The organism is Glaciihabitans sp. UYNi722 (assembly GCF_040549465.1).
GTDB lineage: Bacteria > Actinomycetota > Actinomycetes > Actinomycetales > Microbacteriaceae > Lacisediminihabitans.
In genome coordinates this window covers 1-57145 of the sequence record NZ_JBEPTL010000004.1, presented here as the reverse complement: position 1 = coordinate 57145, position 57145 = coordinate 1, and the positions used below count along the sequence as shown (strand labels likewise).

General features: G+C 63.8%; 52 protein-coding genes and 2 tRNA genes (1 of these 54 cut by a window edge). 20 read left to right on the top strand and 34 right to left on the bottom strand.

What is annotated here, in order from left to right; translation table 11 throughout:
• From ABIB56_RS03915 to ABIB56_RS03895, 5 genes are all read left to right on the top strand, one after another.
• On the top strand, positions 1-846 hold the 3' portion of the coding sequence (locus ABIB56_RS03915; RefSeq protein WP_354567638.1) for a phage distal tail protein. 12 nt of this gene lie to the left of the window's left edge; the window shows 846 of its 858 coding nt (coding positions 13-858); the start codon falls outside the window, past its left edge; its stop codon occupies positions 844-846.
• Between the two features lie 33 nt (positions 847-879).
• A complete protein-coding gene (locus ABIB56_RS03910; RefSeq protein ID WP_354567637.1) occupies positions 880-1875 on the top strand; it encodes a hypothetical protein in 996 nt (331 codons plus the stop codon).
• Positions 1875-2729, top strand: a complete 855-nt coding sequence (locus tag ABIB56_RS03905) for a M15 family metallopeptidase (RefSeq protein ID WP_354567635.1) — start codon at positions 1875-1877, stop codon at positions 2727-2729. The genes ABIB56_RS03910 and ABIB56_RS03905 overlap by 1 nt, the downstream gene beginning before the upstream one ends.
• 146 nt (positions 2730-2875) lie before the next feature.
• Complete coding sequence (locus ABIB56_RS03900) at positions 2876-4033, top strand: hypothetical protein (protein WP_354567634.1); 1158 nt, start codon at positions 2876-2878, stop codon at positions 4031-4033.
• Positions 4033-4710: a hypothetical protein gene (locus ABIB56_RS03895; protein ID WP_354567633.1), complete on the top strand. Its 678-nt coding sequence runs from the start codon at positions 4033-4035 to the stop codon at positions 4708-4710. The genes ABIB56_RS03900 and ABIB56_RS03895 overlap by 1 nt, the downstream gene beginning before the upstream one ends.
• Here the strand turns inward: ABIB56_RS03895 and ABIB56_RS03890 are convergent.
• Both ABIB56_RS03890 and ABIB56_RS03885 read right to left on the bottom strand, forming a co-directional pair.
• The gene (locus ABIB56_RS03890; RefSeq protein ID WP_354567632.1) at positions 4700-5236 is read right to left on the bottom strand and encodes a hypothetical protein; all 537 of its coding nucleotides are present in this window, start codon (positions 5234-5236) and stop codon (positions 4700-4702) included. The two genes, ABIB56_RS03895 and ABIB56_RS03890, sit on opposite strands and share 11 nt — an antisense overlap.
• 32 nt (positions 5237-5268) lie before the next feature.
• Positions 5269-5412 (bottom strand): hypothetical protein, encoded by a 144-nt coding sequence (locus ABIB56_RS03885; protein ID WP_354567630.1) that lies wholly within the window; start codon positions 5410-5412, stop codon positions 5269-5271.
• A 71-nt stretch (positions 5413-5483) separates the two neighbouring features.
• Here ABIB56_RS03885 and ABIB56_RS03880 point away from each other — a divergent pair, with 71 nt between their 5' ends.
• The 4 genes from ABIB56_RS03880 (at position 5484) to ABIB56_RS03865 (ending at position 7628) form a co-directional block, all read left to right on the top strand.
• Positions 5484-5828 carry a hypothetical protein gene (locus ABIB56_RS03880; protein ID WP_354567628.1) on the top strand — a complete coding sequence of 115 codons (345 nt, stop codon included), beginning with the start codon at positions 5484-5486 and terminating at the stop codon, positions 5826-5828.
• A complete protein-coding gene (locus ABIB56_RS03875; RefSeq protein ID WP_354567627.1) occupies positions 5828-6415 on the top strand; it encodes a hypothetical protein in 588 nt (195 codons plus the stop codon). The genes ABIB56_RS03880 and ABIB56_RS03875 overlap by 1 nt, the downstream gene beginning before the upstream one ends.
• Positions 6416-6423: 8 nt before the next feature.
• Complete coding sequence (locus ABIB56_RS03870) at positions 6424-6837, top strand: hypothetical protein (RefSeq protein WP_354567626.1); 414 nt, start codon at positions 6424-6426, stop codon at positions 6835-6837.
• Between the two features lie 557 nt (positions 6838-7394).
• Entirely contained in the window at positions 7395-7628 is a 234-nt protein-coding gene (locus ABIB56_RS03865; RefSeq protein WP_354567625.1) for a DUF3263 domain-containing protein, read from the top strand.
• Between the two features lie 43 nt (positions 7629-7671).
• On the opposite strand, the gene ABIB56_RS03860 is transcribed toward ABIB56_RS03865, so the two are convergent.
• The 9 genes from ABIB56_RS03860 to ABIB56_RS03820 form a co-directional block, all read right to left on the bottom strand.
• Positions 7672-7745, bottom strand: a tRNA-Leu gene (locus ABIB56_RS03860).
• Positions 7746-7763: 18 nt separating this feature from the next.
• The gene (locus tag ABIB56_RS03855; protein ID WP_354567623.1) at positions 7764-9095 is read right to left on the bottom strand and encodes an NAD(P)/FAD-dependent oxidoreductase; all 1332 of its coding nucleotides are present in this window, start codon (positions 9093-9095) and stop codon (positions 7764-7766) included.
• Positions 9096-9108: 13 nt separating this feature from the next.
• Positions 9109-10383: a S8 family peptidase gene (locus ABIB56_RS03850; protein ID WP_354567622.1), complete on the bottom strand. Its 1275-nt coding sequence runs from the start codon at positions 10381-10383 to the stop codon at positions 9109-9111.
• Entirely contained in the window at positions 10380-10910 is a 531-nt protein-coding gene (locus ABIB56_RS03845; protein WP_354567621.1) for a DUF501 domain-containing protein, read from the bottom strand. Before ABIB56_RS03845 ends, ABIB56_RS03850 begins: the two co-directional genes overlap by 4 nt.
• Positions 10907-11428 carry an FtsB family cell division protein gene (locus ABIB56_RS03840; protein ID WP_354567620.1) on the bottom strand — a complete coding sequence of 174 codons (522 nt, stop codon included), beginning with the start codon at positions 11426-11428 and terminating at the stop codon, positions 10907-10909. The genes ABIB56_RS03845 and ABIB56_RS03840 overlap by 4 nt, the downstream gene beginning before the upstream one ends.
• Positions 11429-11455: 27 nt before the next feature.
• Positions 11456-12736, bottom strand: coding sequence for a phosphopyruvate hydratase (gene eno / locus ABIB56_RS03835; protein WP_354567618.1), 1281 nt, complete (start codon positions 12734-12736; stop codon positions 11456-11458).
• Between the two features lie 73 nt (positions 12737-12809).
• Complete coding sequence (gene hisS, locus ABIB56_RS03830) at positions 12810-14096, bottom strand: histidine--tRNA ligase (RefSeq protein ID WP_354567617.1); 1287 nt, start codon at positions 14094-14096, stop codon at positions 12810-12812.
• 25 nt (positions 14097-14121) lie between these two features.
• A complete protein-coding gene (locus tag ABIB56_RS03825) occupies positions 14122-14736 on the bottom strand; it encodes a TetR family transcriptional regulator (protein ID WP_354567615.1) in 615 nt (204 codons plus the stop codon).
• Between the two features lie 297 nt (positions 14737-15033).
• Complete coding sequence (locus ABIB56_RS03820; RefSeq protein WP_354567614.1) at positions 15034-15738, bottom strand: nucleoside triphosphate pyrophosphohydrolase; 705 nt, start codon at positions 15736-15738, stop codon at positions 15034-15036.
• 84 nt (positions 15739-15822) lie between these two features.
• On the opposite strand from ABIB56_RS03820, the gene ABIB56_RS03815 reads away from it, so the two are divergent.
• The gene (locus ABIB56_RS03815; protein WP_354567613.1) at positions 15823-16614 is read left to right on the top strand and encodes a CPBP family intramembrane glutamic endopeptidase; all 792 of its coding nucleotides are present in this window, start codon (positions 15823-15825) and stop codon (positions 16612-16614) included.
• A 28-nt stretch (positions 16615-16642) separates the two neighbouring features.
• Here the strand turns inward: ABIB56_RS03815 and ABIB56_RS03810 are convergent, their stop codons facing one another.
• Positions 16643-18016: an MFS transporter gene (locus ABIB56_RS03810; RefSeq protein WP_354567829.1), complete on the bottom strand. Its 1374-nt coding sequence runs from the start codon at positions 18014-18016 to the stop codon at positions 16643-16645.
• A 206-nt stretch (positions 18017-18222) separates the two neighbouring features.
• Positions 18223-19632, bottom strand: coding sequence for an HNH endonuclease signature motif containing protein (locus ABIB56_RS03805; protein ID WP_354567612.1), 1410 nt, complete (start codon positions 19630-19632; stop codon positions 18223-18225).
• Positions 19633-20004: 372 nt separating this feature from the next.
• On the opposite strand from ABIB56_RS03805, the gene ABIB56_RS03800 reads away from it, so the two are divergent.
• On the top strand, positions 20005-22086 hold the full coding sequence (locus ABIB56_RS03800) for a nuclease-related domain-containing DEAD/DEAH box helicase (RefSeq protein WP_354567611.1): 2082 nt from the start codon (positions 20005-20007) through the stop codon (positions 22084-22086).
• A 113-nt stretch (positions 22087-22199) separates the two neighbouring features.
• Here ABIB56_RS03800 and ABIB56_RS03795 read toward each other — a convergent pair whose 3' ends face one another.
• Together ABIB56_RS03795 and ABIB56_RS03790 are read right to left on the bottom strand one after the other, a co-directional pair.
• The gene (locus ABIB56_RS03795; protein ID WP_354567610.1) at positions 22200-23837 is read right to left on the bottom strand and encodes a hypothetical protein; all 1638 of its coding nucleotides are present in this window, start codon (positions 23835-23837) and stop codon (positions 22200-22202) included.
• A 142-nt stretch (positions 23838-23979) separates the two neighbouring features.
• Positions 23980-25140, bottom strand: a complete 1161-nt coding sequence (locus ABIB56_RS03790; protein WP_354567608.1) for a DNA cytosine methyltransferase — start codon at positions 25138-25140, stop codon at positions 23980-23982.
• Positions 25141-25450: 310 nt separating this feature from the next.
• On the opposite strand from ABIB56_RS03790, the gene ABIB56_RS03785 reads away from it, so the two are divergent.
• The gene (locus ABIB56_RS03785) at positions 25451-25675 is read left to right on the top strand and encodes a hypothetical protein (RefSeq protein WP_354567607.1); all 225 of its coding nucleotides are present in this window, start codon (positions 25451-25453) and stop codon (positions 25673-25675) included.
• Positions 25676-25864: 189 nt separating this feature from the next.
• Here the strand turns inward: ABIB56_RS03785 and ABIB56_RS03780 are convergent, their stop codons facing one another.
• On the bottom strand, positions 25865-26302 hold the full coding sequence (locus ABIB56_RS03780) for a YdeI/OmpD-associated family protein (RefSeq protein ID WP_354567606.1): 438 nt from the start codon (positions 26300-26302) through the stop codon (positions 25865-25867).
• A 291-nt stretch (positions 26303-26593) separates the two neighbouring features.
• Here ABIB56_RS03780 and ABIB56_RS03775 point away from each other — a divergent pair, with 291 nt between their 5' ends.
• Positions 26594-27079 carry a nucleotidyltransferase domain-containing protein gene (locus ABIB56_RS03775; protein ID WP_354567604.1) on the top strand — a complete coding sequence of 162 codons (486 nt, stop codon included), beginning with the start codon at positions 26594-26596 and terminating at the stop codon, positions 27077-27079.
• On the top strand, positions 27076-27420 hold the full coding sequence (locus ABIB56_RS03770) for a HepT-like ribonuclease domain-containing protein (protein WP_354567603.1): 345 nt from the start codon (positions 27076-27078) through the stop codon (positions 27418-27420). The genes ABIB56_RS03775 and ABIB56_RS03770 overlap by 4 nt, the downstream gene beginning before the upstream one ends.
• Before the next feature lie 141 nt (positions 27421-27561).
• On the opposite strand, the gene mfd is transcribed toward ABIB56_RS03770, so the two are convergent.
• From mfd to ABIB56_RS03755, 3 genes are all read right to left on the bottom strand, one after another.
• A complete protein-coding gene (gene mfd, locus ABIB56_RS03765; protein ID WP_354567602.1) occupies positions 27562-31170 on the bottom strand; it encodes a transcription-repair coupling factor in 3609 nt (1202 codons plus the stop codon).
• 248 nt (positions 31171-31418) lie between these two features.
• Positions 31419-32006: an aminoacyl-tRNA hydrolase gene (gene pth / locus ABIB56_RS03760; RefSeq protein ID WP_354567601.1), complete on the bottom strand. Its 588-nt coding sequence runs from the start codon at positions 32004-32006 to the stop codon at positions 31419-31421.
• Between the two features lie 52 nt (positions 32007-32058).
• A complete protein-coding gene (locus ABIB56_RS03755; RefSeq protein WP_354567599.1) occupies positions 32059-32700 on the bottom strand; it encodes a 50S ribosomal protein L25/general stress protein Ctc in 642 nt (213 codons plus the stop codon).
• 406 nt (positions 32701-33106) lie between these two features.
• Here ABIB56_RS03755 and ABIB56_RS03750 point away from each other — a divergent pair, with 406 nt between their 5' ends.
• A complete protein-coding gene (locus ABIB56_RS03750) occupies positions 33107-35644 on the top strand; it encodes a LamG-like jellyroll fold domain-containing protein (protein ID WP_354567598.1) in 2538 nt (845 codons plus the stop codon).
• Positions 35645-35713: 69 nt separating this feature from the next.
• On the opposite strand, the gene ABIB56_RS03745 is transcribed toward ABIB56_RS03750, so the two are convergent.
• From ABIB56_RS03745 to ABIB56_RS03700, 10 genes are all read right to left on the bottom strand, one after another.
• A complete protein-coding gene (locus ABIB56_RS03745) occupies positions 35714-36604 on the bottom strand; it encodes a hypothetical protein (protein WP_354567596.1) in 891 nt (296 codons plus the stop codon).
• 104 nt (positions 36605-36708) lie between these two features.
• The gene (locus ABIB56_RS03740) at positions 36709-37212 is read right to left on the bottom strand and encodes a gluconokinase (protein WP_354567595.1); all 504 of its coding nucleotides are present in this window, start codon (positions 37210-37212) and stop codon (positions 36709-36711) included.
• 27 nt (positions 37213-37239) lie between these two features.
• Positions 37240-38478, bottom strand: a complete 1239-nt coding sequence (gene manD, locus ABIB56_RS03735; protein WP_354567594.1) for a D-mannonate dehydratase ManD — start codon at positions 38476-38478, stop codon at positions 37240-37242.
• Positions 38475-39890, bottom strand: a complete 1416-nt coding sequence (locus ABIB56_RS03730) for a mannitol dehydrogenase family protein (RefSeq protein WP_354567593.1) — start codon at positions 39888-39890, stop codon at positions 38475-38477. The genes manD and ABIB56_RS03730 overlap by 4 nt, the downstream gene beginning before the upstream one ends.
• Positions 39880-40746 carry a sugar phosphate isomerase/epimerase family protein gene (locus tag ABIB56_RS03725; protein ID WP_354567592.1) on the bottom strand — a complete coding sequence of 289 codons (867 nt, stop codon included), beginning with the start codon at positions 40744-40746 and terminating at the stop codon, positions 39880-39882. Before ABIB56_RS03725 ends, ABIB56_RS03730 begins: the two co-directional genes overlap by 11 nt.
• On the bottom strand, positions 40743-41909 hold the full coding sequence (locus tag ABIB56_RS03720) for a Gfo/Idh/MocA family protein (protein WP_354567591.1): 1167 nt from the start codon (positions 41907-41909) through the stop codon (positions 40743-40745). Before ABIB56_RS03720 ends, ABIB56_RS03725 begins: the two co-directional genes overlap by 4 nt.
• Positions 41906-42763, bottom strand: a complete 858-nt coding sequence (locus ABIB56_RS03715; RefSeq protein ID WP_354567590.1) for a sugar phosphate isomerase/epimerase family protein — start codon at positions 42761-42763, stop codon at positions 41906-41908. The genes ABIB56_RS03720 and ABIB56_RS03715 overlap by 4 nt, the downstream gene beginning before the upstream one ends.
• On the bottom strand, positions 42760-43668 hold the full coding sequence (locus ABIB56_RS03710; RefSeq protein WP_354567588.1) for a carbohydrate ABC transporter permease: 909 nt from the start codon (positions 43666-43668) through the stop codon (positions 42760-42762). The genes ABIB56_RS03715 and ABIB56_RS03710 overlap by 4 nt, the downstream gene beginning before the upstream one ends.
• Entirely contained in the window at positions 43665-44660 is a 996-nt protein-coding gene (locus ABIB56_RS03705; protein WP_354567587.1) for a carbohydrate ABC transporter permease, read from the bottom strand. Before ABIB56_RS03705 ends, ABIB56_RS03710 begins: the two co-directional genes overlap by 4 nt.
• A 12-nt stretch (positions 44661-44672) precedes the next feature.
• Positions 44673-46028 (bottom strand): ABC transporter substrate-binding protein, encoded by a 1356-nt coding sequence (locus ABIB56_RS03700; RefSeq protein ID WP_354567586.1) that lies wholly within the window; start codon positions 46026-46028, stop codon positions 44673-44675.
• A 146-nt stretch (positions 46029-46174) separates the two neighbouring features.
• Between ABIB56_RS03700 and ABIB56_RS03695 the strand changes: the two genes are divergently transcribed.
• The 3 genes from ABIB56_RS03695 to gnd all read left to right on the top strand — a co-directional run bounded on the left by ABIB56_RS03695 (position 46175) and on the right by gnd (position 50163).
• Positions 46175-47200 carry a LacI family DNA-binding transcriptional regulator gene (locus ABIB56_RS03695; protein ID WP_354567585.1) on the top strand — a complete coding sequence of 342 codons (1026 nt, stop codon included), beginning with the start codon at positions 46175-46177 and terminating at the stop codon, positions 47198-47200.
• 4 nt (positions 47201-47204) lie between these two features.
• Positions 47205-48623, top strand: a complete 1419-nt coding sequence (gene uxaC, locus ABIB56_RS03690) for a glucuronate isomerase (protein WP_354567584.1) — start codon at positions 47205-47207, stop codon at positions 48621-48623.
• A gap of 88 nt (positions 48624-48711) precedes the next feature.
• Entirely contained in the window at positions 48712-50163 is a 1452-nt protein-coding gene (gene gnd / locus ABIB56_RS03685; protein WP_354567583.1) for an NADP-dependent phosphogluconate dehydrogenase, read from the top strand.
• A 4-nt stretch (positions 50164-50167) separates the two neighbouring features.
• Here the strand turns inward: gnd and ABIB56_RS03680 are convergent, their stop codons facing one another.
• Complete coding sequence (locus ABIB56_RS03680; protein WP_354567582.1) at positions 50168-51217, bottom strand: D-2-hydroxyacid dehydrogenase; 1050 nt, start codon at positions 51215-51217, stop codon at positions 50168-50170.
• A 205-nt stretch (positions 51218-51422) separates the two neighbouring features.
• Between ABIB56_RS03680 and ABIB56_RS03675 the strand changes: the two genes are divergently transcribed.
• Positions 51423-51794: a hypothetical protein gene (locus ABIB56_RS03675; RefSeq protein ID WP_354567581.1), complete on the top strand. Its 372-nt coding sequence runs from the start codon at positions 51423-51425 to the stop codon at positions 51792-51794.
• A gap of 87 nt (positions 51795-51881) precedes the next feature.
• Here ABIB56_RS03675 and ABIB56_RS03670 read toward each other — a convergent pair whose 3' ends face one another.
• From ABIB56_RS03670 to ABIB56_RS03655, 4 genes are all read right to left on the bottom strand, one after another.
• On the bottom strand, positions 51882-53588 hold the full coding sequence (locus ABIB56_RS03670; RefSeq protein WP_354567580.1) for a long-chain-fatty-acid--CoA ligase: 1707 nt from the start codon (positions 53586-53588) through the stop codon (positions 51882-51884).
• 107 nt (positions 53589-53695) lie between these two features.
• On the bottom strand, positions 53696-54673 hold the full coding sequence (locus tag ABIB56_RS03665; protein WP_354567579.1) for a ribose-phosphate diphosphokinase: 978 nt from the start codon (positions 54671-54673) through the stop codon (positions 53696-53698).
• A 40-nt stretch (positions 54674-54713) separates the two neighbouring features.
• On the bottom strand, positions 54714-56093 hold the full coding sequence (gene glmU / locus ABIB56_RS03660) for a bifunctional UDP-N-acetylglucosamine diphosphorylase/glucosamine-1-phosphate N-acetyltransferase GlmU (RefSeq protein WP_502917549.1): 1380 nt from the start codon (positions 56091-56093) through the stop codon (positions 54714-54716).
• Positions 56094-56270: 177 nt separating this feature from the next.
• Positions 56271-56342: transfer RNA gene (locus ABIB56_RS03655), tRNA-Gln, on the bottom strand.
• A gap of 171 nt (positions 56343-56513) precedes the next feature.
• On the opposite strand from ABIB56_RS03655, the gene ABIB56_RS03650 reads away from it, so the two are divergent.
• Positions 56514-57005, top strand: coding sequence for a MarR family winged helix-turn-helix transcriptional regulator (locus ABIB56_RS03650; RefSeq protein WP_354567577.1), 492 nt, complete (start codon positions 56514-56516; stop codon positions 57003-57005).
• Positions 57006-57145 lie beyond the last annotated feature (140 nt).

The window sequence follows — 57145 nt, the reverse complement described above, 5'->3', positions numbered from 1 at the left end:
GTGACTATCGGCGGGCTGACGTTCGCCGGGGATACGCCCAGTAGCAATGGGTTTTTCTTCAATGGTCTCGCGGACTGGTATTCGATCACCTCCTCGAAGTCCCCAATCAACGAACGCCCGCAATCGAATGGTGCGTTCGGGGTTTCTCAGGACTGGCGAACCGCAGCGACGATCTCTTTGACCTGTTGCTATTTGGGCAACTCGCGGGCTGACGTTCAAGCAGCGAAAAGCCAGATGAGCGCTGCTCTTAGTTCGGGCAGACCTGCTGTGATGTCGGTTACGGATATCGACGGAACTACCACGCGGGTTGTGTCCATTCGGGCGGTGACGGTCGATGATGACTTCGGGCGTTTGGTGTTCGATTTCACTATCGACATGATTGCCCCCGACCCTCTTCGCTACGGGTTACCGATCACTTCATCCTCTGGTGTCCCGGTCGCTGGCGGTGGTCTGATCTTCCCTCTGGGTTCGGGCGCGTCGTATATCGATTTCGGTACGGGTGGTTCGTCGGGTCGGATCAGTGTGACGAATTCGGGCACGGCTCCGGTGTTCCCGCCGTTCGATGTGTCGGGCGGTCTGGATGGTGGCTTTGTGGTCACTGACGTGACTCTCGGTAAGTCGATCCGGTTTGAGCGGCAGATCCCGTTGGGTTCGCTGGTGTCGGTGAATCAGCGGACCGGTCGGGCGACGATCAATGGTCCGTCGAATGATGTGTCGGGTTCGTTGACGTCGAAGGATTGGTTTTCGATCGGTCCGGGTGAGACGCATGCTATCCAGTTCCAGCCGCTCGGTGCCGTGACGGGCACACCAATGTTGACCGTGCAAACTTCGCCAGCGTTCTATTGACCGCGCTATTGAGTACTTATCTAGGAGATCCTCATGCTTCGTAAAGGCTTCGGTGCTGAACTTGCACTCCCGCACGCTAACGATCTGCGGTACGACCTTGCGGGGACGGTAGTCCGCAGTTCTACTGGTGTTCCGCGTGCTGGCTTGTTCCCGCCTGTGGGTACGCTGCTGACCCCCTCGGCGACGATGGCGGTGAATGTTGCTGCGTTCTCCGCCGTGGCTGTGCGTGATGGGGGTGTGGTGTTCCTGGCGAACGATGGTCCGGCGACTGTCACACCAGCTGTAGCACCGTCGGCGAACTCACGTCTTGATGTGCTCTATGCAAAACAGAATGATGCGTCGTCGTATGTGACCACACCGGATGGCGACAACCTGGCCGTGTTCGGTGTGCTGCAAGGTTTTGCGTCTGCTACTCCGGTGCGGAACCCTGCCGGTCTGCCTCAGGGCGCGGTCGAGCTCGGCACAATCCTCATCCCGTCGACGGCTACGAACTCCGGTTCGGCTGGTGTGGTGATCACCTCGACGTTCCAGTACACGGCGATGACTGGTGGTGTGGTCACGTTCCGCAACACCACCGAGCGTGATGCGTTCGGAACTCCCGGTGACGGGCAACTCGGCTATCTCATCTCGGCCGGGCAACTTATCGAGTACATCGCAACCGCGACGACCCCGGGCTGGCAGGTGATAGCTGGTCGGCCAGTCGTGTCGGTGGTGACGTTTGCCGGTGTCTATTCGTCGTCCGGTTCGTCCCCTGTCTCGTTGGTTCAGCAGAATGGGCGCAACTACCTTGAGGGCACTGTCGTATCGACCTCGGCCACGTTCGTGCTGGGTACGACCTACACCATTGGGACCGTCCCCGCAGCCCTTGCACCTCTCACCCCCGTCGTGTTTGCCTGCTCAGCGAACGCGACCGCGCTGGGTGCTGTGCAGGTCGATGCGTCAGGCAACGTCACCCTCGTCCTGAACTCGGGGTTCACCGGCGTGCTCGCGCTATCCCTGGCCGGGTCATGGCGAGCTAAGGGACTCTGATGCCCAATCTTGTTGACATCCCCACCACTGACACCATTCAGGGGTATTCGTACACGCTTGGCGCACGCCAACGGCTCGATGTTCGCGCACTGCCGAACCTGCTCGCGTTCGCAGTTGCTTTCCGCGCGGAGTTCGGCTCCGCGCTTGTTATCACGGAGGCAGCGAGGTCACGGCCTCGACAGACCGCGCTGTGGAATGCGTGGCTGGCATATGTGAAGCGCGGCAAGAAACCGCCCGAAGCGAGCCTCGCCGCGTTCCCGTTCACATCCATCCATGACGAAGTTACTCACGGCAATGCTGTCGACCTTGGCGGCGGGATCGCGACGTTTGCGACACCCACTCATCAGTGGGCCGCAATAAAGGGTCCGCATTACGGGGTGCGACCAACTGGCCTGAACTTCTCATCCCCCGAGCCATGGCATTTCGACATTGATATATCAACCACAGCCGGAAGCGGCTCAACCCCCACCCAGGAGGATGAATTGTCAGCAGCAGCAGAAGCCCAAATCAACGCCATACACCAAGCGATCTTCGCAGGCGGTCCGTCGATGCCGGACAGCGGTCGAAGCCTCGGCTCATCAGTCGCCGGCATCGTCTCCCTCCTCGATACTCAGTTCGCCCCGGTGCAACGCACGGACGGCAAAGGCAACCTCGTGCTCATCCCGGTGCGGCAGGACAACGCCGACACGAAGACACTCGTTATCGCGTTGCAGGCACAGGTAGCGGCGCTCATCGCCGCGATTCCTGCGGCATCCGGTGGAGCCTCGGCTGCTGTCATTCAGGCTGCGGCAAAGGCTGGGGCTGAAGAAGCTCTCGCCACTCTGGCGTTCACTATTACAGCTAAATCGTCCTGACGTCATGCCGTCACCGCTGCCAAGCATGCAAGGCCGGGACGTGCGGGCATGACCTGAACTGTGATGCCTTCAACCACGAGGAGTGACCTGTGACTGAGTACTCCATCGGAAACTTCGCGTCTGGGCGAAGGATTCAAACTCTCCCGGTGATGACGGGCCCGTGGTCGGATCGCATCCATGTTGCTGAGACGATCACGGTGTCGTTGGACTTGAACGACCCAGACGTGCAAGCACTCGATTTGCGGAACTCTGCCACTCCCGGGCAGGCATTCCTTGCGGTCGAAGAGAACGGGACGATGGTAGCAGCCGGACCAATTTGGACACGGAAGTACAATCGCGGAAACCGGACCCTTGAACTCGGGGCGGCCGGTGCAGGTTCCTATTTCGATCACCGTCTGATCCTCCCCCTGCTGGCGTTGACTATCGGAACAGACCAGTGGACGGTTCCTGATCCGACCGACCCGACGAAGACGATGCCTAACCCGTTGCTGTCCACCACGATCAGCGGTGTCAGTCTTGGAACGATCGTGAAACGGGCTCTACAGCAGGCATCCCTGTTCCCGGGCGGCACTGTCCCTCTGGTGTTCCAGGATGACGAGATTTCGGATAGCACCCGCACCTATTTGGGCGCAGATTTCAAACCCGTGTGGGAAGCGATCAACGACATTATGAATGTCCAGAACGGGCCCGAGGTGAAGTTCCAGCCGCGGCGCACGGCGGACGGTCGCGGTGTTGAATGGTTGGTGAGGACTGGTACGGTCGCGCAACCTTTGATCACATCCCCGTCAGTGATCGCGTGGGATGTCACAGTCCCAGAGTCCCCGGTGTTAGATCTGGACATCAGCGAGGACGCGTCGAAGCTTGGTTCCCTCGCATGGCAGGTCGGTGGTCGGCAAGCTGATGATGTACTGGTGTCGCGCGCCTACGATCCGACACTTGTCACCGCCAACTTTCCTCTGCTCGAGCTGGTTGACAGTTCACACTCCACCGTCTCAGTGCAGTCGACTTTGGACAGCTACGCGCTCGCGGATGTTCTCGCTGGCCGGACGACTTCGGAGATCTGGTCATTCTCCGTCAAGGCATACCCGACCGATTCGGAAGGCAACCCGTCCGGGTTGCAGTTCGGGTCTTATGCGGTCGGTGACTTCTGCGACCTCGTCGTTGCGACGTGGAACCCGGATACCGGGTTCGGTGACCCGTACATTACGGGCGGCACGTACCGGATGCGGATCATCGGACTATCAGGCGACGAGCATGGGGTCGACGTGAAGATAGATTGTGCGCCACTCGTGAAGGGGTTCTGATGCTCTACCCGACACCACCAGGCGATTCTGTGCAGCCGATCGTTGATCATCTGAAGGAGACACGACGTCAACTGCGGGAGGCTCAGCGGCCGTCCGGGACGAACCTCGGATCGTTGGTTGCTCAGGTGCAGGCAGCGCTGGCGAACATCAACTCGACTGTCGCTACGGCGATCGCGGCAAATTCGTACACGCGGGCGCAGACAGATTCGAAGGTTGCGACCCCGGGAGCAATATCGCCCACGACTGTGAATGCATCAGGGATAGTAACAGCCGATGCTGGCATATCTTCTCTTGACGCCCGTAACACGACGGTCATCACCAACCGGACAGCGCTCTGGATCGACGGTGCTGGGAGGATGGGGAACTCATCATCCTCCGTCTTCGTCAAACAAGACTTCGCCCCGGCTGACGCGGCCGCAAAGGTTAATGCTCTCCTCCACCTCGGACTGCTGGACTTCCGGCGCATCGATGCGGTTGAGGAGCTAGGCGAATCAGCACCGGTCGAACTTGGCTCGATAGTCGAATACGTCGCAGGTACGCCGCTCGAGGGCATGACGTTCAACGATGCTCAGGGCAAGCCACAGGGAATCAACTGGGCTGACATGATACCGACGATGATCGCGACGATGCAGTCCATGCACGCCCGGATTGTCGAGTTAGAGAACCCTACGGCTTGAACGCGACCTCGCACTCAGGGTGAGCGGCATCCGGAAGTGAGATGTGGAAGCAGATTTCCGGGAAACATGAGGTGTCGTTCGGCCCGTCACCGCTGTTCGCTTGGCTGCCAGCCGGACACTTGATCGGTCCGGAAGGTGCGCTCGGTGCAGCGGCACGCGCGGTTGGTGCTTTCACGACGGGCTTCGCGCCGGCAGCTTGAGCATCGGCGGCAGCTTGAGCGGCTGCTGCCTGCTGTGCGGCAAGCGCGGCGGCGGCTTCATCCGCTGCTTTCTGCGCGGCGGCGGTTGCGATCGCTTCATCGCTGATCGTCTGCACCTGAGCGCCTACTGAGGTCGCTGAGGTGCTGATGTCCTTCGTCGTGGCGCTGACACGCAGTGAGGTGAGATGTTCGGATTGGGCTTGGTCTGCTGCGGCCTGTGCTTGGCCTTGCGCGTATGCGGAACCGCCAACACTGCCGCCAACGACGACTACGGCTGCGGTGGTGAGGATCGCCCAGAGTGGGACGCGCTTCTTGGTGATGTTCATGACTCAAACATAGCAGGCGTTATACACCCCGTCTATACCCCCAAATAGAGGGCCAACGCCGCCTTCACCACCTCCGTCTGAGTAACACCGTCAGCTTCCGCACGCGCCTTCAAAAGGTCCCGCAACTCGAGCGGGATTCGGTACGCAGCGGCAGGAGTCTTCGGCTGGTTCGGCATGCGCCCATTCTCGCATGTGTATGACACCTGATCAACCAACGACCCGGCCACGGGCAGTCCAAGGGGGACCAATGAGCGAACCGGGTGACATGAAACCTTCCGGCTCCGGATACGCACTCGTTGATTGGCGACTGTCGAAGATCGAGCAGAAACTTGACGCCCTCGGAAGCACCTTCGTACCCATCGAAATTTACAGCGTCAACCAACAGAACATCACCGCCGAATTTGCTAGGCAAATGACCGCGATCGCTGATGTGAAAACGGCGCAAGCAAAGTTTGAGGCCGACATTGAAGTGAACCGGAAAGAGTTGGAAAAGAACCGCAAACAGTTCTTCCTCTCCGTGGCCGGTGGTGCCCTGCTGTTAGTTCTCGGCATATTCGTTCCCGCAATATCGAAAGCATTGGGGCTCGGCTGATGCGATGGTTCAAGAAGTTCGACGGCAGACATGTCATCACTGTGCTGCTGATCCTCGCCACGGCGGGAGTGATCACGGCAGGGTTCGTCGCGCAAACGTACCAATACGACAACCTGCTCAGCTTGTATGCGAAATCTCAGGCGCAACTGAATGCCAACGGCATCACCCCCACAACACCGAGCGCCGGGCAGGTTGCGGAACAGGGCGCGGCGGGGGCGAAAGGTTCCCAGGGTGACACAGGTAAAACTGGTGCCGCAGGACGCCCACCGACCTCGGCCGAGATATACGCACAGCTCACCGCCTACTGCACCGCCCACGGTGACTGCATCGGAGCGCACGGTCAGGACGGTGCCCCCGGCCTATCGGTGAAGGGCGACACCGGAGACACCGGGCAGTCGATCAAAGGCGACCCAGGCGCACCCGGTCCTGCTGGTGCCGACTCCACGACCCCCGGCCCGGCAGGTAAAGGCATCACATCTGTGACCTGCATCCGCATAGACGTTCTCACGACCGCTTACCGTTTCACCTTCACCGACGGCACGTTCAACGACGTGACCGGCAACTGCACCCCAACCCCAACCCCCTAGGAGAAATCATGTCTACAACTTCCCCAATCGCATCGACTGCTTCAGCTTTCTGGTCGTCGATCGTCCGCACTTTCGTTCCGATCATCGTCGGCGCTGTGGTGGCGTTCCTTGTGAGCGCTGGTATTAACCTCGATGGCCAGTTCGAGGTGCTCCTGACCACGCTCCTCACGGGTGTGTTCACGGCCATCTACTACCTGTTGGTGCGCATCTTCGAGGTGTATGTTTCGCCGAAGTTCGGCTGGCTGCTGGGGCTTGCGAAGCCGCCGGCGTATGCGGGGACTGCTGGCACAGGTGAGCCGGTGCTGATCACGAATTTGAGCGCCCTCGCCTCGAAGGATGTTGTGCTCGCTGAGCATGCTCTTCTCGACCCGACCGAGAAGCTGGCCTCCGAAGCGGCTGCCGTTTCCCGCGTCAACCCGTGAATCCCGAATATCAGGTGCCGGTAGATCCTGCCGACGAATTCGCCTGCGACAGCTGCCAATAACAGCCTGCACTACCTACGCCCCTCAGTGGCTAGCTCACCTCGAGCTGGTTGCTGGGGGGCTATTCGGCGTTAACAACCGACTGTAGCGAGCTTGTCCTTAGTCGTCGCATTGGTTGGTGAATTCACGATCTTCCCCGTGTCGCTGCGCGCTATGCTCCAACTCAAGTCCGATACCTTCACATATCCAAGCGGCACCTTCCCTGCGCTATTGGGTTTGTAGGTCAGAGTGTCTGTAATTTTCAGCGATGCAAGACAATCGCCCCAGAGAGTCTTGATTGATTCCACATATGCGGCCGAGTCGGCGGTGGAAGATCTAGATGGGGTAGGGGCTGCGACGGGCGGAACTGCACTCGTACAACTGGCGAGCAGTAGTACGATAACCAGGATCGGGAGTAGACGTTTCATAATGTGCTGACAGTAGCGCACCCGTTCACTCAGCGCGACGCCCCAAACGGGAGCATCGACGCTCGTGGTGGCGTCCTCCACAATGGGGGGATGACCGATGACGATCGGGCGCTACTCACCTTCGAAGAAGCCCACCCTCGAGACACTCCCACGAAGATGAAAGCCATCAGCCAGGATCTGCGCATCAGCGCCACACGGTACTACCAACGCCTTCAACACCTCATGGAGGTTCCGGAGGTCATCCAAGAATTCCCCGGACTCACTAAACGGCTACAGCGGTTGCATGCGCGACGAAAGAAAGCACGCGAGAGCCGAACGTTTTGAGGCATCGGCTACAGTAGCGGCTACACCAAACCCTCTAATTCAGTGCCCCCGCAGGGATTCGAACCCTGACTGGGACGATTTTAAGTCGTCTGCCTCTGCCGATTGGGCTACGGGGGCTGGGCAACTCGAACAGAACTAGGAGGCTGTCGGCGGCTTCGGACGCGACGCGAAGGTCTCGAAAGCCACGCGCGGGAAGGCGCGGGCCTCGATCGAGACGATGTCGCGACGTAACAGGAAGTTGAGGATCCAGTTGCCGAAGACGCGGATCTTGCGCTCCCACATCGGAACCGCGAGTCCGTGGTATCCGCGATGCATGAACCACGCAGGGACGCCCTTGACGGCGATCTTGCCCGACTGGAACACACCCTCGCCGAGACCAATGCCGGCTACCGCGCCCAGGTTCTTGTGGACGTAATCCCTGGGCAGGTCACCGCGCAGGGTTCCCGTGATGTTTTTGGCGAGCAGCTTGCCCTGGCGCACCGCATGCTGAGCGTTCGGCACGCAGAATCCGCCGACGCCACCACCGGTGAGGTCGGGGACTGCGCTGACGTCGCCAGCGCCCCAGGCATCCGGAACAACGCCATCGTCGTTGACCACGCGCAGGTCGCCCTGCACGCGCAGACGGCCGCGCTCTTCGACCGGGAGGTCGGTGTTGCGCAGTACGGGGTTGGCCATGACGCCAGCCGTCCAGACGATGAGGTCGGTCTCGAAGGATTCGCCGCTGGAGAGTTCGATTTTGCCGCCGACCGCCGAGGTCAGCTGGGTTTCGAGGTGCACCTGGGCGCCGCGTTGGGCGAGGTTCTTCAGCACCCAGTGGCTGGTCTTGAGCGACACCTCGGGCATGATACGGCCCATCGCCTCGATGAGATGGAAGTGCGTGTCGTTGAACTTGATCGCGGGGTAGTAGCGCAGCAGCGCACTCGCGAGGCTGCGCAGTTCGCCGAAGATCTCGATACCGGCGAAGCCACCGCCGACCACCGAGAAGGTGAGCAGTCGGTCGCGCTCCGGACCGGCCGGAAGATTGGATGCCTTGTCGAAGTTGGTGAGAACACGGTCACGAACCGCGATCGCCTCTTCGATGTTCTTGAGGCCGATGGCCTCGTCGGCAATACCGGGGATCGGGAAGGTGCGGGAGACCGATCCGGCGGTGACCACGACGATGTCGTAGTCGTAGTCCCATGCGTCGCCGACGGGCGGCGTGATGGTCGCCTTCTTGTTCGCGTGGTCGATGTTGGTGACCTTCCCGGTGACGACATTCGTCTTCCGGAGGTGACGACGGTGCGAGACCACGGCGTGGCGCGGTTCGATGGAACCGGCTGCAACCTCAGGGAGGAAAGGCTGGTAGGTCATGTAGGGAAGTGGGTCGACCACGGTAACGTCGGCCTCGCCAGGGCGAAGCGAACTTTCAAGTTTGAGGGCCGTATAGAAACCGGCGTAGCCGCCGCCAACGATCAGGATTTTGGGCACAACATACAATCTACTACTTGCGCCGAGCCCTCCTTAACGCGAGCACCGCTGTGCGGCAGAGCAAAAAGAGCAGTACGGCGAAGGCCAGATAGACCAGCAACGGCACGCCAATGTTCTTCAGCGAGTCGACAGAGGGGAGCACCCGACCGAACGGGCTGACCGGTGCGGCCTTCACGACGGGAGCTGGTTTGGCGGTCGCGGTACTGGTGGGCGTCGGTGTCGGCGTCGAAGCCGCTCGACGGTTGAGCCTGATCCAGTTCTTCAGATCGTCGGCTGGATTCGCCTTGACCGCGGGGACGGCTGCCGTCACCGCCGCCTGCGCATTCATCAGTCCGCTGCCATAGACGATGGGGTTCCCGGCCGGATTCGCGGTGGCGGTGAGTCGGTTGATGATGTTGCCCGCGCTGAGCTTCGGATGCGACGCCTTGATGAGCGCGAGAACCCCGGAAACGAGCGGTGCAGCCCCACTCGTGCCAGCCCAGGAATAGTAGCCACCGCCCGGTGCGGCACCGACGAGGTCCTCGCTCGGTGCGGACACGGTGAGGGTGATCCCCTGGGAGGACGCGTCGAAGCTCGCCTTGCCGTTCCGGTCGACCCCTGCGACGACGACGACACCCGGCATCGTCGCGGGAGCGCCAACCTCGGTCGTGCCACTCCCCCGGTTGCCGGCGGCGGCGACCACGATCACGCCCTTCTCCATCGCGTAGAGGAAGGCGTCGTCCCAACTGGTGGGCCAGTCCAGGGTGTTGCGGGTCAGCGACATGTTGATGATGTCAGCGCCGTTGTCTACCGACCAGCGCACGGCCTTGGCGATCTGGTCGTCCGAGTTGCTCGATCCGACGCCGAAACCGACGGAGATCGCAAGCAGTTTGGCCTCCGGCGCGACACCGATGACACCCTCCCCGGATCCGTGGCCGTGCCCGGCGAGCATCGAGGCGACCATGGTTCCGTGCTGGCTATCCTCGCCCACCGGTTTCTGGCCGTTCGGGGAACCGACGCCGGAGACATCCGTTCCCCCGATCACCGTTCCTGTGAGGTCGGGATGCGTCGCGTCGACACCGGTGTCGATTACCGCGACGGTGACGCCAGCACCTTTCGTGGTGCTCCAGGCCTGGGTGATGCCGTAGCTTGACAGCCAGTACTCCCGGTCGCGGATGCTGTCGGCGGATGCCGGCGACGCAACGAGCACGGAGGCGACGACGCCGAGCACCGCAACGCCGCTCAGCCACCGTAGTCGGCGCCAACGCAGTCGGTGCCACCGCAATCGCTGCCACCGCAGTCGCTTCATCCGGCGGAGCTCTCGGAGTCGGCTTCGTAGTCCTCGCACTCGCACACCGCGGGTGACCAGTCGGCCCACTGGAGCGCGAGATCTCCGATCGGGTTCACGCCGGGACCCGCAGCGAGGGCATGTCCGGCCAGTGCGTGCAGGCACTTGACCCGCACCGGCATGCCGCCGGCGGAGATGCCGTCGACCTCGGCAACGTGCTCGATACTCTCGCGATCGGCGAGGTAGGACTCGTGGGCGGCCAGATAGCCGGCGGCCATCGATTCGTCACTGAGAAGTTCCGCGAACTTCGGCATCACACCTGTCGCTTCGAGAGTGGAGATCGCGGCGGTCGCCGCCGGGTGGCTGAGGTAATAGAGGGTAGGGAACGGCGTGCCGTCATCGAGACGCGGACTCGTGGCCACGACTGTCGGTGCTCCGCAGACGCAGCGCGCGGCGATGCCGATCACGTTCCGGGCTGGGCGCCGCAGCTGCCGGGACACCGCGCGGATGTCCGACTCGCTTGGCGGGTCGAAGGGCGGTGTTGTCATTTTTTACCGATCACGGGCGCAACGATTTCGTTGGTCGGAGCATCCGTGAGCCCCGCGGTGAAGACCGAGGAGAGCAGCGAACCGACCCAGTCGACCTGGGTGGTCTGGATCTTGTCGCTGATCGGCTGGCCGTTCGCCGTGGAGCCAGCCACGGGGGCCGCGTCGTCGAGCACGAGATAGCTGTAGTCGCCGGGGAACACGTAGTTGAGCCGCTCACGTGCCTGCGCCTCGATGTAATTCGGGTCGCTCCACCGCGCCTTCTGGTCTTTGAGGTCGCCGACCGAGTTCTTCGCGTCTTTCACCGAAGCCTGGAGTGCGGCGATCTGCTGGCGCTGCTCGATGAGGATCTTGAGCGAGGGTGCGAGCACGACGACGGAGAGCACGATAAGGAACAGTGCGGTGATCGCAAAACCGGACAGGCGGATGCTGCGAAGCCACTGCCCCGCTGCGGCCTCCTCGGGAAGCCGCACCGGCACACGTGTGGTTTTCGCGCGCTCGACCCTCGGCTGCCTCGTCATGAGAACAGCCTAAATGCCGATACTGGATCAGCCCTTGAAGCGGGGAAACGCGCCGCGGCCGGCGTAGGTCGCAGCGCCGCCGAGCTCCTCCTCGATGCGCAGGAGCTGGTTGTACTTGGCGACGCGCTCGCTGCGGGCTGGGGCGCCGGTCTTGATCTGTCCGGCATCCGTCGCGACGGCGAGGTCGGCGATCGTGGTGTCTTCGGTCTCACCCGAGCGATGCGAGAGGATCGCGGTGTAGCTGTTGCGCTGGGCAAGAGCCACGGCATCCAGCGTCTCGGTGAGGGTACCGATCTGGTTGACCTTGACCAGGATGGAGTTGGCGACGTTCTTGTCGATGCCCTCCTGCAGACGCTTCGGGTTGGTGACAAAGAGGTCGTCTCCGACGATCTGCACCTTCGAGCCGAGCTGCTCGGTGAAGTGTACGTAGCCCTCCCAGTCGTCTTCGGCCAGCGGGTCTTCGATAGTGGCGAGCGGGTAGTCATTGACCAGGCCGACGAAATACTCGGTGAGCTTCGCGGCGTCGAGCTTCTGCTTCTCGAAGGAGTAGACGCCCTTGGCGAAGAACTCCGTCGCGGCGACGTCGAGACCGAGCGCGATGTCTTTACCCGGAGTGAAGCCGGCCTTGGTGATCGCCTCGACCAGCAGGTCGAGCGCAGCGCGACCGCCGGAGAGGTCGGGGGCGAATCCGCCCTCGTCACCGAGTCCGGTCGAGAGGCCCTTCTCCTTGAGCAGTCCCTTGAGCACATGGTAGGTCTCGACGCCCCAGCGCAGGCCCTCGCTGAAGGTATCTGCGCCGATCGGCAGGATCATGAACTCCTGGATGTCGACACTGGTGTCGGCGTGCGCGCCACCGTTGATCACGTTGAGCATCGGTACCGGAAGGGTGTGCGCGTTCGGGCCACCGAGGTAGCGGAACAGCGGAAGGTTGAGCGAGTCGGCCGAAGCTTTGGCCACCGCGAGCGAGACGCCGAGGATCGCGTTGGCGCCCAGCTTCTTCTTATTGTCGGTGCCGTCGAGCTCGATCATGGCCGCGTCGATCAGGCGCTGGTCGGTGGCGTCGAAGCCCTCCAGAGCCGGGCCGAGTACGTCGATGACGGCATCGACAGCCTTCCCGACGCCCTTGCCGCTGTAACGCTTCTTGTCACCGTCGCGCAGCTCAAAGGCCTCGAATGCACCGGTGGAAGCACCGGAGGGAACAGCGGCGCGAGCGACGATACCGTCGTCGAGAAGAACCTCAACCTCCACCGTCGGGTTGCCCCGTGAATCAAGAATTTCGCGGGCGCCTACAGCCTCGATCAAAGCCACGACAGGTTCTCCTTATGCATAGTCAACAGTGCGTGGTCATCCTACTCGCGGCCGGAGGACGGCCAGATGAACGTCAGTCGTCGCGCAGTGTGCGGAACTGCAACTGGCCGACCTCTGTCACGTCTGCCGTGACCGTGGCGACCCTCGAGAAACCGGATGCCGCGAGCTGCTCGAGCAGTGGCTTGACGTTGCGCGGCGCACGTTCCAACCGCACGCGTCGACCGCCCGCGATGAGCGCGGCCTTGAACTCCATGAGCGTCGCCGGCTCGACGGCTGCGTCGTAGAGGAGCGCGACGGCATCCGCTCTGCCATCCGAGGGAAGCTCGACGAGGTCGAGGATGCGCTCGAAGCCGATAGAGAAACCGGCGGCAGGCACCTCCGTGCCGAGGAAGCGTCCGATCATGCCATCGTAGCGACCACCGCCGCCGAGCGAGCTCGACGACGACGGGTGCGCGATCTCGAAGATCGTGCCGGTGTAGTAGCCCATGCCGCGCACGAGGAAGGGGTCGAATTGCACGATCTGCGCGCCCTGCCCGGCATCGACGGCAAGTCCTATTGCAGCCAACTCCGCGATGACCGCGTCGTCGACACCGTGCGGCAGCGCCTTCGTGATCGCCCGCTCTCCAAACGGCAGGTACTCCATGGTTTGCGGCCGGCGGAAGAATGCCTCCAGCGCGTCGATGGGCACGGAATCGATGCCGCGTTCGCGCAGTTCGGCGACGACGCCGTCCTGGCCGATCTTGTCCAGTTTGTCGACGGTGATCAGTACCGCGTCATGGTCCGTGGCGGCGAAACCGAAGACCTCGAGCATCCCGATGAGCAGTCGCCTGTCGTTGATACGGATGTTCCAGTTCTCGAGCCCGAGAGCATCCACTGTTGCCGCCGTCGCGGTGAGCAGTTCGATCTCGGCGAGCGGGCCTGCCTCGCCGATGATGTCGATATCGCACTGGATGAACTGGCGATAGCGGCCCTTCTGCGGACGCTCCGCACGCCAGACCGGGGCGATCTGGATGGAACGGAAGACGGCAGGCAGCTCCGCGCGGTGCGTGGCGTAGAAACGGGCGAGCGGCACTGTCAGGTCGAAGCGGAGGCCGAGGTCGGCGAGGTCGAGCGGATCCTTGGCTGCCGCGAGATCCTCGGGGGTCAGCCCGCGTTTGAGTACTCCGAAGGCCAGCTTCTCGTTGTCTCCGCCGAGGCCAGCGTGCAGCCGCGCTGAATCTTCCATCACCGGTGTCTCGATCTCGTCGAAGCCGTGCGAGGAGAAGACCGACCGGATGACGGTGAGCAGGTGTTCCCGCCGCGCCTTGTCTCCTGGCAGGAAGTCGCGCATTCCGCGAGGGGGATTAACCGAGCTAGCCATGTGTCGATTGTTCCATGGCGAAAGTTTAGGAGACCTCGTCGAGCTCCTCGTCCTCGAGCAGCTCGATCAGGCGTTGCTCGTAGGCGTCCAGCGCCCGCTCGAACGCTGCGGAGACCCGTTCGGTGTCACGCGTGACGATGAGGTCGTAGTGCAGGCCGTAGATGGTATCGACGATCACGCGGGCCTCGAGTTCGGCATCCATGGGGTTCAATCCCATGCGGATGAGCGCCTCGACTCCCGCCTCGTGCCAACGGCGGAAGACCCCGAGCTCGGTGCCTTCCGGGCGGGATTCGCGTGCCTCGAACATCGCCGCCTCGAACTCGAGTCGCTGCAACTGCAGGTTCCGTGGCTGGAGCGAGAGTTTCCATGAGGTGCGGAGGTTGGCGAGGTGCCCTTCGATCTCGCCCGCTTCGCTCGCTACCGCCGTGACGATGAAGTCTTGCCGCTCGGAGACCGCCTGCACGATTTCGGCGACGAGCTCCGCACGCGTGCCGAAATGGTAGACGAGCGTGTAGGTGCTGACGCCGAGTCCGTCGGCGAGAGCGCGGAAAGTGAGCGCGGAAAGTGGCTTGTCGAGCAGGTACTCGATGACCTCGGCGAGCAGCGCCGGCTTTCGCTCAGGGTTTCTCAGGCGCGCCACGAAAATAAACATAACGGATGTTTGCCTAATCCGACAGGATCAACTAGTATCACTTCTGGCACGCTTGTTTTCGCCGTCGATGTAGATCCGGCCGAACCGAGTGTCCAACAATCACATGATCAGGCTTTGGCCTATCATCACGACCAGGCAGGTGGATCGGGTAATCCGCCGGCCTGCGTTCGGAATCTGCCTTTCGCTGTGGAATTCCCAGCGAAAAAGCGTTCCGGACTGCGGTGCCCTTCTCATTCGGGTTGAGGAGGGCACCGTCTTTTCACCGGCTGGGCTCCTCCGTTACTGCTAATTGCCGGCTGTACCGATCACGCCCGCGTCGAATGGATCGGACTCTGCCTCGCGGATCTCCTCCTGCAGGCCGCGCAGGGTGACGCGCAGCGCCCGCTCCGCGTCGAGTCCGTTCGACCTGGCCGAGGAGACGATGGCCAATAACAGGCCACCGAGCTGGTCTTCGTCGGTGATCGGGACGACGGCCGGGGCATCCGTCGCCAACACGCCGATCTTCTGGGCGCGTCCGATCAGCTTGTCGGCGAGCGCGAGTGCCGGCATGCCCTGCGGGATACCATCGAGCACGCTGGTGCGGTGCGGTTTCTCGACGGCTTTGAGGTCGTCCCAGATCGCGATGACATCGGCGGCGGTCTCCGCTGTCGTGTCGCCGAAGACGTGCGGGTGCCTGCCGATCATCTTCGCGGTCATGTGCGCCGCGACATCCTCGAGGTCGAAGCGCTCATCATCGTTCTCGGAGGCGAGGTCGGCGTGGAAGACCACCTGGTAGAGCACGTCGCCGAGTTCCTCGATCATCTCCTCGCGATTACCGCTCTCGATCGCGTCGACGAGTTCGTAGGTCTCCTCGATCAGATATTGCACGAGCGACTCGTGGGTCTGTTCGCGATCCCAGGCACAGCCTCCTGGTGCACGCAGCCTGGCAAGCACGGCGATCAGTTCGTCGAGTTTCGGATGCGGCGTGGTCGGAGTCTCGACATCGGTCATGCTCCCCATCCTGCACCCGCTGCGAGTTCGCGCAGACGACCACCGGGCTGCGGCATCTCCCATCTGCCCGGGAGAGAATGAGTCGTGCTCTCCCCCGATGCCCCATACACCCCGTGGGTGCTCGGCGTGGTGCTGGCCGGGTTGCTGGCGCTGCTGGTTGCGCGGGCGGTTCGCAAGGATCGCAGGGACTACCAGCGGTTCAAACGTTTCGAGGTCACCGCCGACCGCCAGAAGATGTTCCGCAAATGGCTGATCGACGCGTTCGTGGCGTTCGGCGGGTCGTCGATCGTCATTCTCGTGCTGGTGTGGCGGTTCATTCCGAGACTGCTCGCTGCCGTGTGTGAATGGCCCATCGGGCGCTGGTTCGTCGGTGTGGTCGGTACCTCCGGGCTCATTCCAGGAATAGCTCTCGGGCTGGCGATCGCCATTGTTCTCGGCACTGTCGCTGTGGTCTACGCCGTGCGCAAGACGGATGACGTGCCGACGATCGGTGACATCGGCGCGATCCTGCCCCGCAACCGGGCCGAGCTCGGCTACGGCGCCGCACTCTCCATCAACGCCGGGCTGGTCGAGGAGCTGCTGTTCCGGCTTGCCGTACCCGCCCTCATCTACGGCGTCTTCGGCAATGCCCTGGTTGCCGTGGTCGCGAGCATCGTGCTCTTCGGCGGGCTGCACGTCTATCAGGGGGTCTGGGGCATCGTGGGGTCGATGGCCATCGGCGCACTGCTGATGATTCTCTATTTGACGACCGGGAGCATCCTCGTGGCGATGATTGCGCATGCGCTGATCGACCTGCGGTCGTTGGTGCTGATTCCGGTGGTGGTCTTCCGGGTGCACACGAAGGTGCCGGAGAGTGTGGAGTCCGACCGGGGTTAGCCCCCACCACTTCTAGCCCCCACCACTACTAGCTCTGGGCCGCTTCCGGCGCTGCTGTCACCGGCGCCGACAGACGTGGCATCAGGATCGCCGCGAAGACGGTTACCACCCCGACGATCAGTACCGACAGAAACACGCTCGCCGACGCCGCCTCGACGGTTGCCGGAACCTTGTCGCTGGTTCGTGATGCGGCGAAGATCCCGTTGGCGATCGCTCCGAAGATGGCGACGCCCACCGCGCTGCCGATCGAGCGGGAGAACAGATTGGTGCCGGTGACAACACCACGCTCGTTCCACTCGACGCTGGACTGCGCGGCGATAAGGCTCGGTGTGGCCACGAGCCCCAGGCCAAGGCCAATCAGGAAGCAGCTGAGCGCTACGACAGCGAGCATCGGGGTCATGGTGAAGGTCACGAGTACGACGGACCCGATGACGACCAACGCCATGCCGATAAGCACGGTGGTGCGGAACCCGAACCGCAGGTAGAGCCGCCCGGACTGCGACGCCGAGATTGGCCAGCCGATGGTGAGTACGGCGAGGGTGAGACCCGCGACGATCGGTGTCGTTCCGAGCGCTCGCTCGAGATAGGTCGGCACGTAGGAGGTCAGGCCGATGAGGATCGCACCGACGCCCAACGACACGAAGGCCGTCGTCAGGAGCAGGCGTCGCGAGAAGACCCAGAGTGGCAGGATCGGCTCGGCTGCCCGCCTTTCGGCGAAAACGAATCCCACGAGCAGCAGGCCACCGATCACAAAGGCGCCGATGCTCTGCACTGAGTTCCACGTCCACGCCTGGCCACCCTCGAGTACAGCGAGGATCAGCAGGCTCAGAGCGATCGTCAACAGCACGGCACCGAGGTAGTCGACCCTATGCTCTCGACGCTCCACCTTCTCGTGGAAGACGCGCACCAGCAGCACGATCGCCACCACGCAGAGCGGCACGTTCACGAAGAAGATCCACCGCCAGGACAGGAACTGCGAGAACACCCCACCGAGGGTCGGCCCGACGACGGACGAGATCGCCCAGACACTCGCGAGATAGGCCTGGGTCTTGGCGCGCTCCGCCACCGTATAGATGTCACCGGCGATGGTGATCGCCATCGGCTGCACCGCTCCGGCGCCGAGTCCCTGCACGACGCGAAACGCGATGAGTGCGGGCATGCTCCAGGCGAAACCGCAGAGGATCGACCCGAGCAGGAAGAGGCCGATGCCGATCAGGATGATGGGCTTGCGGCCGATGACATCCGACAGCTTGGCGTAGATGGGTACCGACACCGCCTGGGCGAGCAGGTAGATCGAGAACAGCCACGGGAACTGCGAGAACCCGCCGACGTCTTTGACGATCGACGGCACAGCCGTCGCGAGGATGGTGGAGTCGATGGCCACGAGCCCTGTCGTCACCATGAGGGCGATGAGGATCGGACCACGTTCGGACCGGAATCCGACGTTCAGGGTGGTGTTGGCTGAAGTCACTAAAACCCTTTGCTTTCAGCGGAAGATGCGCGGGCGCTCACGCGGGACCCAAAGTGTGCAAGCTACTCGCGAGGCCCGACATTCCCATTTGGCTGATTTCTTGGTGCTGGTGCTCGCGCTCGCGCTGTTGCCTATCGCTACCGCAGCGGCGCTTTCCCACCACGCCGGGGTCTTCGGTAGACATCGATAGCGGATGGCGGAATGAACCACGGCACATTGTCGACCACCCGAACCTCCCAGCCATCCCGGTGTATTCGATGGTGGTGCATCGAGCAGAGCAGGATTCCGTTGATCAGATCTGTGGTGCCACCGCGGGAATCCCAGATGATGTGATGCGCTTCGGTATGGCTCGGCGGCCGGTGGCAATTGGCCCAGGAACATCCGTCATCCCGTTCGGCAAGCGCAATGCGTTGGGCCCGGCTGAAGAGCCGCCGCGTCACCCCGAGATCGAGCACTTCACCTCTGCCACCCAGCACCATCGGGATGATTCCGGCATCCGCTGCCATCCGCCGTGCCGTTGTCGCCGAGATCGGCTGTTCAATACCGTCGATCCGGGCTTGCCCGAGGCCGGACATCAGCGATTCGAGGGTCATCCGCACCACGATCGTCGCCGCGGGAAGTGGAACTGTCTTGTCGGCACAGGCGATTCCGTGACGGGCGAGGTCGACGATGGCGTCGGCTGCGATCTGCGCGATCGTTCTCGAATCTGGAAGCTGGTCGTGCCCGTCATTGCAACCGTCCGGTGAGTCTGCATCGACAAATCGCGGACGGCGCAGCACTGACCCGACCTCGGCGTCGATCGCCGCATCCAGATAGGCGGAGCCCACAGGATCGAGGTCGAGCTGGTAGCGCTTCATACCGTTGGCGAGGATGGTGCGGCGAAGCGCTCGACGCTCGATCAGTTTCTCTTCCCGCGGCTCGATGCCGTTGGTGTCGAGGGCGTCGCGGCATCTGGCGGCCAGCTTGCGCACGGAGTCTGCTGGATTGCTGCGGGCGAATGCTACGAGAAATTCTTCTGCCGCTCGCACCTCGTCGGCATCGGCTCGCGGTGTGACCTGTTCGAGAGCAGAAACGATCAGGTTCGCCGAGTCCAGGGGAATCTCTGACCTGTCGAGACCAGCCGCGATAGCCGGATAGCGTGCCGGCAGCCGCTCGCCGAGGAGACTGGTGCGATCACCCGTCGCGTCGCCGACGCGACACAGGCGATGGGCCTCGGCGAGCGCGATGAGCCCGAGGTTGGCGAGGAGTGCTGCGGGGCTGCCGTCCCCGCGGCGGGTGGCCAACCCGTCGGCACCCAGTGATGGCCGTGATCGCGTGACCACGTCAGCGGCAAGTCTGGTTAGTTTCGCCTCCACTCGGCGCTTTTCTGCGAAAGCGACCTCGAGGGTGTGGAGAAGTTCCGAGTCGGTGAGACCGTCAGTCCGGCGAGACCCGACGCCGGGCGCAGTTTCGCGAGACCTAAAATCGGGAGCGTCGTTCGCCCATGCCTGCACCGTGATCGGAGCAGACACACCGGCCGCGAGTGCCGTGCTGGACAAACTGTTCATGCTCTATATTCTGCCAAAGACCACCGACATTCCTGCAGTCGATAACCACCCTGACCAGCACTTCCTGTGGATAACAATGCCGGCAGACCGCTGTGGAGGAGAAGAGAGGATATTCCGCCACGACGGTCGACGCAGGTCGGCCGGAATCGCCGCAGGAGCCGCGGGAGCCGCAGGAGGCGCGGGAGGCACAGGAGGCGCAGGCGCCGCAGGTGGAGCGCGAGCCGGCCATTCGGAGCGCCCGACGGAAGATATCGGGAGAACTCCCGCCGCGGCATCCGCACCCCCACAACTGGAGATAGCCGAGGTCGGCTCACCGAGTTCACACTGGTGTATGGCCGCCACCCGAGGGGCCGCGTTCGGGGGAACGCCACTATGACAGCAGGACACTCGGCGGCCGATGAGGCCGCCAGACAGAGGGCCATCGCCGACCAGGCCGACTTCATCAGCCGTAAAGCGCGTGAGATGGCGCGCCGCTATCCGGTGGCAGCGGACACCGAAGCCCAGCTCGGTAGCATGCTCGAACCGCTCGAGGAGCTCGGCTATCACGTTCTCGCCGACCGCATCTGGCCAGGCTCCGTCAGGGCGCAGGTCGACTTCGTGCTCGTCGGCCCGAGCGGCGTCTACATCGTCGACGCCAAGTCGTGGGCCGATGTTCACGTGCAGAACGACCACGTCTATCAGGGCCAGGATGATGTCACCGAGCGTGTCGAGAACCTGTCCGGCCTCGCAAGTCATACGCAGGCCGCGCTGGCCGACATCGGTCTGCCCGCCGGTGAAGTGAGAACCGTCGCCGTCTTCATGAATAAGCGACATCTGCGCGGGCGTGTGCACGGCGTCGATCTCGTCGGCGTGGATGGCGCGTTGAATTACCTGATCGGCCGCGGCATCCGTCTTCAGCCTGATCAGATCGAGGCGGCCCTTGCCGCGACGAAAGCACTCTTCCCGCCGCACGCGACATCACCCCACACGACCCTGCAGCTGCCGACGGAACTCACCTTCTCCGCACCGGTCGTTCCGATCAGCAGGCGGGAGGCCCTGATCTCGCTGGAGGAGCTCGAGGAGGCGCTGCTCTCCAGCATCCTCGCCGCGCCGATCGAGGAATGGATGGCGTTCCTGCATCCCGACCAGGCCCGCCTGGTATGTCGTTCGTTCAACGGGCCGTCGCGCATCCGTGGCGCTGCGGGCACCGGCAAGACGGTGGTCGGACTGCACCGCGCCGCGTACATCGCGCGCACCCGTCCGGGAACGGTGCTGGTCACCACCTTCGTGAAGACGCTGCCCGCCGTGCTGTCGTCGCTGCTCGACCGGATGGCGCACGAAGTCTCAGGACGCGTGCAGTTCGAAGGCGTCTACGGTTTCGCGCTCGGTGTGCTGCGATCGCGCGGTGTGCCGTTCCAGCTGGAGCCGCGGATCGCCGACCGGCTGTTCGAGAAGGTGTGGCGTGCGCGGGGCAAAGACCACGAGCTCGGCCGCCTCGACCCGGACATGGGATACTGGAAAGACGAGATCCTCAGCGTGATCAAGGGTCGCGGGCTTACCCAGTTCGAGGAGTACGGTCCGCTCGCGCGTCTCGGACGCCGTCGCGGCCTGACCGGAGAGAATCGGCACGCGGTCTGGGAGTTCTACACGGCCTACGACGCAGAGCTGCGCACTGCGGGCGTGTGCGATTTCGCGGACGTGATTCTGCTGGCCGAGCAGTCGCTGCGTAACATTCCGCTCGAGGGATATTCGGCCGTCGTGATCGACGAGGCGCAGGATCTGAGCTGCGCGATGATCCGGATGTTCCACGCGCTCGTCGGCGACAGGCCGGATGCTCTCAACCTGATCGGCGACGGACAGCAGACCATCTACCCCGGCGGCTACACGCTCTCCGAAGCGCATATTTCGGTCGCGGGTCGCGGCGTGGTGATGACGAAGAACTACCGCAACACCGTGGAGATCGCCGACTTCGCTGCCAGTGTGGTGGCCGGCGACGAGTTCGTGGACATCGAGGGTGCGACCTCGAAGGCGGATGTTCCGGCGCAGATCATGCGGCACGGATCGAAACCGAAGGTCACCCGTTTCGCCACCCGCTCACGTCACGACCAGTCGCTGGTGGAACACGTACGCAGCCTGCTCGCCTCCGGCACGCGTCTCGGCGATATCGGAATCCTCACCCACACCAACTGGGCGGTGAATGATGTGTCGCAGGCGCTGACATCCGCTGGCCTGCGCTTCATCGAACTGCTCAAATACGACGGCAAACCCGTCGACGCCATCAAAATCGGCACCATCAAGCGAGCCAAAGGCCTCGAGTTCAAGCAGGTGCTCGTGGTTCACACGCCTGTGCGGCTGCTCGAGGCGCTGCCACCGGATGCCGACTCAGCAGCAACAGAGCGTCGCGAACTCGACCGGCGCGAGTTGTATGTGGCGATGACCCGGGCCCGGGATGGGCTGTGGGTGGGGGTTGCTTGAGATCCCTACTTTGAAATCACCAGGAGCTAACCGGTGACCTATGGAATGGAAACGAAGATCGCGTCGAAATCCAATGGGCTGATTTTCCTCCTCCGGCTGGATGCCTCATAGGATCAATTACCAATCAGCGAAACAAATGTGTTTCGCACAGATTGACGTGTTGTGCGCTGATTTAAAGCCTCTAGCGTGAATGATCTGAACGCATTGAGTCGTACGTCCGGATTGTCATTTCGATTGACGGCAAGTTCCGAAATCTGCTCATATTCCCAGTATTTGTAAGTCACAGCAACGCCATGAAGAACTTCGGAGGTCGGCAGGCCAAATTTATCGCGACTGTGCGCAACAAAGATGATCTCGATGGACCAATTGCTGGGTTCGTCCAGAGAGGACCAAGATTCCCTAAGCCGTTGTTCGATAATGCGACCGAGGGAGCGCTGGTGATCAATGACATAGGTCGCAGACAGATGACCGCCATGGGCTTCCAAGGCGAGCGCAGCACGCTCTGAGATACTTGCAAACTCGACATCACCTAGCTTGCGACGAGCAAAATTGGAAGCATTGACGCTTTCGCCGATTCCTTTTGATCGCCAATCATCATGGGAAAAGGCAAGCATGGCGAGAGCATCTACAACACGTTGCTCGATGACACCCTTCGTGTTTGTCTCTTTATTTGAGACACGCGCGACCACCCGCTCAAAATCGACCAATGCGAGTGTCGCTGGAAGAAGAACGGGTTCCGTCGTCTCCAGTTCAACGACGCGATGCAACCACGCTCGAAATATTCTGGCCAACTGCCGGCGCGTAACCGTGGGGAGCGACTCCAGCAGCTCAAGGACGGCTACTAACGCTTGCGCATTGTTGCCACCACGGGTTCGAGCCCATGCTCGGTCAAGTGTGTGCACCGCCTTCGCATTGTTTAAAAAAGGATTACCCGTATGAGCCGGATATCTCTTAAAGAGGTTCTGCCCATTATTTCCTCGAGGACTGAATTCGTAAAGAAAGCTCGCAGGATGATCGAAGTACTCGAGCGGCACACAACAAAAATGAAGGATCTGAAGGTACGGCCAAAACACCTCCCCGGCTTCGTTCTGAACGCTCAACTCTCTCAAATATCCACTTACATCGCTTTCAGGGGCGAACTCAGCCGCTTCGCGACCCGCCACCTCACACGACTCCGCAACCGTGCTATCTGGGAACAGTTCAACCGCCAAGTCCTCGTCAAAGTCCCAGAGCTGGTCGCCTTGATCAGTCATGTTCAGCAAGGGAAGGTGGCCAACGCCTCTGGCAATGACGGCTATCGCCTGGTAGGGGACCTCCAAGCTCGCATCAATCGAGTGAATCAATCTCGATACCTGCGTGCATGACATTTTCTCGACCGACAAGAGATGAAATATTAGAGGTAGTCGAGACAATAAACGCCGAGCCCCTATACTCGATATTCCATTCCAGTCGTTAGTGCCGACGCTCAAATCTTTGAACCAGGAAAAATACTTCTTGGATGAGACTTCGGCGATGTCTTCTGAAAGGCGGGCAATAAGCAGCCTTCGCACAGATCCTTGGACAAAAGAATTAGCCGAGCCGCTCTTTTCCCACTCTTCTCGACCCTGAGCAAGAAGAATTGCGGCATCATTTTCAGAGATCGCTAATTCGTCGAAGTACTCCCGTAACTCCACAACTCCGTCCTGTGCGCCTCCAGGAAGTTGCAACGCGGCGAGTTCTTCGCGAAGTCTGGGACCGTCGTATTCAGCCACACCACACCGTTTCTATTAGCGCGCCTAGCTACCCCATGTCTTGAGTGTGGTGTCGTCCCAATCGTGACGATCGACACAGAACACGGCTAAGCCAAACTAACTCAGTGCCAAATCGGCTCTCAGAGTCACTTCCGACCTTAGCTCAAATACCCAATGCGATCTTGACTGCCTCGGCCGCAGCAAGACCTAATCGTGGCGGGACTGCATTCCCGATCTGCCTAAATTTTGAAGACTGCGGACCGACCCATTCCATTCCAACTGGGAAGGTTTGAAGAACAGCGGCCTCCTCCACCGTCAGGCGGCGCAAATGATCTGGCACAGAAGGGTCAACGGAAGCTCCATTCGATTCCCACAAAGCTGCGTGGTAGCCCACAACCCAGGAGTCTGGTGGGTCTGCATCCAGCAGACGTTGCTCAACGATGGGAGTCTTATTCCCACCCATCGACGCCGCGAGGGTAAAAGAAGGAGCATCCAAATTTAAAGGTCGTCCAGCCCCGTTGAAAAGCATTCCCGCAAAAGGCGATCTCCTTAAGACGGGCGTTTTCGCTGTTGTGATCTTGGCAACGCACCTGGAGTCATTCCCTGGCTGACCAAATGCAGGCAGTTGAGCAAGAGCATCCCGAACTGTCGGAGGATTCTCAGCGGTGGTTGCAGTGGGAGCGATGGGCGAACCAATATCTTTTCTAATACCGATGAATAGCATTCGCTCGCGAGCCTGTGGCACCCCAAAATGAGAAGCATTGGCAAGCGTCATGATGGTGTTGTAACCAAGCAGATCGGCTCGCTCTCGCAGGTCATCGCGAATACTCGCCCAGCGCCGATTCTCATAGAGGGCCTTAACGTTCTCCAGGACAAAAGCTTTTGGTTTCACACGGCCGACAATGTCCAGAAAATGAAAAACATGCTTAGATCGCTCGTCGTTTGGATCCATTTTTCCGGCGACGCTGAAGCCCTGGCATGGCGGACCCCCAATGACCAAATCTGCGGAACCTTCGCCCGGGAGTTCGTTTTCCGGCACCGCCAAAAGATCGCCGACTTTTGTCTCGTAACTACGCCGTGCCAGATGATGCCTCTCCGTGGCGAGTTTCTCCAAGGCTTTGTCGTGCGTTTTAAGCGCAGATCCGTCTAATTCACTTACCCATACGGGTGCGAACCCCGCGAGCGAAAAACCAATGTCTAGTCCTCCCGCGCCTGCATACAAGGACACATAGGTACCAACAGGTGAGTCGTAGATTGGAACATCGCTATAGTCGCTGAGCTGGCCTGAAGCCACTGCAGTAACGTTTCCAACCAATCCGCCCATACGTAATAGCTTAAGGGCGTTTCCCGTCCCGGGACGTGCAATAGCCGCAGGTTTCGTTCGAATCTATAAAGAAGGTAACCGACCGTCCAGTTGGGTCCCTGGGGACCCAAACGATCTCAAGAACTAATGTTCAGCAACTATCCCCACGCCTAGGAAATCCAGCTGAACCGCGCTTGATATCCGACATTGATAAGAAATTCAATGATCCATCAGGGGCACTTTTCCATTCGTATTTAAATCAGCTGACCACAGGAAAAATCGCTTTCTGAAGGTCAGAACTACGAGCTCAAACCTGCGACTCGAACATCGCGTGGAACTCGCCTCTCAGCGCGACCAGCGCGTCATGGGTTCCCCGCTCAACGAGCCTGCCGTCCTTGTGCATGTAGATGACGTCAGCGAGCTCGATGGTGGTGAGACGGCTGATGATGAGCGTCTGACCTCCGTCCGCGAAGGGGTGGTTGAAGACAAGGACTCGGCCGGGGCATCGATGGCTGATGTCGGCTCGTCGAGGATGATGATCGGCGCATCGCGGTAGAAGTTGCGTGCCGGCGCCATCCGCTACCACTGTTCGCTGTAGAGGTCGACGCCGTTGGTGTCGTCGGAGTGGGCCATCCACAGCGACACGTAGTTCACGGCCCTTCAGCAGCTTCATCGCCGGCGGACCCTACGCGGCATAGGCCTGTTCCACACCCTCGCTACCCGTCCGCGTCCGCACAACCAGGGTTTACTGCGTACTCAACCCTTCGACGGCTGCTGCGACCCGACGGGCACGCGTCTCCGCTGTTTTCGCACCCTCGATCGACGTCACGTGCGCCTTCTGTTTGCTTGGTGACAGGGCATCGAACGCCGCCCTGGCTGCCGACACAACGTCGAGTGCCGCCGCGAAGTCGGGCGGTGGAGTCACCGTGCGGGGCTGCGTGTCCAGGGTGAGTTCGATATCCAGAGCATCCCCGCCCGTGATGCCAGAGTCGGCACGTTTGTCTGAGCTGAAAGAGATCAGGAACTGGCCGCGCATGGCAGCTATGGTGCTGCGGTAGGCGTATCCGTTCACCACGACGTTCACCGCGGCACGCTTGCCACCGCCGAGTGCATCGACGATGTCGGGCGGAACCGGGATGCCGGTGTTGTTACCGATCTGCAGCATTGTCGTTTGATACCTCATGGGATGATTCTGCACCCGGCCAAAGCCCGGCTGCACTCCCCCACAGGCTGAAGCCGAGAAGATTCGCCCCCAGATCTACCGGCCTGCGCCGCTGGATCACCTAAGCGGCCTTCAGCTGCGGACCGGTCTACGGATGACCCACCATCACAACCCGCGAGGCCGACTACCTGGTCGCCGACCTGGTGCCGTCAATTAACTCGGCGACCGGCGGCTCGCAGGCGGTCATAGTCGAAATCCTTAATATGTACATGTTTCTGTACCTTTCTATTCTTCACGTTCTAGGATGACCACATGGCGTCCAAGGTTTTTGACGAGGTGGTAACCGTTGCAGACGCGCGAGCCGGACTTTCTCGCACGCTCAGAGGCTTCAGGAAGTCGACCTCCGCGTCGCCCGTTGTCCTGGGCTCCCATCGCAAGCCCGAAGCTGTTCTGCTGCCCTTCTCCGTCTACCAGAAACTCCTCACGGCAGGGGACGCGCACGGGGCGCAATCGATGCTCGACGATCTGCGATCGCGACGCGAGCTCATCAGCCGCCTCGCGCAGGTAAACCGTCTCCGTTCCGTTTCGGTGTTCGGATCGGTCGCCCGCGGTGATGAGACCGCGGACAGCGATATCGATTTGCTCGTCGAGCCAGACGATGAAGCTTCCCTCTTCGATCTCGCGCAATTCGGCATCGACATGGAACAACTGCTTGGACGTGAAGTGGACGTGGTCAGCTCTCGGGCGCTGATCGACGGTGTCGACAGGCACATCCTTCAGCAGGCCATTCCGCTATGAAAGACGGAGACGGCCGCGTCGATGGCCTGCTGGCAGATCTGGCGAGAACGCTGGCCGAAGCACGTGGTCTCGCAGCACGCGGGCATGCCGCCTACCTCGATGACAGTGCGCTCCCCCTCGCTTTCGAAGCCCTAAGCAACCGAATCGGTGATGTCGCGAAGAAGTTGGTCGTCTCAGATCCCGATCGATTTCACCAGTCGATCTGGTCGCTGGCTGCCCGAAATCGTGATTTTGTCGTCCACCAGTACAACCGTGTCGATGTCGACCTTCTGTGGAACACAGTGGTGAAAGACTTTCCCGAATTAGCTCGAGTCGTTGCACACGAACTTGGGACACCCTGAGCGCGGTTCTGGCCCACACGCTCAGCGTTCGTAGACATCGCGACCAGTATCCCGCAGGGCTTTCGATCTCGAGTTGGTAGTTGAGGCGACCTGGTCGTGGACGAAGTCGACATAACTACCAACTGGGCAACACTCGCCCGCCTACGCCGACACTTCCTCCACCTTGAGCTCCGCACCGAAGATGGCGACGAGCAGCTGACCCGTCCACTCGATGAGATCGGCATCGGCGAGCAGGATGCCCTGCCGCGACGGCATCGGAACCGAGACCGACTTGGTCTGGCCGAAGTAGCGAGCACCGGGGAACATCCGCTGGAGTCGCACCTGGATCGAGTCGGCGAGTTCCATCGAAGCGACACGAAGATTGCCGCCCGCGGTCACGACCTCGGAGAGACCCGCCTTCTGCGCCATCCGCCGCAAACGGGAGACCGCGATGAGGTTGAGCACCTGCGACGGCGGTTCGCCGTAGCGGTCGGTGAGCTCTTCCAGCACCCTGTCGATCGAATCCGCGGATGCCGCGGGGGACGACGCCGTCGACAGCTTCTGGTAGGCCTCCAGCCGCAGCCGCTCGCTCTCCACGTATTCCTCGGGGATGTGAGCATCCACCGGTAGTTCGAGCCGCAGCTCGGTCTGGCCCTCTGCGACCTCACCCCTGAAGGTAGCGACGGCCTCGCCGATCATGCGCAGGTAGAGGTCGAAGCCGACGCCCGCGATGTGACCGGACTGTTCACCGCCGAGCAGGTTGCCCGCGCCACGGATCTCGAGATCTTTCAGCGCGACCTGCATGCCGGCGCCCAGTTCGTTGTTGGCGGCGATGGTCGCGAGCCGGTCGTGCGCCACCTCGCCGAGCGGTTTGTCGGCGTCGTAGAGGAAGTAGGCGTAGGCGCGCTCGCGTCCGCGGCCGACACGACCGCGCAGTTGGTGCAGCTGGGAGAGGCCGTACTTGTCGGCCCTATCGATGATGAGCGTGTTCGCGTTGGCGATATCGAGGCCGGTCTCGATGATGGTGGTCGACACGAGTACGTCGAATTTGCGCTCCCAGAAGTCCACCATCACCTGCTCCAACACGTGCTCCGGCAGCTGTCCGTGAGCGACGGCCACCCGCGCCTCCGGTACAAGTTCGGAGAGCTGGGCCGCGACACGGTTGATGCTCGACACCCGGTTGTGCACGAAAAAGATCTGCCCTTCGCGCAACAGTTCGCGACGAATGGCCGCACCCACCTGCTTCTCGTTGTTCGGGCCGACGAAGGTGAGAATCGGATGCCGGTCCTCCGGCGGTGTCGCCAGCGTCGACATCTCGCGGATACCGGTGACCGCCATCTCGAGCGTGCGCGGGATCGGTGTCGCGGACATCGCTAGGATGTCGACGTTCGTCTTCAGCTTCTTGAGGGCATCCTTGTGCTCCACGCCGAAGCGCTGCTCCTCGTCGATGATCACGAGACCGAGATCCTTGAACACGATGGATGGCGACAGCAGCCGGTGGGTGCCGATCACGACATCGACGGTGCCATCCGCCATCCCGTCGATCGTCTCCTTCGACTCCTTATCGCTCTGGAACCGGCTGAGCGCGCGCAGGTGCACGGGGAATCCGGCGAAACGCTCGGCGAAGGTCTCGATGTGCTGCTTCACCAGCAGTGTGGTCGGCACGAGCATCACCACCTGTTTGCCGTCTTGCACAGCTTTGAACGCGGCACGCACCGCGATCTCGGTCTTGCCGTAGCCGACATCGCCGGAGATGAGGCGGTCCATGGGGATCGGCCGCTCCATGTCGGCCTTGACCTCGTCGATGGTGGTGAGCTGGTCGGGGGTCTCCGCGAAAGGGAATGCGTCTTCGAGCTCCTGTTGCCACGGGGTATCCGGTGGGAAAGCGTGACCCTTCGACGCCATGCGCGCCGAGTAGAGCTTGACCAGTTCGACGGCGATGTCGCGCACCGCCTTGCGGGCACGACCCTTCTGGGCTGCCCACTCGCTGCCGCCCATCTTGCTGAGGGCGGGCGCCTCTCCCCCGACATAGCGGGTGAGCAGGTCGAGTTGGTCGGTGGGCACGTAGAGCTTGTCGTTCGGGTACCCGCGCTTCGAGGGCGCGTACTCGACCAGGAGATACTCCCGACTGTTCTTCACCGCGTTACGACCACCGGTGCTGACGACGCGCTGCACGAGTTCGACGAAACGGCCGATGCCGTGCGTCTCGTGCACGACGAAGTCTCCGGCTTTGAGCTGCAGCGGGTCGACGACGTTCTTGCGACGGCTGGCCAACTTCTTCACCTGGCGTGCGTCGTAGCCCGCCGCACGACCGTAGAACTCACTCTCGCTCAGCAGGGCGAACTTGACTTCCGGCAGTTCGAAGCCATGCTCGACGGACGCCTTGAGCAGGTAGGCGACGCCGGGCTCGGTCTCGGTCGGTAGGTCGTCGACCACGCGGGCCGCGAACCCGTGCTCGCCGAGAGCCTCGGCTGCGCGCTCGACCAGCCCGGCGCCCTCGGCGACGACAGCGACGGACCAACCGTCTTTCAGCCGGTCGCCTACATAGTCGATCGCGCCGTCGGCCTGGCCCTGGAAGGTGGGAACGGTGGTGGCGTCGACGCGGATGTAGTGGTCGCCGTCGCGGAGTTCGGAGGTCGCGTTGGCGACGACCTCGTCGGTGGCCCCGCTGTCGAAGCTGCTGAAAGTCCACCAGGCTCGCCCGCCGGCGGAGTCACGCAGCGCGTTGACGCTAAGGAAGTCGCCGGAGTCGAGGTCGATCGGCGCCTCGGCGCCGGCGGTGGCCGCGTTCCAGGCTGCGCTGAGGAACTCGCGGTTCGTCTCGACGAGACTCACCGCGCGCGTTGCAACCCGCTCCGGAGACAGCACGGCGATCGCGGCATCCGTCGGCAGGTAGTGGGTCAGCGGCACGAGACGGTCGGCGAGCGCGGGAGCGAGGGACTCCATCCCATCGACGGGGATGCCCTCGGCGATCTTGGCGAGCATCTGCGAGAGACTCGGGAACTCGTGCTGCATCTCGCGGGCACGCTGGCGCACCGCGGGGCTGAGCAGTAGCTCGCGACTCGGCGGAAGCTCGACGCTGCTGACCGCATCGGGCAGCGAGCGCTGGTCGGCCACCGAGAACTCGCGGATCTGCTCCACCTCGTCGCCGAAGAACTCGACTCGCCACGGATGCTCTGCCACCGGCGCGAACACGTCGAGGATGCCGCCGCGAACGGCGAACTCTCCGCGCCTGGTCACCATATCGACGCGCGAATAGGCGAGGTCGACGAGCTGGGTGGAGAGCGCCGACAGGTTGTATCCGCGACCGCCTGCCACAAGTTCGAGCGGCTCGATGCTCGTCAGGTTGTCGGAGAGCGGCTGGAGCGCGGCACGCACGCTGGCCACGACGATCAGGTCGGCGGTGGGGTTCTGCTCCCAGCGCTGGAGGTGGCGGAGGGCACGAATGCGCTTGCCGACAGTCTCGGCGCTGGGGCTCAGCCGCTCGTGCGGCAACGTCTCCCACGCGGGAAATTCGATGACCTCCGCATCGGGTGCGACGCTGGCGAGCGCAGCACGCAGGGACTCGGAGTCGCGGCCGGTGGCGACGATCGCGAGGAGCGCCTGCGGGCTTGCGTTCGTCTGTGCTCTTCTGGCATCGAGCAGCCCGGCGATGAGCGGCGCGCGGAGCCCGTCCGCCACCGAGAAGTCTGCGCTGCGCTTGGCGTAGGACAGGGCGTTCTGGAACGTTTGGGCGCGCGAAAGCCCGGAAATTAAGCCCTGAAGGATCACCGGATGAGTCTACGCGCCGGGTACGACACTGCTTCGACGCTTTCGCTCAGCGCACAGCCTGCCGACGATCGTGCACCGCATCCGCTGCTGTTTCGGCGGTGCGCTGCTGCTTTTTGCGCAGCGCACCGCCGAAACGACAGCGCACAAGGTGCGGCTGGCAGCGTCCGGACCCGAGGTCGGAGGTTCGGCTGGCAGCGTCCGGACCTGAGGGCGGAGGTGCGGCTGGCCAGCCGGGCGGGAGAACTGCGTCAGTCGGCGACGGTGTGGAAACGCAGCTGGGCCGCGGTGAGACCGTCGCGGGCGATCGCCTCGACGGCGTCGGCGGCATCCGTCAGCAGGTTGGGGAGTGCGGCGCGCTCAGGAGAAGCGAAGTCACGCAGCACGAAGTCGGCGGCGGGCTGGCGCCCTGGTGGTCGACCGATGCCGACACGCACCCTGGTGAAGTCACCGGTACCGATGGCCGAGATGATGTCGCGCAGCCCGTTGTGGCCGCCGTGACCGCCACCGAACTTGAGTTTGATGCGGTCGAAAGGAATGTCGAGCTCGTCGTGCACGACGATGAGCTGCGACGACTCCAGCCTGTAGAACCGGAGCAGCGAGGCGACAGGACCGCCGGAGAGATTCATGAAGCTGTTCGGCTTGGCGAGAACGAGTCGCGGCCCTTCGAGACCGGTGCGACCCTCGGCCACCATCGCATTGGTCTTCTGGCTCTTGAAGCTCGCCGAAGTACGATCGGCGAGTTCGGCCAGCACCATCTGACCGACGTTGTGCCGGTTGCTGGCGTAGTCGGGCCCGGGGTTGCCGAGCCCGACGACGAGCCACTGAGCGTTGTCCATCAGATGATGTTCACTGAAAGTGTGTCCAGCGGGTAGGTCGTGAGGTCCGAAACTACTCGGCAGCCTCGTCAGCGGCGGGCTCCTCGCCCTCGCCCTCGACAGCTTCGGTCTCCGGCTCGTCGCCAAGGTCCTGCTCGGCGGGCACGTTGATCGCGACGACGAGAGTCTCGGCATCCGTGACCAGCACAGCGCCTTCAGGCAGCTCGATGTCCTTCGCGTAGATGTGCGCTCCGGCCTCGAGGTCGTCGACGTTCACCGTCACGCGCTCCGGAATGCTCACGGCCAGCGCCTCGATGGTGATGCTCTTCGAGTCGAGCTCGGCGGTGGTGCCGGCGGCCGGCTCGCCCTCGACGTGCACGGCGACATCGACCTCGACACGCTCGCCCTTACGCAGCACGATCAGGTCGATGTGCTCGATGATCTGGCGCAGCGGGTCTTTCTGAACGTCTTTGACCAGCGCGAGCTGGCTGTCGCCCTCGATCTGCAGGTCGAGGATGGCGTTCGCCTTGCGCAGCAGCAGCGAGACCTCGTGGGCCGGCAGGCTCACGTGGCGCGGCTCGGTGCCGTGACCGTAGACGACCGCGGGAACCTTACCGGCGGAGCGCAGCTTGCGAGCGACGCCCTTGCCGAAGCTGGTGCGAAGCTCGGCTTCGATCTTGTTGGTCAGCCCTGTGGCTGCCTTCTTCTCAGACATGGTTTCTCCTTCGCGGACCCTGGCCCGCGTCTTGTGGTTTCAACTCGAACGCTTCAGCGTGAGGAAAAAGACTTGTGGGCTGTAAACAGCACCTGCGCCCGCTCCACCGCGTCGATAACGGATGTCCACCGCCCTCCGAGAGTGCGACCGACGATCCCTCGCCGAAGTACAGTGCCCGAGTTTACACGGATGCCGGGACAGGTGCTGCCCGACCAGGAATCATCCCGTCGGAGTGACGCGCGCCCTCCTCCGCCCGGGGCTGGTCATCCACTCGAATTCGTCAACCTCTGGACTTTTGGACACTATTTAGCAACAATCGTCACAGCGAGGTCATAGTCGCCTCTCAGCCGTCATCCGAGCACATGCGACGAGCTCCGCGCGAATCAACGAGGAAGTTGGTCACGAATTGACGAATACACGCAGATCGAGATGGGTCGGGGTGATCCTGGCGGCCACCTGCGCGGTCGGACTCGTTTCGGCCCCGTCGATCGCCGATGCGGCGACGCCGGCGGCGACCTGGAGTGGCAAGGTACCGCCGCTCTCCACCCCCTGGACGGCGGATGTCTCGCCGACCAACGCGCTGCCGGACTATCCGCGTCCGCAGCTGGCGAGGCCGTCGGTCGACGCCCCGAAATGGCAGAGTCTCAACGGCCTCTGGCAGTACGCGGAAACCGACGGCTTCAGCACGCCGCCGTTCGGCACCGACCTCAGCGGCAAGATCCTGGTGCCGTATCCGGCAGAGTCAGCGCTCTCCGGAGTGCAGAAGCACTCGGACTACATGTTCTACCGCCGCACGGTGGATGTACCGAAGAACTACACAAAAAACGGCCAGCGCCTGCGCCTCAACTTCGGCGCTGTCAACTACGACGCAACCGTCTACGTGAACGGTACGGAGGTAGCCCGCCACACCGGCGCCTACGACGCCTTCAGCGTCGACATCACCGGTGCGCTCCGCGATCGCGGCAGCCAGGAGATCGTGGTCGCCGTGCACTCGCCGGTCGACAGTGCCACGATACCGGTGGGCAAGCAGCGACTCGACCCCAGTGGGATCTTCTACACCGCGGCATCCGGAATCTGGCAGTCGGTGTGGCTCGAGCCTGTCGCGGCGACCAGCATCGCGAGCTTCACCGCGACGCCGGAGGTTGCGAGCTCCTCATTCAGCATCGCTACGACCTTCAATGGCGATGCGGCTGGCGCGCGCCTCACCGTGGATGCCTGGGCGGGCAAGAAGAAGGTCGCCAGCGCGAGCGGCGCGGCGGGTGGACCGATGAAACTGGCCATCCCCAAACCACGCCTGTGGAATCCGGATGACCCGTTCCTCTACACCTTCACGGCCACGCTCAAGCAGAACGGTCAGCAGGACAGGGTCGAGAGCTACGCCGGCCTGCGGTCCATCGCCGTGGCCGACGTGGACGGCAAGCAGCGCATCGTGCTGAACGGCAAACCGACCTTCCTGCTGGCGACACTCGACCAGGGTTATTGGCCGGACGGCATTTACACCGCGCCGACTGACGCCGCGCTCAAGTTCGACATCCAGAAGACCAAGGACCTCGGTTTCAACACGATCCGCAAACACATCAAGATCGAGCCCGCGCGCTGGTACTACTGGGCAGACAAACTCGGGCTCATGGTCTGGCAGGACTCCCCCGCGCTTCCGACGGGACGCAATGCGACACTGACCACGGGTGACAAAGCGAACTTCCGCAGCGAGACGGCGCAGATGGTCGACCAGCTGAAGAATGTGACGTCGATCATCGGTTGGATCCCGTTCAACGAAGGATGGGGCCAGTGGAGCGTGCAGGCGGCGAGCGATGTCGGCGCGCAGGTGAAGAAGCAGGATCCGTCGAGGCTGGTCAATGATCGGAGCGGCTTCAACTGCTGCGACACCCCAGGAGACCCCGGCACCGGCGACATCATCGACTGGCACATGTACCAGGGGCCCGCGCTACCCGCTCCGGATGCCAAGCGCGCGTCGATCGATGGCGAGCACGGCGGTCTCACGCTCTCCGTCGAGGGCCACACCTGGCCCGGCGCACCCATCAACCCCTACGGATCGGTGAAGGATGCCGCGGAGCTCAACGACAAGTATGTGGCGAACACCGCGGTGCTGCGTGACCAGGGTGCTCCGTACGGTCTCTCTGGCAGCGTCTATACCCAGATCACCGATGTCGAGGGCGAGCAGAACGGCTTCTTCACCTACGACCGCCAGGTCGAGAAAGTGGATGAAGCGCGCGTTCGAGCCGTGAACCTCGAGGTGATCGCTGCCGGATCCAAACCGGTCCCGGCGCCACCGGCGGGAACCCCTGGTCTCGCCGGCGTCGGTCATTGGACCTTCGACGAGGGGTCAGGAACCGTCGCGGCGGATACAGCTGGCAAGCACGATCTCACACTGCGGAACGGGGCGACCTGGGCCGCGGGCAAGGCGGCCTCGGCCATGCAGCTGAATGGAACCGACCAGTTCGCCGAGTCGAACGGCACGGTGCTGAAGACCGAGAACGCGAACTACAGCGTCTCGGCCTGGGTCAGGTTCGATGCGATCGGCGACGCCTTCCAGACGGTGGCGAGTGAGGACGGTGACGCGAACAGCGCCTTCTTCCTGCAGTACTCCGGCGCCGACAAGCAACTGGCCTTCAGCTTCGCCAACGCGAGGGCTCTGGCGACGGGACTCGGCAAACCGGTCGCCGGCACCTGGTATCACCTGGTCGGCGTGAGGGATATCACCGACTCCTCGCTGACGATCTATGTGGACGGCAAGAAGTCGGGCTCGGTGAACATCCTCGGCAATGGCGACACGGCAACGGGGAACCTGGTCATCGGTCGCGGGAAGTTCGGCGAGAAGCCTGTCGACTACCTCGCGGGTTCGGTCGACAACGCGAAGGTCTTCGACCGGGCGCTGTCGGCCACCGAGGTGGCTTCGCTCTACAGCGCCGGAGCCAGCAAGTAGGAGGAGTCGGTCAGCCCGCCGTCGCCTCCCGTCCCACAGACGCGAGGTGGCGGCAGGGCCGACTGCGGTTCAGCGCGACCGGCGGTTCCTGCGCACCACGATGGCGGTGGCGAGTAGCACGGCGCCGAGCGCGGCGACGAATCCGAACTCGTAGGCGATGTAGGCGGCATCCGCGGTTCGAACTCCGATGAAACCAACCACGTCGCCCAGTACACGGGCGATGCCCTCGAAGACGAGGGCGAGCATGCCGACGATGAAGAGCAGGGCTCCGACGACGAAGATACCCGCCGAGGAGATCACCGCGGTGAGGGCCGCACCCTCCAACAGGAGACCCCCGAGGATCACGAAGACGACGCCGAGCGCGCTGGTTCCGTGGGTCTGCGCGGCGCGATCGACGAGAGAGCCACCGCCCCAGAGCAGACCGAGACCGCTGGCGGCTCCCACGACGGCGAACACGATCGACAGCACCCCGCGAAGAGCGGATGCCGACGACACCTCCGTCGAGCGCCGTGCGATCCGCGCCGCCACCGCGGTGCCCCAGAGCACAAGGCCGAGTGCGACCGCCAAACCGAAGGACATCCACCGCCCGGCACCGTAGGCGAGGTCGGGCGACAGACCACCGAGAAAACGCACGGCCTCCCCCGCACCGAAAGGCCAGACGATCGCGACCAACCCGGCAAGGGTGATGACGCCGCTCAGTATCCCGAGTCCCAGCGAAGAGAGCCGGGAGGTCTGCACCACAGCCAGCAACAGTGCCATGCCCACGATCGCGAGGAGGATGCCGATGCCGTCCAGACCGCCGTTCCGGGTGGCGGTCCGGTAGACGTCCGCCCCACCGACCAGGAGTGCCCACAGGCCCACCGGGGTAAAGATGACAGCCACAACCAGGCCGATCACGCGACCGACGGCGGAGGTGCGACGTACGGGTCTGGTGGTGGTCAGAGGTCTTTCGGCGGTCACAGGCGACTCCTCGGCTCTGGGCGTACAGCCGAGGTTACTCCGGGAGTCTTTGTGCCGGTTGGGTAGAGCGCGCCGGTTGTCGCATCCTGGTGGGCGGATGCTGGTTACTCAGCCCGCAGCAGGCGCGCGGCCTCGGCAGCAAGCCCTGGCGGCGGCGCGAGCGAATCGAGCGAGACGGTGATTCCGGGCTCATCGGCGGCGAGGGGCTCCAGCGTCGCAAGCTGCGAGTCGAGCAGGGAGACCGGCATGAAGTGACCCTCGCGGCGCGACATCCGGGAGACGAGGAGTGCGCGCGAACCCTCGAGGTCCACGAAGCGGGTGCGCGGTTCTGCGACGAGAATGGCCGAACGGTAGGTGCGTTTGAGTGCGGAGCAGGCGATCACGAGACCGGTCTTCTCGGCATCCGCGAGTTCGGCTCCGACCCTGGCGAGCCACGGCCAGCGGTCTTCGTCGTTCAACGGATGCCCGGCCGCCATCTTCGCGACGTTCGCCGCAGGATGCAGGTCGTCGGCATCCATGAACGGTACGCCGAGTTCGGCCGCGAGCGCGGTGCCGACGCTGGTTTTGCCCGACCCGCTCACACCCATCACGACGACCAGCGGCGTCACGCCTCTACTCGATTCATCGGGTTCAAATTACCAGTCGTGGACAGTTCCGTCGGCGAGACGGTTGTAGGGCAGATAGGCCTGCTCGTAGGGGTATTTGCCCGCTTCGTCGACGTTGAGTTCGACTCCGAGGCCTGGCTTGTCACCGGGGTGCAGCATGCCGTTCTCCCAGGTGAACGACTGCTCGAAGACCCTGTCGGTTTTCGCGCCGTGCTTCATGTATTCCTGGATGCCGAAGTTGTGGATGGCTAGCCCCAGATGCATCGCGGCCGCCATGCCGACCGGTGAGATGTCGGTTGGTCCGTGCATGCCGGACTTGATCTGGTACTGCGAGGCGTATTCGAGGATCTTCTTCAGGTGCGAGATGCCGCCGGTGTGGGTGACGGCGCTGCGCACGTAGTCGATCAGCTGCTCGCGGATGATCTGCTGGTAGTCCCACACGGTGTTGAAGATCTCCCCGATCGCCAGCGGTGTCGTCGTGTGCTGGCGTACCAGGCGCAGCGCCTCCGGGTTCTCGGCCGGTGTGCAGTCTTCCAGCCAGAACAGGTCGTAGGGCTCGAGCGACTTGCCAAGCTGCGCGGCCTGGATCGGCGTCATCCGGTGATGGCCGTCGTGCAGCAGCGGAAGCTCCGGACCGAACTCGTTGCGCACCGCCTCGAAGACCGTCGGCACATGGCGGAGGTAGCTGCGCGTGTCCCAGTCTTCCTCAGCCGGGAAAGCACCGCGCTGAGCTGGCTCGTGGTCGTAGCGCTGGCCATTGTTGCCCTCGAAGGTTGCGTTCGAGGCGATGCCATAGATCGACTTGAGGCCCGGCACACCGGTCTGCACGCGGATCGCCTTATAGCCCTGCTCCTGGTGCGACCGGACGCTGTCGAACAGCTCCTCGGTGGTCTTGCCAGAGGCGTGACCGTAGGCGAGCAACCCGGTGCGGGAGGCACCGCCGAGCAACTGATAGAGCGGCATGCCTGCGGCCTTCGCCTTGATGTCCCAGAGCGCGACGTCGACGGCGGCGATCGCCGCCATCGTCACCGGACCACGACGCCAGTAGGCGCTGCGGTAGAGAAACTGCCAGATGTCCTCGATGCGGTGGGCATCCTTACCGATCAGCAACGGCACGACGTGCTCGGTGAGGTAGGCGACGACGGCCTGTTCCCGACCGTTCAGCGTGGCGTCACCGAGGCCGGTGAGCCCATCATCCGTCGTCAGTTTGAGAGTGACGAAATTACGGTCGGGGCTGGTGACGATGACTTCGGCTTTGTCGATGATCACGCGGTGTCTCCTTGGTCGGGGCGGGAATTCAGCACAGCGATCTGCGTCGCGACAGAGTTGACGAGCGCGCTGTCGTTCGCAAGATCGGGGGCGAGAAAACGGATGACCGCGACCGCCTGCTCCTCTGCGCTGCGACCCGACAGCTCTGCTACGAGGCTATCGGCGGCGGGGTCGCGTCGGTCGGAACCGAGAAGGTGGAGCGTCCAGGCGGCGAGGACGCCGACCTGGGCTTCGCCCGCAGCCTCACCCCGTGCCTGACGGCGTCGGATCGGATCGATCACCCTCTGCACCAGCTTCTGCGAACCATCGGTGGCGATTTGCACCAGCAGGTGCCGGATGCGGGCATTGCCGAACCGGGACCGCAGGGCGGCGAGTGCCTCATCCAGTTCAGCGCCCCCGAAGGGCAGGATGTCGCGGGCTTCGTCCCACAGTCGTTCCAGTTCAGTGGCGCAGGCCAGGTCGCTCATGGCCTCGTCGATGGTGTGGTGGCCGCGCAGCAGGCCGCGGTAGGCGAGGAGAGAGTGACCGGCGTTGAGCAGCCAGAGCTTACGCTGTTCGAAGGGCGCGATGTCGTCGACGAAGCGCGCGCCGACCTTCTCCCATGAGGGTCGTCCCGCCGGGAAATCACCACTCAGCACCCACTCGCTGAAAGGTTCGGTCACGACGGGCACGGCATCCGGCAGGCCGGTGAGAACGAGGGCTCGTGCGCGGTCATCGTCGGTGCTGGCCGGTGTGATGCGGTCGACCATCGTCGAGACGAAACTGACGTTCTGGTCGATCCAGTCCGCAAGGTCGGTGTCGACCCTGGCGGCCATGCCGAGCACGGCGGCGCGAGCGGCACGGCCGTTGTCGGGGAGGTTGTCGCAGCTGACCACAGCGATCGGTCCGGCCGACGCGCGCCTGCGAGAGCGGAGGCCGTCGACCAGCTTTCCCGGCGCGGTGATGGCGGCCTGCTCCGCTCCGGAGGTGAGCAGCGCGAGATCCGCGACGACAGCTTCGTCTGCCAGGTCGAGTTCACCGGATTTGGTGAGCCGGTAACCGGCCTCGGTGACGGTGAGCGTGACGATCGCGGCATCCGCGCTCGCCATGGCCGTCCGCCAGCGCACGACATCAGAACCGGCGGATGCCGCGCTGATGCTCTCGATAAGCGAGGCGGTGTCGTCGACCGACCCTCGCTCGATGAGGGTGTAGATGTCGTCCTGCGCCTCGAGCGAATCAGCGAGCGATGTGCTGCGTCCGGTGAATGCGTCGATGCCCCAGGACTCCCCCAACTCGTTCACGCGCTGGGTGTACCAGGCCTGGTGGGCGCGATGGAAGGCCCCAAGGCCGAGGTGCACGATGCGAACCGGATGCCGGATGCCGCGGCGCGCGCGGAACTCGGCACCCGGGTCCACTATGACCTCAGTCGACATGTCGCGACGTGACCCGCTCCTGGATGGCGCGCAGGTAGGCCAGGTTGTCGGCGGTGCGCTCTTCGAGCGGGAGCTCGGTCGAGAAGTCTTCGACGGTCACCCAGCCGTCGTAGCCGTGCGTCGACAGTGCCTCGAAGTAAGCCTCGACGTTCGCCTGGCCGAGGCGCAGCGGCGCCCACTCCTCTTTCCAGATCACCGAGCCGTCGAAGCCAGCCTCGTCGGTCACCCGCCAGAGCGCGTTCTTCACGTGCACGTGGGCGAGATACGGTCCGAGCATCTGGAAGGCGGAGAGGAAGTCCTCCTGCCCCTCGATGAGCAGGTTGCCGAGGTCGTGGATCACGCCGATGTGAGCGGGGTCGAGACCGTCGATGAGACGGATGGCCGCGGAGGCGGACGACGTGATCGTGCGGTGATGCAGTTCCACCAGCGCGCGGACGCCGTGTGCGGCGGCACGCTCGGCCACCCATTCGAGGTCGGTGCGGGCTGCCGCGAACTTCTCCCGGTAGTCCCCGCCGTCGGCGGGCGGCATGGTGACGCGTACCTGGCGTGCGCCGAGGGTGGCCGTCGCCGCGAGCGTCCGCTCGACGTTGTCATGGTCGCCGATGCCCGCGTAGGCCCCGATGCCCGAGTAGTCCAGGCCGGACTCCGCGGTGATGCGGGCGATCTCGTCGGTGGAGCCTTCGAGACCGGTGAGCGGCCAGGTCGCGCGGTTGCCCGCCCAGAAGCCCGGGGTTTCGGCATCGGCCTGGTCGGTGACCCGCCACTCGATGCCGTCCCAGCCCTGCGCCGCGAGAATTCGTGCGGCCTCGGCCGGCTCCCATTCCGGCGTGGATGCGGTGAATACCGAAAACTTCATGACGCTCCCCCCGTGGTGACCTCGAGATCGTCGAACTTACCCGCGAGCACCTCATCGAAGGAGACGGCACGACCGAGGGTGGCCGAAATATAGACGGCGCGCACGACAGCAAGCGACACCAGCGCATCTTCGACGCGCACGCCCGGCTGGCCTCCGTCACGAATCGCGCGAACCACATCCTCGTACTGGCGGAGGTGGGCGACCGCGAAACCGTCAGCACCCCTGTCGCCACCCCGCAGGTCGGACGCGCCGACAAGGTCCGCTGCCTGGTTGGTGGCATCGATGACCTCCTGGTCGTCGACGGCGGCGTGGAAGTATTCCAGCTGGTCGTCGTCGATCACGGCCGACCCACGGGAGCCGTGAACCTGCAGGCGCACGGTGAGCCCTGGATAGGCGGCGGTCGTGGCGTGAAGCACGGCGAGCGCTCCGGATTCGAAGCGCACCGTGGCGACAGCGACATCCTCGATCTCCACCCGCTCATGGGCGAGAAGGGCGGTGTGCGCGAAGATCTCGACCGGGCGTCCCAGGAACCAAACCAGCAGGTCCACAGTGTGCACGCCCTGGTTCATCACGGCGCCACCGCCGTCGAGTTCCCAGGTTCCCCGCCACTGGCCGGAGTCGTAATATTCCTGACTGCGCCACCAGGCCACCGTCGCGACTCCACCGGTCAGTCGACCGAATGCGCCGTTATGGGCCGCACGGGCGACGACGACGGATGCCGGGTCGAAGCGGTGCTGACTGATCACCGAGACGACGCGTCCGCGCTTCTCCGCGTCCGCCGCGAGTTCCGCGATGTGGCGCGCCCGCGGCAGCGTCACATCGAGCGGCTTCTCGATAACTACGTGCTTGTCGGCGGCGAGTGCCTCCTCGGCGAGCTGCACGTGCAGGCCGCTCGGGGTGCAGATAACCACCAGGTCGACGGGAACCGCCGCGAAGGCGGCGGCCAGGCCGTCGAACTCGCCAGGCCGATCGATGCCGAGTTCGCTCTCGACCAGATCGGCGAGCCGGTGGGTCGCCTCCGGAATCGAGTCGACGAGTGCGACGATCGTGAGGCCCTCGAGCCTGGCGATCGCCCGTGCATGGTTCACGCCGATGATGCCGCAACCGACGATCGCGACAGCGAGTGGTGCACTGGAGAGTGGTGCGCTGGGGGTGGAGCTCATCTGGTACTGATTCCTAACTGGTTGGTGAGGCGGGCGAATGCTCTGGCTGCACGACCGAAGGCCTCAGGTCCGGAGAAACCGCCGAGCGCGTTGACATCGGCAAGGTGCGGCTCCAGGGAGGCGAAGCCGGTGTAACCGTCGTCGCGCAGCGCCGTGAGGGTTTCGAGCAGCTCGCCATCGCCCTCGCCGGCCGGGGTGACCGCGTTAGAGCCGGAGAGGGCGTCTTTCACCTGCAGGTATTCGAAGTGCGGGCGCAGCAGCGCGTAGCCCTCGGTGAAGGGCTTCACACCCACCTGCACGAAGTTGGCGTTATCCCACGCCACCCGCAGGTTCTGCGAGCCGACCGACTCGATGACATCGAGCACGCGCTCCGGCGTATCACCGTAGATATCTTTCTCGTTCTCATGCAGCAGGATCACGTTCTCGCTCTCGGCAAGATCGGCGAGGGCCCGCATCCGCACCATCACCTCGTCGCGAATGCCGACGACCGCGACACCTTCCGCACTGAAGGCCTGCTCGCTATAGAACGAGAAAATGCGGATGTAGCGGGCATCGAGTCGGTGGGCGGCACGGATCGCGCTGCCGAGCCTGTCCACCTCGTGCTGCACGGGCAGGGCGACATCCACTTTGCCGATCGGGGACGCGATCGCCGACACTCCCATCTCACGCTCGGAGAATAGCGTGGCGAGCGCGTCGAGCTGTTCTGCCCCGAGGTCAACGATGTTGGTACCCCAGGCACTGCGCACCTCGATGTGGTTGGCACCGAGCGCCTGCAGTACCGCCACCTGCACCGCCGGGTCTGCGTCGATCTCGTCGCCGAATCCGGACAGTGCCCAGTTGACTTCGTCGGTCATTTGACTCCTCCTGCTGTTAGGCCACCCACAAGGTAGCGCTGGAATACGAGATAAAGAACAACGACGGGAACGGCGCAGATCAGTGACGCCGCCATCATCTGGCCGTAGAGCGGAATCGCTCCGCCCTCCTGGGTGGCCCCGAAGACCTGCAGTGCGATGGCCGCCGTGCGGGATTCCGGGCTGGTCATGACGGACGCGAACAGCACATCGTTCCAGCCGAGAAGGAAGGCGAAGATGGCCGAGACCACGATGCCAGGCCAGCTCAACGGGATGACGATCCTGGTCAGGATGCGCCAGGACGATGCGCCGTCGATGCGCGCAGCTTCTTCGAGCTCACGCGGCAGGCCGCGCAGGTAGGTCACCATCACCCAGGTCGAGAATGGGAGGGCAAAGGTGAGATAGGTGATGAACAGCGCACCGCGGGTACCGATGATCTGGATGCCGAGGGTTGTCGCCGCGGTGGAGAACAGCACGAAGACCGGCAGCAGCATGAGCGTGCCGGGGATCGACTGCAGACCGAGCAGCGCGCGGAGTACCGTGAGCCGTCCGCGGAACGAGTAGCGCACCAGCACGTAGGCCGACGACACCGCGAGCAGCGCGCAGACCAGGGCGACGGCACCGCAGACGACGACGCTGTTGAACAATCCGGTACCCAGGTCGACGGTGCTCCAGATCTTGACATAGTTGTCGAGGTGCAGCTCAGCCGGGAAGAAGGCTCCCTGGGCAACCGACACGTCGGAGTTGATCGACGCGAACAGGATGTAGAGCACCGGCGTGAGCACGACGATCAACAGCACAGCGATCACGATCACCAGCAGCGGCTTGGGCAGCAGCCTGGTAACGTCGTCGTTGCGACGGGTGGACGGGCGCCCGGGCGCAATCGGGCTGGTCAATACCTCGGTCATGGCTTCCTGCCCTCCTCACCGGTGTCGAGACGAACTGCTTTGAGATAGATGAACAGCGGGATCGCGATGAGCACCAGTGAGGCGACCGCCATCGACGCGCTGAGCCCGAATCGGAAGCTCTGGAAGCTCGTGACGTAGGTGAGCACGGGCAGCACATCGACATCCTGCGGCGCAGGCACCCCGAAGAGCACGAAGGGCAGCGTGAATCCGTTGATGTTGTGCAGGAATGAGATGATCACCGCCAGCGCGATCGGACCGCGCAGGTAGGGGAAGATCACGTAACGCAGCTTGGTCCACCAGAGCGCGCCGTCGATGGCGGCGGCCTCGTGCACTTCGTGGTCGACAGCCTGCAGGCCGGCGAGCACCAGCAGGTAGAAGAAGGGCCATGAGCTCCAGATCTGCACGAGGATCAGGGCCCAGAAGCTCTGCGGCCCGTTGAGCCAAAGACCGGTGTGGATGCCGATGCTCGCGAGCGCGTCATCCACCACTCCGCCAGGCTGCAGCATGGTGCGCCACACAGTGCCGACGACGAATGCCGGAAGCACGTAGGGGATGAGGAAGATCGAGCGCACGAGACCTCGACCGACGAACTTGTTCTGCGTTGCGATGGCGGCGGCGACGCCGATCGGCAGAGTAACCACTGCGGCGATCGCCGCGAAGGAGACGCTGATGCCAATCGACCGGAGCAGCGTCGACCTGGTGAACGCCTCGACGAAGTTCTGCAGGCCGATGAACGGTGCCTGCAGCCATGACCGGAGCGTGTACTGGTCGAGGTCGAGCAGCGAGATGACGATGGCCAGGATCAGGGGGATGACGATGACCAGGATCATCAGGATGCCGCCGGGGGCGAGCATCCAGAACGGCCGGTTCCGCTCGTTGGGCGAGCGACCGCGGCGGCGGGCCGGGCGGCCGCCGGTGGGAGTCGATCCCACCGGACGGCCGTCAGCCTGTGTCGCCGCGCTCGTCACCGAGGCGGGTGTTGTGGTTGTCATGGCAGGTCGCGCTTACTTCGCCTTGTCGAGCGAGGCCTGCACCGTGGACTGGGCGGACGCGAGCTTCGATTTGATCTCGGAGGTGCTGATCGACCCGTTGGACAGTGACGGGATCGACTGCACCACGACGTTCACCAGGGCGAGCTGCGTGTCGCCCCATGCGCCGCTGAACGGTGTGCCGACCGACTTGCTCGATGAGTCGATGATTGGAATCAGCTGATCGTTGCCATTTTCCAGCTTCTTGGCCGCGGCGGCGTTCGTCGGCAGGTCACCGAAGAGCTTGTTGTACTCCAACTGGGCCGAAGCGCTCGTGAACTGTTTCATCAGGGCGAAGGCGAGGTCCTGGTTCTTCGAGTACTTGGCGATGACCATGTTGTCACCGGACAGGATGCTCGAGGCAGCTTTTCCACCCTTCGGCAGCGACTTCTTCCCCGGCGGGATCGTCGGCATGAGCGCGTAGGCATACTTGCCCGCCACCACCGAGGAGTCGAGCGAGATCTTCGATGTGGAGGTGGTCATCGGCAGGTAGGCGGCCTTGCCCGCGGCGAATGCCGCCACGGCCTGCGCGTTCTTCCAGCCGATGGCCTGCGGGTCGACGACCTTGTCTTTGGTCAGCCAGTCGAAGTAGGTCTCATAGGCGGTGAGGGTGGTCGGGTCGTCCACTCTCGCCTTCTTACCGTCGAGGATCGGGTTGCCTGCCTGCACCGACATCGCCCAGATGAATTTCCACGGATCGTAGCTGTCGGCATAGGCGAGAGCCATTCCGTAGCTGCCGCCCGAGGTGAGCTTCTTCGACTGCGCGGTCAGCTCGTCCCAGGTCGTGGCCGGCTTGTCGATGCCGGCGGCCTTCAGCAGGTCGGTGTTGTACGCCATCACGAACGGTCGGCTCGCGAACGGGATGCCGACCTCGTGCTTCTTGTCAGGGCCGGAGATGCCGAGGGTGGCCGGCAGAAACTTGTCACGGCCGCCGATCTTGTTCCAGTCGGCATCCGTCAGCGTGACGAAGGCCCCTGTGGCGTTGGCCGTGGGGGTAAAGGTGGTGCCCAGGTTGTAGATGTCGGGACCCTGTCCGGAGATCACCGAGGTCTGGATCTTGGTGAGTTCGTCGTTGGCCGAGGCGTAGGTCTCGAACTTGACCGTCGCGCCCGTGTTCTTCTCGAAGCGGTCAGAGACATCCTGGAACCACTGCTTCTGCTGTGTCGGGTAGAGCGTATTGGCGCCAACCATGACGTCGATCGACTTGCCTTTTCCGTCGACTGCTGCGGATGAACCGGATGCCGCGGGCGTCGAGCCGCCCGAGCATCCCTGAAGGGCAAGACCGAGGATGGCGATTCCCGCCACCGCGACCAGCGCGTGTCGAGCTTTCATCTGAACTCTCCTTTGAGTCGGTGCTGTTATCGGTGCATGTTCGCGCCGGGACTCTTCGCCACGACGGTTTTGTCGACTCTAGGCATTACGGCAATTTTTCTGCAACCGTTTGCCAAAAATTGCCATAGTGTGCTTTGCTCTCCTGCATGGAACCTCTCGTCGATGCGGGGCCGGATCGCCCGGCGACGCTTGCGGATGTCGCCGCGGCCAGCGGGGTCGCGATCTCGACCGCATCTCGTGCGCTGTCGAATCCCACTCGCGTGCGCGCGTCGACCAGGGAGAAGATCGAAGAGGTGGCCCGAGAGCTCAACTACGTGGTCAATGCGCAGGCCAGGGCCCTGACCTCCGGCAAGACGCGCACCATCGCGGTGATGGTCTCCGACGTGACGAACCCGTTCTACTTCGACATCATCCGCGGCACCCAGCAGCAGTTGAAGGCTGCCGGGTACACGCAGCTGCTGGTGGACACCGAGGAGTCCGACGAACTCGAAGACAGCATGATGCACAAGCTGCGGCGTTCATTCGACGGCGCGATCCTCGCAGCATCGAGGCTCACCGACCGCAAGCTCGCCGCCCTCGCCAGCGAGATTCCGGTCGTGGCGATCAACCGGCAGACCAGTGGTGTGCCGAGCGTGTTCATCGATACGCCGAGCGGCATCGAACAGGCCATGGGCCACCTGGTCTCTCTCGGCCACCGCGACATCGTCTACGTCTCGGGGCCGGTGACATCCTGGTCCAACGAGGGGCGCTGGCGCGCCCTGCTCAGGGCAGCGAAAGTGCACGGCGTGACGGCCAGGCGGGTCGGCCCGTTCTCTCCGAAGAAGGTAGCCGGTGCGGCGGCGGCGGATGCCGTGCTCAACAGCGGTGCGACCGCCTGCATCGCCTTCAATGATCTGCTGGCGATCGGCATCCTGATGCGCCTGCGTGAGCGCGGAGTCAGCGTGCCTGGCGACCTCAGCATCGTCGGCTGCGACGACATCTTCGGGGCGGACTTCTGCAACCCCCCGCTCACCACCCTCACCGCACCCATCGAGCAGGCGGGCCGTGTCGCGGTCTCGATCCTGCTTGCACGCCTCGACGATCCGGCGATCTCCGGCACCCGGCAGACCGCGACGCTGCCCACCCACCTCACCGTCAGGGCCTCGACTGGCCCGGCCCCGATCCGAAAGTGACAGCATGACCGCGCTCTCCCCGCATCCCGACCGCCTGTTCCCCGCGAACCCGATCGAACGAGACATCGCCAGGCGCCTCTACAGCGAGGTGGCGGATGCCCCGATCTACTCGCCGCACGGGCACGTCGACGCCGCCATGCTGCTGGCCAACGAGCCGTTCCCCGACCCGGCCGCCCTCCTCATCACGCCTGACCACTACGTGACGCGCTTCCTGCACTCCCTCGGCGTGCCGTTCGACGAGCTCGGCCTCGGCCGCGACGGAAACCCGCCAGTCAGCGGCGGCCGGTCAGTCTGGCGCCAGCTCTGCACCCACTGGGAGGCCTTCCTCGGCACGCCGGTGCGCTACTGGTTCGAGACGGAGCTCAGCGAGGTCTTCGGTCTCACCGAGCAGCCATCCGCGGCGAACGCCGACGACCTCTACGACCAGCTCGCCGAGACACTCGGCCGAGAAGAGTTCCGCCCGCGGGCGCTCTTTGATCGTTTCCGCATCGCCGTGCTGGCGACGACGGACGACCCGGCCGACGATCTTTCCGCCCACCTCGCCCTGCGCGACGATCCGACCTTCACCGGCCGGGTACTCCCCACCTTCCGGGCCGACAGGTACATGCACCCTGACGAGTTGACCTGGCTGGCCAAACTCGAGCAGTTGGGCGCGGCATCGGGCATCGACTGCGGCAGCTACGACGGCCTGCTCGCGGCGCTGTGCTCACGGCGGGCCGCCTTCATCGCCGCCGGCTGCACGGCCACCGACACCGGGGTCATCGATGCGGGATCGGAGCCTCTCGACGCGGCCGATGCCGAACGCATCCACCGCAGCGCGATCGCCGGCAACCTCACTGGAGCGGATGCCGTGGCCTACCGCCGCAACATGCTCTACCGGCTGGCCGAGATGGCCAGCGAGGATGGCCTGGTGATGCAGCTGCACCCTGGCGTCATCCGCAATCACCACGGTCCAACCTTCGACGCCTACGGCGCCGACACCGGCCACGACCTTCCCGACACCGGGGCCTACACGCGCCCGCTCGCGCCGATCCTGCGCGACTTCGGTACCGATCCCACCTTCCGGTTGGTGCTCTTCACCGTGGACGAGACCACCTTCTCCCGGGAGATCGCACCTCTCGCCGGGTTCTACCCTTCGGTCTACGCCGGAGCGCCGTGGTGGTTCATCGACTCCCCCGCCGGCATCGCTCGCTACCGCGCTGCGATCACCGACAGCGCGGGCTTCGCCAAGACCTCCGGATTCATCGACGACACCCGCGCGTTCTGCTCGATCCCCGCGCGGCACGACATGTCGAGGCGGTCGGATTCCAGCTATCTCGCCACCCTCGTGGCCACCCATCAGATCACCGAGGACGACGCTGTCGGAGTCGCCAGGCGTCTGGTCGCCGACGTGCCGATCGAGACGTTCCGGTTGCCACGCTAGGCGCGTTTGCCGACCTCTGCGCGCGATGTCCCTGCGCCGAACCAGATAGCCTAGAACCGGTCAAAAACAGTCGATTCGAGGAGACACAGTGGTTGAGGCAGTTGCAAACATTGGCGTAGTGGGCCTTGCGGTCATGGGCTCGAACCTGGCTCGAAACCTCGCCAGCAGGGAGGGTAACACCGTCGCCGTCTTCAACCGTTCTCACGAGAAGACCGACACGCTGCTCTCCGAGCATCCTGAGGCCGAGTTCGTCGGCACCACCAGCTACGAGGAGTTCGCCGCCGCACTCTCGAAGCCGCGCACCGCCATCATCATGGTGCAGGCCGGCAAGGGTACGGATGCCGTCATCGACGAGCTGACCAGAGTCTTCGAACCGGGCGACATCATCGTCGACGGCGGCAACGCACTGTTCACCGACACCATCCGTCGTGAAAAAGATGTACGCGAGACCGGCATCAACTTCGTGGGCGCGGGAATCTCCGGTGGCGAGGAGGGCGCGCTCAAGGGACCGTCGATCATGCCAGGCGGATCCGCCGAGGCCTGGGAGACGCTCGGGCCGATCCTCACGTCCATCGCGGCCATCGCCGAGGGCGAGCCGTGTGTGACCCACGTCGGCACCGACGGCGCAGGGCACTTCGTCAAGATGATCCACAACGGCATCGAGTACGCCGACATGCAGCTGATCGCCGAGGCCTACGACCTCATCCGCCGTGGAACAGGCAAGAACCCCGCAGAGATCGCCGAGATCTTCACCGAGTGGAACACGGGCGAGCTCGAGAGCTACCTCATCGAGATCACCGCCGAAGTGCTGAAGCAGGTCGACGTGAAGACCGGTCGTCCGCTGGTCGACGTGATCCTCGACCAGGCCGGCTCGAAGGGCACCGGCGTCTGGACCGTGCAGAACGCCCTCGACCTCGGCGTTCCGGTCTCCGGCATCGCGGAGGCGGTCTTCGCCCGCGCACTGTCCTCCAAGACGGAGCAGCGTGCCGCGGCATCCGAACTCCCCGGACCGAGCTCGACGGTAGCCGTCGACGACCCCGACGCCTTTATCGAAGACGTTCGCCAGGCGCTGTACGCCTCCAAGATCATCGCCTACAGCCAGGGTTTCGACGCGATCGTTGCCGGCGCGGAGAAGTACAACTGGGACATCAAAAAGGGCGAGATCGCCAAGATCTGGCGCGGCGGCTGCATTATCCGTGCACGCTTCCTCAACCGCATCACGGATGCCTACCTCGAGAACCCAGGACTGGTCGCGCTGGTGACCGCCCCCTTCTTCACCGACGTGGTGTCGACGGCGCAGGATTCCTGGCGCCGCGTGGTCGCCGGAGCTGCCTACGCCGGCATCCCGACACCCGCCTTCTCGTCATCGCTGGCCTACTACGACGGCCTGCGCGCCGACCGACTGCCGGCCTCACTCGTGCAGGGCCAGCGTGACTTCTTCGGAGCGCATACCTACAAGCGCGTGGATGTTGAGGGAACCTTCCACACCCTGTGGAGCGGCGACCGCAGCGAGATCGAGTCGGAGGGCTCCTCGCACTAGCGCGCTAGTAGAACTCGACGGTGTCCACGCGGTTGACCAGCGGTTCACCGTCGAGCAAACGCGTCGCGTTCGCGGCAAACAGTTCGGCGATGTAGCGCTCCTCATCGAGGGTCTGCGCCACAGTGTGCGGGCTCACCAGCACGTTCGGCATGTCCCAGATCGGACTGGTCTGCGGCAGCGGTTCGACAGCGAAGACGTCGAGGGCTGCATAGCCGATCCGTCCGTCCTGCAGGGCTTCGACGAGAGCGACCTCGTCGACCGTCGTGCCGCGGCCGACATTGACGAAGAGAGTACCCGCACGAAAGTGCGCGAGCACGTCACGGCTGAGCATGCTCTTCGTGGCATCCGTTCCCGGCAGGGTCAGCACCACGGCGTCGGCTTCGGATACGGCCTCGGCGAACTGCTCGACGGGCACGATCTTCTCGACACCCTCGGCCTCGACGTGCCTCCGGTGCACACCGATCACGCGCATGCCGAGCAGGGAGAGCTTGCGCGCCGTTGCTCGACCGATGTTCCCGAGCCCCACCACGACCACGGTCCGGCCACCGAGGGTGCCGACACTGCGACGCGGTCCCCAAGCGTGGCGCGCCTTATCGGCTTCGAGCCTCGGCAGATCCTTCATCCCCGCGAGGAGACCCAGCACGGCGAATTCGGCGAGCGGCTCGGCGTGGGCGCCGGCCGAGGTGGAGAAGGCCACGCGCTGAAGCTCCTCTTCGGTGAGTTCGGCCGATCGCACCTGGCCGCCGCCACCGGCCGGGGTCGTGTGCACCCATCGGAGCTTCGCGTTGGCCCTGACGGTGCGACGAAGAGCGGTACCTGACTGCCCCGGCAACCCGAAGAGTGCCTCCGCGGAGTCGAGCAGCTGCTCGAAACGGGCCTGCTGCTCCGCGGTGCGGGTGAAGGACGGATCTCCCTCGTGATCGCCGGACGCACGCTGCGGTGGCAGAAGGCTCTGGTCTCGTACGAGATCGATGCGCGGCTCGAGCCGCTCGATCAGGGCGCAGAGTTCCTCGTTCAGCGGGGTCGCGACGACGGCGCGCAGACGATCGCTCACCGGAGTGCCGCCAGCTCGTCGATGGCACGACGGGACGGAGCGACGCGCTCCAGTCCAACCGCGTCGCGAGGGGCGGAATGGGGGGCGACAACGATAGCCGGGATCACTGTTTCATGCTACCGACCCGGCACGGGTCGGGCCGCCCGTCGTCCGTCTCCGCGGTTTCCCGCCATAGCCCATCCGCCCATGACAGAATCAGTGGGCGATGAGCAACTGGGATGACGAACCGGAACTCGCGGGATACGAGCCGACGAGCGGTCCTCCGCTGCGCAGTCGCCGACTGGTAATCACCATGCGGGTCGTGGTGATCGTCGGTATTCTCTGCCTCGTGCTGCCCCAGGTGATCACGACCGCGACCGTCGCGTCATCCACCGCGCAGGAGGCCTGCCTGGCCTGGGTGCGTTACGAAGTGCCCCAGGCAACCGGGGCATCCGCAACCTTCGAACTCTTCGGTGCCAACGGCATGGGGTGGCAGTGCTACACCGTCGGGGCCTTCGGTGGCGATAAGCACGTTGCCTCGCTCGGACTCATCCCGGTGTCGCCGAAGCTGTCTCGGGTGCCGACGACCAACAGCTGACGGCGCGTCCGCGCGCTGATTTGTTATCCGCGCGCACGTTACAGCTTCAGCGCGGATAACAACCCTGCGCACGGATGGCCGCAGCCGCTACTCCTCGAGCAGTTGCTCGCGCACCTGGCGGCGCTGTACCTTGCCGATCAGCGACTTCGGCAGTTCGTCGACGGCAACAATCCGCTTCGGCACTTTGTAGGCCGCAAGTCCACCGCGCAGGGACTCGCCCAGCGCCTTCTCATCCAGCTGTTTTCCCGCAGCCATCACGACCGCTGCGACGACCTCTTCGCCGCTGCGCGTGCTCGGCAGGCCGACGACGGCCGCGTCCGCGACATCCGGATGCGCCCGCAGTGCGTCCTCCACCTCACTCGGCGCGACGTTGAAGCCGCCGGTGATGATGAGTTCTTTGATGCGGTCGACGATGGAGACGAATCCGTCGTCGTCGAGACGCACGATGTCACCGGTGCGAAACCAGTCTGCGCCCTCATCGTTCTCATCGGCCGGCACAAACACCTCAGCCGTCTCGTCGGGCTTCTTCCAATAACCGGAGAAGACCTGCGGCCCGCGAACCAGGAGTTCGCCCTCCTCGCCGAGTGCACGATCGACCGTAGGATTCTCGGGGTCGACGACCCGCACTTCGGTGTTCGGCAGCGGCAAGCCGACGGCGCCTGCGCGACGGGTCGGCCCGACAGGGTTGGCCATCAGCACAGGGCTCGTCTCGGAGAGGCCATAGCCCTCGACCAGGTAACCGCCGGTCTGTGCCTCCCACGGCTCGACGACGGATGCCGACAGCGGCATGGCACCGGAGATCGCGATCTCGATCCCCTTCAGCGACACGTTCTGCTCCTTCGCCGCGGCGGCGAGACGCTCGTAGATGGGCGGAACGGCGGGCAGGAAGGTCGCCGGACGCTTCTTGACCACGGCGAGCACCAGGTCGGGATCGAACTTGGGGAAGAGCACGAGACGTGAGCCCATGCTCATCGCGAAGGTGAGGCAGAGGGTGAGTCCGTAGGCGTGGAACATCGGGAGCACGGCGTAGACCACTGAGGTGCCACGCTTCACCGTCGGCACCCAGGCGCGCGCCTGCGCGGCGTTGGTCGTGAGGTTGAGGTGGGTGAGGGTGGCGCCCTTCGGCAGCCCTGTCGTGCCGCTGGTGTACTGGATGAGTGCGACGTCGTCGGCCTCCGGACGCACGATCTCCGGCTTGATCGGGTCGGCGGCGAGCAGGTCTTTCCAGACGATCGTGCCGCGCACCCTCGTGGTGAGGGCTTCCCGCGACTCCCTGGCCTTGGTGACCGGCAGGCGCAGCAGCGCGCGGGTGACGAATGGCATAGCGCGCGTGATGTCGACGGAGATCAGGGTCTCGATCGCGACATCCGAGGGGAAGTCCTGGATGGTGGCCACCACCCTGTCCCAGACGATCGCCACCTTCGCGCCGTGGTCTTCGAACTGGTGGCGGAGCTCCCGCGGCGTGTACAGCGGGTTGTGCTCGACGATGATCGCGCCGAGTCTCAGCACCGCATAGAAGGCGACGATGTGCTGAGGACAATTGGGCAGCACGAGCGCGACGGTGTCGCCCTTCTGCACACCGAGAAGGCGGAGGCCCTCGGCGGCTCGAGCGATCTGCTCGCCCATGTCGGCGTAGGTGGTGGTCGCGCCGAAGAACTCGAGAGCGACGTTGTCGCCGAACTCGCGAATCGAACCCTCGACGAGGTCGAAGAGTGAACCCTCCGGCAGTTCGATGTCATCCGGCACGCCCTCCGCATAGCTGGAGAGCCAGGGGCGCGGAGTGGTTGTCGTCATAACATCACTCTAAGAGCTTCGTCCACACCGCGTTGCGCTGTCGTTTCGGCGCAACGCTGTTGCTTAGGCGACAGCGTTGCGCCGAAACGGCAGCGGACAGAATCGAATCAGGCGGCGCCGTCGAACATCGATGTGACCGAGCCGTCGCTGAACACCTCGTGGATAGCGCTCGCGATGAGCGGCGCGATCGGCAGGATCGTGAGCGTGGGAAAGCGCTTCTCCTCCGGGATCGGCAGGGTGTCGGTGACCACGACCTCGTCGATGAACTCGCTCTGCAGGACGTCGCTGGCCGGCTTCGAGAAGACCGCGTGGGTCGCGGCGACCACGACGTTCGTCGCCCCTGCTTCCTTGAGCGCCTCCGCGGCTTTCACGATGGTGCCACCGGTGTCGATCATGTCGTCGACGATGAGGCAGGTGCGCCCCTTCACCTCTCCGACGATCTCGTGCACGGTCACCTTATTCGGCACCAGCGGATCACGACGCTTGTGGATGATCGCCAGGGGAGCGCCGAGCTTGTCGCTCCAGATGTCGGCGACCCGTACCCGGCCCATGTCGGGCGATACGACGGTAAGCGTGGAGGAATCGAGGCGCTCCTGGAAGTACTTGAGCAGCACCGGCATGGCGAAGAGGTGGTCGACAGGGCCGTCGAAGAAGCCCTGGATCTGCGCTGCATGCAGGTCGACGCTCATGATGCGGTCGGCGCCGGCCGCCTTGAACAGGTCGGCGACGAGACGGGCGGAGATCGGTTCCCGTCCGCGACCTTTCTTGTCCTGGCGTGCGTAGGGGTAGAAAGGGGCGACGACGGTGATCCTCTTCGCGGAGGCTCGTTTCAGGGCATCCACCATGATGAGCTGCTCCATGAGCCACTCGTTGATCGGATAGGTGTGCGACTGGATGACGAAAGCATCCGAACCTCGCACGCTCTCGTCGTAACGCGCATAGATCTCACCGTTCGCGAAGGTACGCGCATCGGTGTGCACGAGATCCGCGCCAAGATGCTCTACGACGTCGATCGCCAGCTGGGGATGAGCACGACCCGTCACGATAACGAGTCGCTTTTCTCCGGTGGCTGTGATCTCGACCACGTGCCCTGCTCTCTGCCGGTCGCCCGACTTTTACCGCGGCCTAGTTCGAGGCCTCGTCGGATGCGACCGCCGCTTCTGCCGCTGCCGTTCCCGCGCGTTTCTCCTCGACCCAGCCCAGCACATTGCGCTGAGGAGCCACCGAGATGGCGAGGGCGCCGGCCGGCACATCTTTGCGCACCACAGCACCCGCTCCGACCTTGGCTCCGTCACCAATTCTAACCGGGGCGACGAACACGTTGTGCGCCCCGGTGTGAACGTGGGAGCCGACCTCGGTGCGGTGCTTCGCGATGTCGTCATAGTTGGCGGTGATGGCGCCAGCGCCGATGTTGGTGCCCTCGCCGATCGTCGTGTCGCCGACATAGCTGAGGTGAGGAACCTTGCTTCCCTCTCCGATGCGGGAGTTCTTGATCTCCACGAAGGTGCCGATCTTGCCGCCATCGCCGAGGTAGGTGCCGGCTCGGAGGTAGGCGAACGGCCCGACGGTGGCATTTTTTCCGATCACAGCGAGGGTGGCATCGGTGCGCGTGACCACGGCTCCCTCACCGATCTCGCAGTCGACCAGCGTCGTGTCGGGGCCGATCACCGCGTCGCGCTCGATCACTGTCGGACCCTTGATCTGGGTGCCCGGAAGGATCTCGACGTCTTCGGCGATGCTGGCCTGGAGGTCGATCCAGGTCGTAGCCGGGTCCTGGATGGTGACGCCAGCGATCTGCCAGCCGCGCACGATGCGGGCGTTGAGTTCCGCGGCGGCGGCGCTCAGCTGGGCGCGATCGTTGATGCCGGCGACCAACCACGGGTCGGAGACGGGGACTGCCTCGATGCGGCCGCCGGATGCGCGGATGCCGGCCGCGGCATCCGTGAGGTACTTCTCGTTCTGCGCGTTGTCGGTGCCGATGGCGGCGAGTGCGGTACGGAGAGCGGCAGCGTCGAAGACGTAGATACCAGAGTTGATCTCGGTGACGAGCAACTGCTCTGGGTCGGCATCCTTTTGCTCGACAATCGACTCGAATGCGCCCTCCGAATCACGGATGACGCGCCCGGAACCTGTCGGATCGGTGAAGTAAGCACTCAGCAGGGTGAGGGCGTTGCCGCCGAGCTCGTGGCTCGTCACCAGCGAGCGAACTGTCGCTGCGTCGAGCAGCGGTACATCGGCGCTGAGCACGAGCACATGGCCGGCGAAGCCGTCAGGCAGGCCGCCGAGGCCGAGCTCCACCGCACGACCGGTGCCCGGTTCTTCGTCCTGGTCGACGATGATCGCCTGCGGAACCTGCTCGACGATAGCCGCAGCGACGGCATCACGCTCGTGGCGTACGACGGCGACAATGTGGGCCGCCCCGAGCTCCTCCGCGGTGGCCAGCACATGGGCCACCAGCGGGACGCCGGCGATGCGGTGCAGAACCTTCGGACGCGAGGACTTCATCCGCGTGCCCTGGCCGGCGGCGAGGATGATGATGGCGAGTTGTGAATCGGACACGCGCGCTCCTTTGTTGGCACCCGAGGTCGGTGGCAGGTTTCCCGGCTCTCGCTGGACACACCTTCGGTGTGTCGCGCTCCGCGCAGCGGAGCAAAAAATAGACAAATCGTTGTCTATCTTTTGCTCCGCCTCCAGGATTCGAACCTGGACCGAACAGCTCCAAAGGCTGTCGTGCTGCCGTTACACTAAGGCGGATCGCGCTCTGCGGCGCAGCAACCCAGTCTGCCAGATAGCGCCCACGGCTTCAGCAACCTGCGTTTCTCCGGAGGATTCGCGCCACACTCGTCTTTTCGGTTGTAAATGCCACCCACTACCGTTGGCGGCGCACAACCTCCGGAGAAACCAACGGCGCGCGATAATGGTCGGATGCCCACACACGACGAAGTCGACCGCATCGTCGACGCGTGGCTGCGCGAACGCCCCGACCTCGACTTCGCGCCGCTGCAGGTACTCTCCCGCGTTGGACGGCTCGCCAAGCACCTGGACCGGGCCAGACGTACGGCCTTCACGGCATCCGGTCTCGAATCGTGGGAATTCGACGTGCTCTCCGCGCTGCGCCGCGAGGGCAAGCCTTATCAGTTGAGCCCGAAAGCCCTGCTACAACAGACCCTGGTCTCCAGCGGCACGATGACCAACCGCATCGACCGCCTGGTGGGACGCCAGTTGGTGGAACGCCATGCAGACCCCGGCGACGGGCGCGGCACGCTGGTGACCATGACCCCGTCAGGCCGGGAACGGGTGGATGCCGCCATCCGCGAGTTGCTGGCAGCGGAGAGCGAGCTGCTCGACGCACTCTCCACAGCCGACCAGGACAAGCTCGCCGCACTACTGCGCAAGCTCAGTCTCGACTTCGACTAGGGCGTGTCTCCTAACCTTTGTGGTGGTTGGTTGAGATGCTTTTACGATGTCTCGTACTTCGTTACTAACTGATGAGCAGTGGGACCGTGTGGGCGTGTTGATGCCGCGTCCGGCGGCCAAGGGTGGGCGACCGTTTCAGG

Excerpts from the sequence above, each read along its gene's own strand:
- ABIB56_RS03910 (WP_354567637.1), top strand. The coding sequence starts at position 880 with ATGCTTCGTAAAGGCTTCGGTGCTGAACTTGCACTCCCGCACGCTAAC.
- ABIB56_RS03905 (WP_354567635.1), top strand. The coding sequence starts at position 1,875 with ATGCCCAATCTTGTTGACATCCCCACCACTGACACCATTCAGGGGTAT.
- ABIB56_RS03895 (WP_354567633.1), top strand. The coding sequence starts at position 4,033 with ATGCTCTACCCGACACCACCAGGCGATTCTGTGCAGCCGATCGTTGAT.
- ABIB56_RS03890 (WP_354567632.1), bottom strand. The coding sequence starts at position 5,236 with ATGAACATCACCAAGAAGCGCGTCCCACTCTGGGCGATCCTCACCACC.
- ABIB56_RS03885 (WP_354567630.1), bottom strand. The coding sequence starts at position 5,412 with ATGCCGAACCAGCCGAAGACTCCTGCCGCTGCGTACCGAATCCCGCTC.
- ABIB56_RS03880 (WP_354567628.1), top strand. The coding sequence starts at position 5,484 with ATGAGCGAACCGGGTGACATGAAACCTTCCGGCTCCGGATACGCACTC.
- ABIB56_RS03875 (WP_354567627.1), top strand. The coding sequence starts at position 5,828 with ATGCGATGGTTCAAGAAGTTCGACGGCAGACATGTCATCACTGTGCTG.
- ABIB56_RS03870 (WP_354567626.1), top strand. The coding sequence starts at position 6,424 with ATGTCTACAACTTCCCCAATCGCATCGACTGCTTCAGCTTTCTGGTCG.
- ABIB56_RS03865 (WP_354567625.1), top strand. The coding sequence starts at position 7,395 with ATGACCGATGACGATCGGGCGCTACTCACCTTCGAAGAAGCCCACCCT.
- ABIB56_RS03850 (WP_354567622.1), bottom strand. The coding sequence starts at position 10,383 with ATGAAGCGACTGCGGTGGCAGCGATTGCGGTGGCACCGACTGCGTTGG.
- ABIB56_RS03845 (WP_354567621.1), bottom strand. The coding sequence starts at position 10,910 with ATGACAACACCGCCCTTCGACCCGCCAAGCGAGTCGGACATCCGCGCG.
- ABIB56_RS03840 (WP_354567620.1), bottom strand. The coding sequence starts at position 11,428 with ATGACGAGGCAGCCGAGGGTCGAGCGCGCGAAAACCACACGTGTGCCG.
- hisS (WP_354567617.1), bottom strand. The coding sequence starts at position 14,096 with ATGGCTAGCTCGGTTAATCCCCCTCGCGGAATGCGCGACTTCCTGCCA.
- ABIB56_RS03820 (WP_354567614.1), bottom strand. The coding sequence starts at position 15,738 with ATGACCGATGTCGAGACTCCGACCACGCCGCATCCGAAACTCGACGAA.
- ABIB56_RS03810 (WP_354567829.1), bottom strand. The coding sequence starts at position 18,016 with ATGGTGACGACAGGGCTCGTGGCCATCGACTCCACCATCCTCGCGACG.
- ABIB56_RS03805 (WP_354567612.1), bottom strand. The coding sequence starts at position 19,632 with ATGAACAGTTTGTCCAGCACGGCACTCGCGGCCGGTGTGTCTGCTCCG.
- ABIB56_RS03800 (WP_354567611.1), top strand. The coding sequence starts at position 20,005 with ATGACAGCAGGACACTCGGCGGCCGATGAGGCCGCCAGACAGAGGGCC.
- ABIB56_RS03790 (WP_354567608.1), bottom strand. The coding sequence starts at position 25,140 with ATGGGCGGATTGGTTGGAAACGTTACTGCAGTGGCTTCAGGCCAGCTC.
- ABIB56_RS03780 (WP_354567606.1), bottom strand. The coding sequence starts at position 26,302 with ATGAGGTATCAAACGACAATGCTGCAGATCGGTAACAACACCGGCATC.
- ABIB56_RS03775 (WP_354567604.1), top strand. The coding sequence starts at position 26,594 with ATGGCGTCCAAGGTTTTTGACGAGGTGGTAACCGTTGCAGACGCGCGA.
- ABIB56_RS03770 (WP_354567603.1), top strand. The coding sequence starts at position 27,076 with ATGAAAGACGGAGACGGCCGCGTCGATGGCCTGCTGGCAGATCTGGCG.
- pth (WP_354567601.1), bottom strand. The coding sequence starts at position 32,006 with ATGGACAACGCTCAGTGGCTCGTCGTCGGGCTCGGCAACCCCGGGCCC.
- ABIB56_RS03755 (WP_354567599.1), bottom strand. The coding sequence starts at position 32,700 with ATGTCTGAGAAGAAGGCAGCCACAGGGCTGACCAACAAGATCGAAGCC.
- ABIB56_RS03730 (WP_354567593.1), bottom strand. The coding sequence starts at position 39,890 with ATGTCGACTGAGGTCATAGTGGACCCGGGTGCCGAGTTCCGCGCGCGC.
- ABIB56_RS03725 (WP_354567592.1), bottom strand. The coding sequence starts at position 40,746 with ATGAAGTTTTCGGTATTCACCGCATCCACGCCGGAATGGGAGCCGGCC.
- ABIB56_RS03720 (WP_354567591.1), bottom strand. The coding sequence starts at position 41,909 with ATGAGCTCCACCCCCAGCGCACCACTCTCCAGTGCACCACTCGCTGTC.
- ABIB56_RS03715 (WP_354567590.1), bottom strand. The coding sequence starts at position 42,763 with ATGACCGACGAAGTCAACTGGGCACTGTCCGGATTCGGCGACGAGATC.
- ABIB56_RS03710 (WP_354567588.1), bottom strand. The coding sequence starts at position 43,668 with ATGACCGAGGTATTGACCAGCCCGATTGCGCCCGGGCGCCCGTCCACC.
- ABIB56_RS03705 (WP_354567587.1), bottom strand. The coding sequence starts at position 44,660 with ATGACAACCACAACACCCGCCTCGGTGACGAGCGCGGCGACACAGGCT.
- ABIB56_RS03700 (WP_354567586.1), bottom strand. The coding sequence starts at position 46,028 with ATGAAAGCTCGACACGCGCTGGTCGCGGTGGCGGGAATCGCCATCCTC.
- ABIB56_RS03695 (WP_354567585.1), top strand. The coding sequence starts at position 46,175 with ATGGAACCTCTCGTCGATGCGGGGCCGGATCGCCCGGCGACGCTTGCG.
- uxaC (WP_354567584.1), top strand. The coding sequence starts at position 47,205 with ATGACCGCGCTCTCCCCGCATCCCGACCGCCTGTTCCCCGCGAACCCG.
- ABIB56_RS03675 (WP_354567581.1), top strand. The coding sequence starts at position 51,423 with ATGAGCAACTGGGATGACGAACCGGAACTCGCGGGATACGAGCCGACG.
- ABIB56_RS03670 (WP_354567580.1), bottom strand. The coding sequence starts at position 53,588 with ATGACGACAACCACTCCGCGCCCCTGGCTCTCCAGCTATGCGGAGGGC.
- glmU (WP_502917549.1), bottom strand. The coding sequence starts at position 56,093 with ATGAAGTCCTCGCGTCCGAAGGTTCTGCACCGCATCGCCGGCGTCCCG.
- ABIB56_RS03650 (WP_354567577.1), top strand. The coding sequence starts at position 56,514 with ATGCCCACACACGACGAAGTCGACCGCATCGTCGACGCGTGGCTGCGC.